The sequence below is a fragment of the Paracidovorax oryzae ATCC 19882 genome, assembly GCF_000687165.1.
Taxonomy (GTDB): Bacteria; Pseudomonadota; Gammaproteobacteria; order Burkholderiales; family Burkholderiaceae_C; genus Paracidovorax; species Paracidovorax oryzae.
The window spans coordinates 1-55,577 of the sequence record NZ_JMKU01000020.1 but is presented as its reverse complement, the minus strand read 5'-3'; the positions used below and the strand labels follow the sequence as shown (position 1 = coordinate 55,577).

Below are 55,577 nucleotides of genomic sequence, written 5' to 3'. Positions count from 1 at the left end.
GCCCGTTCCCAAGGGCTTCGCCGTGGTGCCCACGGTGCCCAACCCGCGCTACGGCGATCTCACGGGCGTGGGCATCTCGGCGCTGGTGCTGCTGTCCATCCTGCTCATCGCCAAGTTCGCGCGCGGCTTCGTCGCCAACATCTCGGTGCTGCTGGGCATCTGCATCGGCGGCGTGGCGGCCACCGCCATGGGCCTGATGGGCTTCGAGAAGGTGGCCAGGGCGCAGTGGTTCGACCTGGTCCTGCCCTTCGAGATCGCGGCGCCCATTTTCGACCCGGTGCTGATCCTCACCATGACGCTGGTCATGGTGGTCGTGATGATCGAATCCACCGGCATGTTCCTCGCGCTCGGCGAGATGACCGGCAGGAAGGTGGACCAGGCGGCGCTGACGCGCGGCCTGCGCACCGACGGGCTGGGCACGCTGATCGGGGGCCTGTTCAACACGTTCCCCTACACCAGCTTCTCGCAGAACGTGGGCCTGGTGGCCGTGACCGGCGTCAAGAGCCGCTTCGTCTGCGTCGCCGGCGGCCTGATCCTCATCCTGCTGGGCCTGGTGCCCAAGATGGCGGCGCTGGTCGAATCGCTGCCCACCGTGGTGCTGGGCGGCGCGGGCCTGGTGATGTTCGGCATGGTGGCGGCGACCGGCATCCGCATCCTGGGCGCGGTGGATTTCAAGGCCAACCGCTTCAACGCCATGATCGTGGCGGTTTCCATCGGCGTGGGCATGGTGCCGCTGGTGGCGCCCAACTTCCGCCAGTGGATGCCGCATGCCATCCACCCGCTGATCGAATCCGGTATCCTGCTGGCCTCGATCACCGCCGTGCTCCTGAACGTCTTCTTCAATGGCACCAGCCGCGACACCTCCGCGGCCGTGGATGCCGCCCGGCAGGCCGAAGCGCACTGAGCCCGGCCTGCCCCGGCACAGCCCCGCTCCGCATCCGGCGCGGGCATTCGTTCCCCATGCACATATGGCATGGGTCCAGGCCACGCTGGCGCGGGCCCGGCGGTTAAGCTCGATAGGCATTGCCCCTGCGCCTTTTTTTCCGGAAGTCCCCGTATGACCAAGCCACTCTCCGCCGCGGAAGCGGCACTGCGCGAAGCAGCGCTCGAATACCACCGCAACCCCAGCCGCGGCAAGATCGCCGTCACGCCGACCAAGCCCCTGTCGAACCAGCGCGACCTCTCCCTGGCGTACTCGCCCGGCGTGGCCTATCCGTGCCTGGACATCCAGGCCGACCCGTCGCTCGCTTTCGACTACACCTCCCGCGGCAACCTGGTGGGCGTGATCACCAACGGCACGGCCGTGCTGGGCCTGGGCGACATCGGCCCGCTGGCCGGCAAGCCGGTGATGGAAGGCAAGGGCTGCCTCTTCAAGAAGTTCGCGGGCGTCGATGTGTTCGACATCGAGCTGGCCGAGCGCGACCCGGACAAGATCATCGAGATCGTCGCGGCGCTGGAGCCCACGCTGGGCGGCATCAACCTGGAAGACATCAAGGCGCCCGAGTGCTTCTACATCGAGCGTGAGCTTTCCAAGCGCATGAACATCCCGGTGTTCCATGACGACCAACACGGCACGGCCATCATCTCCAGCGCTGCCCTGCTGAACGGCCTGGAACTGGTGGGCAAGGACATCGGCGCCGTGAAGGTGGCCGTGTCGGGCGCAGGCGCCGCCGCCATCGCGTGCCTGGACGTCATGGTCGGCCTGGGCGTGAAGCGCGAGCACATCTTCGTGTGCGACTCCAAGGGCGTGATCTACGAAGGCCGCGGCCCGCTGGACGAATCCAAGGCCCGCTATGCGCAGAAGACCGAGGCCCGCACCCTGGCCGACGTGGTCAACGGCGCCGACGTGTTCCTGGGCTGCTCCACCGCCGGCACGCTCACGGCCGACATGGTCAAGACCATGGCGGACAAGCCCATCATCCTGGCGCTGGCCAACCCCGAGCCGGAGATCCGGCCCGAACTGGCCAAGGCCGTGCGCCCGGACTGCATCATCGCCACGGGCCGTTCGGACTATCCGAACCAGGTCAACAACGTGCTGTGCTTCCCCTACATCTTCCGCGGCGCGCTCGATTGCGGCGCCACGAAGATCACGCAGGAGATGAAGCTCGCCTGCGTGCGCGAGATCGCCGACCTCGCCAAGGCCGAGATGAGCGACGAGGTGGCCGCCGCCTACGCGGGCCAGGAACTCTCCTTCGGCCCGGACTACCTCATCCCCACGCCGTTCGACGTGCGCCTGATCCTGCGCATCGCGCCCGCCGTGGCACGCGCGGCCGAGGCCTCGGGCGTGGCCACCCGCCCGATCCAGGACTACGACGCCTACCGCGACAGCCTCACGCGCTTCGTCTACCAGACCAGCATGTTCATGCGCCCGGTCTTCGCCGCCGCCAAGGCCAGCCTGCAGCGCGTGGCCTATGCCGAGGGCGAGGACGAGCGCGTGCTGCGTGCCGCGCAGGTCGCGGTCGATGACGGCCTGGCCAGGCCCATCCTGATCGGCCGCCCCGCCGTGATCGAGATGCGGATCAAGAAGGCCGGCCTGCGCATCCAGCTCGGCAAGGACGTGGAGGTCTGCAACCCCGAGGACGATCCGCGCTTCCGCCAGTACTGGGAGGCCTACCACCGCCTGATGGGCCGCGACGGCATCACGCCCGAGGCCGCCAAGGCCGCCGTGCGCCGCTCCAACACGCTCATCGGCGCGCTGATGGTGCGACTGGGCGACGCGGACGCGCTGCTGTGCGGCCTGTTCGGCCGCTTCGACCACCACCTGGAGCACGTGCGCACGGTGATCGGCCTGAAGGACGGTGCCGCCGGCCTCGCGACGGTGAACGCCCTCACGCTGGACCAGCACACGCTGTTCATCGCCGACACCTACATCCACGAGGATCCGAGCGCCGAGCAGCTCGCGCACATCGCGCAGATGGCGGCCGAGGAAGTGCAGCGCTTCGGCCTGCCGCCCAAGGTGGCCTTCCTCTCCCACTCCAACTACGGCTCGTCCACGCGCCCCTCGGCCCGCAAGATGCGCGCGGCGCGCGACCTGTTCGCGAAGGCCGCGCCCCACATCGAGAGCGATGGCGAGCTGCACGGCGACGCGGCCCTGTCGGAGAAGATCCGCCAGACCGCGCTGGAGGACAGCACCCTTACCGGTTCGGCCAACGTGCTGATCTGCCCGAACCTCGACGCGGCGAACATCCTGTTCAACGTGCTCAAGACCACGGGCAGCCACGGCACCACCATCGGCCCGATCCTGCTCGGCGCCGCCGCTTCGGCCCATGTGCTCACGCCCTCCTCCACCGTGCGCCGCGTGGTCAACATGACGGCACTGGCCGCCGCCAACGCCGCGGCCTCCAAAGCCCAGCGCTGAAGCGCCCTGCACGCCGCCCGCTGCCCGCCACCCGGGCGCGGGCCGGCCATCGGTACGCGGCTTGCATGCGGCCTGCACCATGCCCGATCCCGTACCCCCTTTTCCTCCCCGTTCCCCTGCCGCAGCCCCGCTGACGCCGGAGCGCATCGCCCGCCACCTCCTGCGGGCCGATGCCGTGGCGCGCCGCGCGATGGAGGCCGGCCGCCATCCCTTCGGCGCGCTGCTGGTCGCGCCGGACGGCGACACCGTGCTCGCCGAGCAGGGCAACATCGACACCGTGAACCACGCCGAATCCACGCTCGCGCGCGAGGCCGCGGCGCGCTGGCCCGCCGGCATCCTGCGCGGCTGCACCCTCGTCACCACCTTCGAGCCCTGCGCCATGTGCGCGGGCACCATCTACTGGGCCGGCATCGGGCGCGTGCTCTACGGGGCCGAGGAAACCGCGCTGCGCGCCCTCACGGGCGACCACCCCGAGAACCCCACGCTGGACCTGCCCTGCCGCGAGGTGTTCGCGCGCGGCCAGCGCCCGGTGCAGGTGACCGGCCCCATCCCCGAACTGCGCGACGCACTCGTCGCCACGCACCGCGGCTTCTGGGAACGCCGCTGAGCCCCTGGCAGGTGTGAAAACCGCACCATGCTGGTGCAATCCATGCATACCGGGCCCGGCAGCCAGTGGCGGACAGGCATCGATCTTGCTGATACTCCCGGTATCGATCGACACGAATGGAGACCCCATGACCAAGCGTTCCTTCCTGCAGTCCGCCCTGCTGCTCGCCGCATCGGGCCTGCTGGTGCCCGCCGCGCAGGCCCAGTCCGGCGCGCCCACCCCCATCAAGTTCCAGCTCGACTGGCGCTTCGAGGGGCCTGCGGCCTTCTTCCTGCTGCCGACGGCCAAGGGCTACTTCAAGGAAGCGGGCCTGAACGTGTCGGTGGACGCCGGCAACGGCTCGGGCGGCGCGGTGCAGCGCGTGGCCTCGGGCTCGTACGACATCGGCTTCGCCGACCTGGCCGCGGTGATGGAATTCCACGGCAACAACCCCGACGCGCAGAACAAGCCCGTGGCCGTGATGATGGTCTACAACAACACGCCCGCATCGGTCATGGCGCTGAAGAAAAGCGGCATCACCAGGCCCGCCGACCTGAACGGCAAAAAGCTGGGCGCGCCGGTGTTCGACGCCGGGCGCCGCGCCTTCCCGATCTTCGCCAAGGCCAACCAGATCGCCGGCGTGCAATGGACCGCCATGGACCCGCCCCTGCGCGAGACCATGCTGGTGCGCGGCGACGTGGACGCGATCACCGGCTTCACCTTCACCTCCCTGCTGAACCTGGAGGCGCGCGGCGCCAAGGCGTCGGACGTGGTCGTGCTGCCCTATGCCGACTACGGCGTGAAGCTGTATGGCAACGCCATCATCGCGAGCCCGAAGATCCTCAAGGAGAACCCCGGGGCGGTGAAGGCCTTCCTGAAGGCCTTCGCCCGCGGAGCGAAGGAGGTGATCGCCAACCCCGGCGCCGCCATCGCCTACGTGAAGGAGCGCGACGGCATCGTGAACACCGCGCTCGAGACGCGGCGGCTGCAGCTGGCCATCGACACGGTGATCAACAGCCCGGATGCGCGCGCCGAGGGCTTCGGCCAGGTGAAGCCCCAGCGGCTCGCGCTGATGGCTTCGCAGGTTTCGGACGCCTACAACACCAAGACGCGCGTCGATCCCGCCACCGTGTGGAATGGCAGCTTCCTGCCGGCGGCCGCCGAGCTGAACATCCTGCCGAAGAAGTAGGCCTTCCTGCCCGGCCCGGCACCCTTGCCGTGCCACGCGCCCGCGTGGCAGGAGGGTGTTCGCCGCCGCCGTCCCCCACCGGACTGCGGCACACCTCCCCCCTTCCAGGACTTTTTTCCATGCAGGCCACAGAAACCTATTTCGTGGATTTCCGCGACGTCTGGCTCGCCTACAACGAAGAGCTGCTGCGCGCCAACCACTTCGCGGTGGAAGCCATCGACCTGCAGGTGCGGCGCGGCGAATTCATCGCGATCGTCGGGCCGTCGGGCTGCGGCAAGTCCACCTTCATGAAGCTGGCCACCGGCCTGCGCATGCCCTCCATGGGCAAGATCCGCATCGCCGGCGAGCCGGTGACCGGGCCGCTGAAGATCTCGGGCATGGCCTTCCAGGCGCCTTCGCTGCTGCCCTGGCGCACCACGGTCGCCAACGTGCTGCTGCCGCTGGAGATCGTCGAGCCGCACCGCTCGCAGTTCAAGGCCCGCCGCAAGGAGTACGAGGCACGCGCCCGCGCCCTGCTACAAAAAGTGGGCCTGGCGGGCTACGAGGACAAGTACCCCTGGCAGCTCTCGGGCGGCATGCAGCAGCGCGCCAGCATCTGCCGCGCGCTCATCCACGAGCCGCAGATGCTGCTGCTCGACGAGCCCTTCGGCGCGCTCGACGCGTTCACGCGCGAGGAGCTCTGGTGCATCCTGCGCGACCTGCAGGCCGAGCAGCAGTTCAACGTCATCCTCGTCACGCACGACCTGCGCGAGAGCGTGTTCCTCGCGGACACGGTCTATGTGATGAGCAAGAGCCCGGGCCGCTTCGTCGTGCGCCGCGACATCGAGCTGCCTCGGCCGCGCGACCTGGAACTGACCTACACCAAGGAATTCACCGACATCGTGCTGGAGCTGCGCGGCCACATCGGGGCGTTGCGCAAGGCCGGCGGGGAGATCACGCAATGAACGCACAGCACCGCAAGCGCGTCGAGCGCTGGTCGCCCTGGGTCCTGCTCTTCGCGGTGATCGTGCTCTGGCAGGTCGTCTGCTCGGGCCTGGGCGTCTCGGAATTCATCTTCCCCAGCCCGCTGGCCATCTGGAACCAGCTGGTGGAGTTCAAGTGGATCATCGCGGGCCACGCATGGCGCACCTTCTGGGTCACCATGGCGGGCTTCGGCATCGCCATCGTGGTGGGCGTGCTGCTGGGCTTCGTGATCGGCTCCTCGCGCCTGGCCTATGCCGCCATCTACCCGCTCATGACCGCCTTCAACGCGCTGCCCAAGGCCGCGTTCGTGCCCATCCTGGTGGTGTGGTTCGGCATCGGCGCGGGGCCGGCCATCCTCACCGCCTTCCTGATCAGCTTCTTCCCCATCATGGTCAACATCGCCACGGGCCTGGCCACGCTGGAGCCCGAGCTGGAGGACGTGCTGCGCGTGCTGGGCGCGCGCCGCTGGGACGTGCTCACCAAGGTCGGCCTGCCGCGCTCGCTGCCCTACTTCTACGGCTCGCTGAAAGTGGCCATCACGCTCGCCTTCGTGGGCACCACGGTGAGCGAGATGACCGCCGCCAACGAGGGCATCGGCTACCTGCTGATCTCCGCCGGCTCGTCCATGCAGATGGGCCTGGCCTTCGCGGGCCTGATGGTGGTGGGTGCGATGGCGATGGTGATGTACGAGCTTTTCAGCGTGCTGGAGAAGCACACCACGGGCTGGGCGCGGCGGGGATCGCAGGGCGAGTGAGGGCCCGCGGGCCCGGGCCTGGCGCCATGCGCCGCCCTACAATTTCCGCATGCCCACCTACCGCGAAGCCACCGAAGCCGACCTCCACGCGATCTGCGCGCTCGGCGAGGAAGTGAATGCGGTCCACCACGCGGCCTTCCCCGGCATCTTCGCAGGCCCGGGCGACCCGGACCGGGACGCAGCGCACTGGCGCAGCAGCATCGGCCGGGAAGACGCCACGACCTTCGTCGCCGAGTCCCGGGACGGGCTGGTCGGCTTCGTCACCGTCAGCATCACCCAGGCCTAGGGAACGGACATGCCCCGCCGCACCCAACCCCACCTGCTGCGCGCCAGCTTTCGCCCCGATGCCGAAATCGACGAGAGCACCTACCCCTACAGCATCCCGGCCGTCGCGCAGATGGACCAGATCGACTTCCATCCCAGCGTCACCTTCTTCGTCGGAGAGAACGGCGCGGGCAAATCGACCGTGCTGGAAGCGCTGGCCCTCGGCATGGGATTCGGGCAGGAAGGCGGCACGCGGTCCGTGCGGCTGCAGACGACGCTGCAGCGACCATCCGTCTCGCCGCTGCACGGCGACCTGCGGCTGGCCCGCATCGCGCCCATTCCGAAAGACGGCTACTTCCTGCGGGCCGAGAGCTTCTTCAACGTGGCGACCTACATGGACGACATGCCCGGCCACAACGGCTACGGCCACCGGAAGCTGCACGCCCAGTCGCACGGCGAATCGTTCATGAGCGTGCTGACGCAGAAGCTGCGCGGCAACGGCCTCTACTTCCTCGACGAGCCCGAAGCCGCCCTGTCGCCCAGCCGCCAGCTGGCGGCGCTGTGCGCCATCCACCAGCTGGTCGAGGACCATTCGCAACTCGTCATCGCCACGCACTCGCCGATCCTGCTGTCGTACCCGCACGCGAAGATCATCCTGTTCGACGGCACGGGCGTGAGCGAAGTGGCCTTCGAGGACACCGAGCATTTCGAGGTCACGCGGGACTTCCTCAACCACTACCCGCGGCGCCTGGAGCAATTGCTGGCGGACCCTCCGGACGGGTAGGCACCTGTACCGGTGCAGGCGCAGGCCGCCGGGCCGGCACGTCGATGCGGTTGTCGATGTGGGACGCCTCGGCCGCCTTCAGGCTGGCCCACTGCACCACCAGATCGATGCCGCGCGTCTGCTGGACCATGTGGCGCTCATAGGAGCGCAGCGAATAGGGCTGCACCGCGGCCGGATCCGTCCACTGGGATTCGATCCGGGCGGCCAGCGCCTGCGCCGCGTCCGGCGGACCGCCCGGGTGCTGGGCGCAGAGCTGCAGGGCCGAGCGGTAGGCATCGTCCCGCTGGCGCATGGCGGGCGTCACCGTGGAGCGCGCCGCGAAGCTGTGGATCGGCGCCGCATGCTGCCGGACGGCCTGCAGCAGCGCATCCAGCCGGGGCCGCTCGATGCCGGCATCGACCCAGGCGGCGGCCTGCGGCTCCATCGCCTCGAGGAAGGCCTCCACGTTCTGGTATTCGGTTTCGACGAACGAGAGTGGATGCAGGCGCCCTGCTTCATAGACGGCCTCCCGGCGGCGCGACAGGCCGGAGAAGACATTCTCCGCAGCCGCGCCGGCCTGGAGCGCCGCGACCGAGAGGTCCACGCCGCCGGACGCGGCGGTGGCCGACGCGAGCGACGTTCCGAAGCCGGCGGACACCCTGGCCGCCACCCCGGCCTTGGTCTGGTGCCCTTCGATCGAGCGCTCGACACGCATGTGGCCCGTCGCGTCGGCATAGTGCTTCGTGACGTTGCGCTGGGCCTCGACGAATCCGCCGACGCTGCCGCTGAGCTTGGCGCCCCAGCGGCCGGCAGACGCCGCGGCATCCACGCCCAGCGCATGGCGCCGCCGGCCGTCGCCGGCCCGGCCGATGCGGTTCACCGTGAGCTCGGGAAACGCCTGCAGCAGGCGCTGCAGCAGCGGCGGCCCGTCGCCCGGGTCCGCGCCGCCGTGGCATCCGTCGAGCAGCGCATCCACCAGGGCAGAGAACTCGGCCCGCAGTTCCGGGACGGGCCGGCCGACGCGCGGCAGGCGCAGCGAAATGCCGCTCACGTCGGCGCGCTCGCTGCCGTAGAGCACGGTGTCCACGTTGACGCCTGCCTTGGCGATGCCAATGTCCGGCCCCACGAAGGCACCGACGCCCACCTGCCGGGCCGCCTGGCGCTGGGTGCCGAGCACGATCTCCATGTCGTAGGGCGGCATCGCGATCTCGAAGATCGCCTGCCGGCCGCGCTGCACCCTGCCGTCGATCCGTCCACGCAGGAAGAAGGCGCTCGCGATGGCGCTGACCGACGACGTGATCTGCCGCAGCCCCACGCCCACGAGGCCCCCGCTGCTGAGCCGCAGGCGGCTCGATCCTTCGAGGCGCGCGATGATTTCCTTGAGCGCCGTGCGCACGGTTTCGCGATCGACCACCGGCAGGCGGGTGCCGCGCCCCACCACCTCCTCGCGCGCCTGCGCCAGCGCCGCGGAGACGGCGCGCAAGTCATCCGGCCCGTCCCCGGCCACCTGCGTGGCGGCGCCCGCCACCGCGCGGGCCTCGTCGAGCCACTGCCCCATGGTCCGTGCGTCGAAGCGCAGGGTGGCCAATGCCTGCAGCGCGGGCGCACCGGCCAGCCGGTGGGCGAGGCCCGCACGCCCGTCCGCATCCAGGCCCGGCGACAGCATGGCGGCCAGGCGCCCGGCGATGTCGCGCTGGGCTGCGGCGTCGAAGCCCTCCCGTTCGAGCGGCCCCGGTGCCGGGGTCTGCAGGCAGTGCGCCAGGACTGCGGCCCGCAGCAGCGCCTCGGGCACCTGCCCCGGACCCGGCGTGCGCATGCCCAAAGCCGCCTCGGCCAGGTGCGCCTGCAGGCTCCCGGCAGCCTCGCGCAGTGCGGCTTCGCGGGCGCGGCGATGGCGCGCGATGGCCGGCCCCCGTTCCACGCCCTGCGTGCCATGCCGCAGGGCCGTGAAAGGTGTCTTGCCGACCAGGGGGTTGCGCGGCAGCCTGCCCCGCTGCGGCGCAGCGCGCTCGATCCAGCGCCCCGTTTTTTCGAGGCGTGCATCGATCGCGGCAAAGTCCGATCCGGGCCCGGTCTCGAACAGGTCGTTGCGCACGGCCGCCAGCGCCCACCGGTGGGGCGCGGCAGCCTGCACGTCGCCGGCCATCCTGGCGGCAGCACAGGCAATCGCCCGGCCCGGCACGCTATCCCGTGCCCCGGCCCGGGCCAGCAGCGCGGCGGGGTCCGCGCCCTCGGCCAATCCCCCGGCCGGCCCCGCGGCGGTTTCGGGCAAGGTCTCCGGGGAGGTGTCCGCCAGGGCGGCCGCCGCCTTCAGCAACAGCGCGAAATCCTGGCGCTGCGCGGTCTCCACCGGAACGGCGACCACGGCCTGCAGCACGTCCTGCCCCATGGGCGTGGCGGCCAGCGCGGCAGCCACCCGCCATGCCGCCTGCCTGGCCGCGGCGGCGCGGGCCACCCCGTCCGCTTCCGCACCGGCGGACGCATGCCGCGGCGTGGAGAGGTCCGGTCCATCGGCCTCCAGGGAGGGCCAGGCCATCCCGTATTCCGAGCCATCCTCGCTGCCCTCCAGGGATTCCGCGGGCGTGCCATACACCGATCCGGCATCACTTTCCAAAGCGCCGGCCTGCCGCTGCCGCCAGGCCGTCGCCACCTCGCGGGCCGGGTCCATCCCCTGCAGCACGGCGAGTGCTTCCAGGGCCCTGGCGGCATCCCCTCCGGTGGCCGCGGCGATCGCCTGGGCCAGCAGCACGCGCGGCGCCCCGGGCAGGCCCGGAATCGGCGCCATGCGCGACACATCCACGTGCGACAGGGCGTCGGCGAGGTCCGCCACCACGCCGAAGCGGCTGTCCGTGCGGCTGAACAGCGAACGGACGCACCTTGACATGTCGGGCTGCGCCTGCTCCATCGCATCGAGCAGGACATGGGACGCCGCCGCACCGCGCGGCGCACCTGCCGTACCGCCATGGGCGGCATGGGCGGCATGGGCGGCATTTGCCGCAGCGGCCGGCACCGCGCCGCGCGGGGGGCGGGCGGAATCCGCCCGCGGCGGGCGCAGCGGCCGCCTGGCCGGAGCATCCAGCGGCCGCACGGCGGTGCTGGCCAGTGACGGCATGCGCTGCGTCTGGCCCGCCGGCGTATCGAAGGTGACTCGGGAGATACCGAAGCAGCGGGTAAGTTTGCCGAGCAGGGACATGTGCCCCATCCTGTCGGCTCGCCCCCGCCACGCCCACCGGAGGCGCGAAGCAATCCGCGGAAACCCGACTCCGCAGTGCGCACGGGGGCGGCAGGCATTGCCGGCGCACGCGGGGCCGGGGCGCCGGACTACGCGGAGGCCCTTGCACCATCCCTACAGTGGCGGGATCTCCATCGGCTCTTCAGGAAAGGCAATCCCATGGTCCCAGGACGTCTCGCAGGCCGCAAGGCCCTCGTCACCGGCAGCACACAGGGCATTGGCGCAGCAATCGCGCTGCGGCTCGCGCAGGACGGTGCCGACGTCGTTCTCAACGGCCGCAATCCCGACGGCGCGCCCGGCGGGCTCATCGAATGCATCGCCGCGCTCGGGCGCCGCGCGGTGTACGTGGCCGCGGACCTGAGCCGCGGCGCCGCTGAAGCGGGCCGGCTGGTGGACGAGGCCGCGCAGGCGCTCGGCGGGCTGGACATCCTGGTGAACAACGCGGGCGTGGAGCGCCGCGCCGACTTCTGGGACGTGACCGAGGAAGACTACGACCTCGTGATGGACACCAACGTGAAGGGCCTGTTCTTCGCCACGCAGGCCTTCGTGCGGCACCTGCGCACGCGCAAGGACGGGGGCGCCATCGTCAACATCAGCTCGGTGCACGAGGAGATCGCCTTCCCGCATTTCGCCTCGTACTGCGCGAGCAAGGGCGCGCTGCGCATGCTGGCGCGCAACCTCGCGAGCGAGCTCGCCCCGCTGGGCATCCGCATCAACAACGTCGCGCCGGGCGCCATCGCCACCCCGATCAATGCGCAACTGATGGACAACCCCGAGCAGATGCGCGCGCTCAATGCGCAGATCCCCCTGGGCCGCATGGGCCAGCCCGAGGACGTGGCCGGGCTGGTGGCCTTCCTGGCGGGAGACGAGGCCCGCTACATCACGGGCGGCACCCACTTCGTGGACGGCGGCTTGACGTACCACTACGCCGAGCAATAGCACCGGGCCAGGGCACCGGGCAAGGGGACGGGGGCGGCCCGGCACAATGGCGCACCGCCGTCCAGCCCCGCCGTCCAATGCCCCGCTTCGCCGCCAACCTGTCCATGCTCTATCCGGAGATGGAGTTCACCGACCGCTTCGCCGCCGCGGCCCGGGATGGCTTCCGCGGGGTCGAGTACCTGTTCCCCTATGCCCATCCGGCCGACCGGCTGGCCACCCTGCTGCACCGCCATGGGCTGCAGCAGGTGCTGTTCAACGCCCCGCCGGGCGATTGGGAGGCCGGCGAACGCGGCCTGGCCTGCCTGCCGGGCCGGGAGGCGGAGTTCCGCGACGGCATCGCGCAGGCCATCGCCTATGCCCGGGCCCTGGCCTGCCCGCGCATCCACGTGATGGCCGGCATCGCGCCAGAAGGCACGGACCCCGCGGCCCTGCACGCCACCTACGCCGCCAACCTGCGCGGCGCGGCGGCCCTGGCGGCTCCGCACGGCATCACGCTGATGATCGAGCCCATCAACGGCCGCGACATGCCCGGCTATTTCCTGCAGCGGCAGGACGCGGCGCACGCCTGGGTCGAAGCGTTCGGCAGCCCGCACGTGCAGGTGCAGATGGACCTCTACCACTGCCAGGTGGCCGAAGGCGACGTGGCCACGAAGCTGCGCCGCTACCTGCCCACGGGCCGCGTGGGCCACCTGCAGGTCGCCGGCGTGCCGGAACGCCACGAACCCGACGTGGGCGAACTGCACTACCCCTATCTTTTCCGGCTTGTCGATGCGCTGGGATATGCCGGCTGGATCGGCTGCGAATACCGCCCTGCGCGCGGCGCGGAAGCGGGTGGCACCCGCGCGGGGCTGGAGTGGATGGCGCCCTGGCGCGCGGCGCGGCCGGAGTGATGGCGGCCATGGCGCCACGGCCAGGCGCAAACGTTTGCGCGCGCCGTGGTCAGCGGGCCTGCATCTGGCGGCAGATGTTCTGGCCCGTGGCCGTCAGGCGCAGCGCACCCGCGTTCCACTCCATCCAGGCGCATTGAACGAGTTCGTCGATCACGTCCTCGCCGATCTGGCCCGCCTGGTTGCTGCGCAGCAACCGGTCAATGCGGGGCAATGCCTCACGCAGTTCGCCCATCCGGGCGGTGGAAGTGGTGACGATAGCCATGCAACGTACCTTCGGTTGGAAAATCAAGGCACAGGCTAGCACGGCAGCATGCAGGCGTGATGGCCCATTGCCAGCAAGCAACACATGGCCATTGCCGCGCACGGGCCGGCGCGCATGCGCTACACTGTGCCCCGCCCTGGCGACATGCCTGCCTTGCCGGGGCCCACGGCGCACGCATCGTCCCGCATGCCCCGCCGCACAGGGCCCGCACCACGGCCCGCCTTCCTTCCGGCAAGCTCCTTCCTTTTTTCACGACGCGCTCCGTTCCGGACTCCCGGCCCGCGTCGCCCCTGGCGGCTTCCGCCACCTGCTTCCACGCCGCCGGCCTCCCATCCGGCCGCGCCCGGCCTCCACCGGCGTCCTGTGTTTCCCCGCGTGCGCGCGCCGCACGCCCGCTTTTTATCGTTCCGACATGCACACACCAGTCGCCCTGGCAGTGGGCCGCTACCTCGTCACGCCGCTCACCCGGCGCATCGACTCGGGCCGCTACACCGCCTCCGTCTCCGTCCGCCGCGGCATGCACGACCGCGTCTTCCGCTTCCTGCCGCAGTTCGACAGCGATGCCCTGGCCTCGCTCTATGCCATCGACCAGGGCCGGCACATCGCCCTGCACGGCGCGGCCTGACGCACGGCCCCGCGTCCATCCATCCCTTTCTTTCCCACCATCCGAAGGAGTTCCGTGTCCAAAGAAGACCTGATCGAAATGCAAGGCAAAGTGGAGGAAGTCCTCCCCGACTCCCGCTTCCGCGTGACCCTGGACAACGGGCACCAGCTCATCGCCTATGCGGGCGGCAAGATGCGCAAGCACCGCATCCGCGTGCTCGCCGGCGACCGCGTGTCGCTGGAACTGTCCCCCTATGACCTCAACAAGGGCCGCCTGACCTTCCGGCACATCGAAGGCCGCGGAGGCCCGCGCCCTCCCCAGCGGGGCGCGCGCTGACCTCCACTGCCGTCAGTAGCGGTTGGAGAAGTTCGCGCTGATGCGCTGCTTCAGGTACTCGCCCGCCGTGATCGGCGGATGCGTGCCGGCCGGGCCCGCGATCACCGCATCCTCGTTGGCCTGGCAGAAGAACGCCAGGCTGTAGCGCGCTCCCTGGTACTCGTGCGGCAACGGATTGCGCACCCGGTGGAAGTTGCTGGGCAGCACGTCGTCGCTCCAGCGCGTGAGCATGTCGCCGATGTTGCAGGTGACCACCCCTTCCGCGGGCTCCACGGGCGTCCAGCGGCGGCCCTCCATCTCCTTGCCGGGCAGCACCTGCAGTCCACCCTGCCCCGGGCGCTGGAACAGCAGCGTCAGGCAGTCGAAATCGGTGTGCGCGCCCGCGCGCCAGAGCCCCAGCTCGTCCTTCAGCGCCGGATCCACCGCGAAGTAATGCAGCATGCGCAGCGTGCTCTGGTAGGCGGGCACGGCCGGATCGTGCGCGCGGGTGAAGAACGCGTCGTCGAACCCCAGCTTCCACGCGAAGCACGAAAGCAGGCGCATGCCCACCTCCCAGCACTGGCGCTCGAAGGCCAGCGTCGCCGCGCGGAAGCCCGGCAGTTCCTCCTCCGTCGGCCAGAGGCCCTCCATGCGCGGGCGCGTGACCTGGTAGGACTCCTTCTGGTCCGGCGTGCGGGTGGAGGGGCGGATCTGCGCCTTGTGCTCCCAGCCCGCGTTGCGCGCGAGCGGCCACTGCGCCTTGGTCTCGCGCGGCAGCGCGAAGAAGGCCTCGGCCCGCGCGAAGGCCGCGCGGATGTCCTCGATGGGAATGCCGTGGTGGGACACCTGGAAGAAGCCGATATCGACGGACGCGCTCCAGAGCTGTTCGGCGATCTCTTCCTTGCGGCGGTCGAAATCCGAGATGTCGATGCAGCGCACCTCGCGCTCGCGCGTTTCCTCGCCCAGGCCGCCCATGCGGGCCTCGCGGGAGAGCTCCTCCCGGACGCCGGAGTGGTCGGTCGCCGTGCCGGGGATGGTGGCAGAAGTCATGGTGGTTTCCTTGTCGTTGCAGCATGCAAGGGCCATGGAGGCACGCACATGGTCACCATCCATGGCGCACGCGGCGCAGGCCCTTGAAGTGGGAAAGGCGCCGGCACCGTGCCGGGCACGGTGCCGGTTCCGGCTTCAAGAGCAATGACCCGCCGGCCGCCCTCCCTGCAAACGGGGTGGCGGCCCTGCTGAACGCTTCTACTCTCGCCAGGGCCGGATGCAATCCGCGGGCCAGGCAAAACCGCCGTCCCCGCCCTGCCGCGGTGACCGCGCGCACCAGAACGAGGAATACGGGAATGCCGTGCACTGCCGGCGCGCCCATGGCGCACCAACGCAGCACCAACGCCGCCTGCCCCGGCTTTCGCGCATGCCGTGCCGGCGGCGTCACGATGGGCACGCTTCATGCATTGACGCCGGCGAGTAGAAGCGTTCAGCACGGTGGGGCCCGCCCCGCCGTCGCCCGGAAATTGCTCGATCCGCACCGGTGCGCGCCCGGCGGTGCGCCGTGCCCTTGCGCGCGGCGCACGCCGAGCGGCGCACCGGCCATCCCGCAATGACCACCGAGGCACGGCCATGCAACGACGCCAGTTTCTCTCACGCTCCCTCGCCACCACCGCCGCGCTGGGCGCGCCATTCGCGCCCTTCGTCCATGCGCAGGGCACGCTCGTTCCGCTGAAGTTCACGCTCGACTTCCGCGTCACCAGCCAGACGTCGCCCTTCTTCCTCGCGCTTGCCAAGGGCTACTACAAGGAAGAGGGACTGGACGTGAGCATCGACGTGGGCTCGGGCTCCGTCGCGTCCATCACGCGCGTAGCCAGCGGCGCCTACGACCTGGGCCTGGGCGACCTCAGCTCCCTGGTCGAGTTCCAGGCCCAGAACCCCGGCACGCCGGTGCAGGCCATCTACCAGTACTACCAGCGCGCGCCCTTCGTCATCATCGGCCGCAAGGACCGCGGCATCACCACCGACTTCCTCTCGCTCAAGGGCAAGCGCGTGGCCGCGGCGGCGGTCGAATCCACGCGCCGCTGCTGGCCCATGGTGGCGCGCGCGCTCAAGACCGGCCCCGATCTCTTCGAGTGGGTGACGACCGACTTCAGCGCCCGCGACAACGTGATGGTGCGCGGCGATGTCGATGCCGCCACCTATTTCCATGACTCCGCCGTGTCGCTGTTCGCGCGCATGCCGCCCCGGGATCTCGCCGTGCTCGAGTACGGCAAGGCCGGGCTGCACCTGTACGGCAACGCCCTGCTGGCGGGCCGGCTGCTGCAGGAAAAGCCCGAGGTGGCGCGCGGCTTCCTGCGCGCCAGCCAGCGGGCGCTGCGCGAAACCCTCGCCAACCCCGATGCGGCACTGGCCGCCATCAAGGCGCGCGAGCCCATCCTCAACATGGATGTGGAGCGCGAGCGCTGGTCCATCACCCGGCAGTACCTGGCGCCGCCCGACCTGCCGGCCCAGGCCCTGGGCAGCGTGCAGCCCGGCGTGCTCGGGCGCCAGATCGACGAGGTGGCCACCGTGTTCCAGCTGGCCGCGAAGCCCGCGCCCGAGCGGGTATTCAACCCCGGCTTCCTGCCCGCGGGCCCGAAAGGCGCCGCATGAGCGCCATGGCCCTGCCCGGGGAAGTGCCGCTGGACGAACGCGACGGCCGCTACCTGCGGCAGGCCATCGCCCTGGCGGACCAGGCCCGCGCGCGCGGCAACCGGCCGTTCGGCGCGGTGATCGTCGGCGACGACGGCACGGTGCTCGCGCAAGCCTGGAACGCCAACGGAGAAACCGGCGACTGCACGGCGCACGCGGAAACCTCCGCCATCCGCGTGGCGAGCCCGCAGCATGCGCGCGAGGTCCTGGCCCGCGCCACGCTGTACTCGTCGGGCGAGCCCTGCGTGATGTGCGCGGGCGCCATTTTCTGGGCCAACATCGGCCGCGTGGTGTACGGCATCGACGCGGTGCGCCTGCGCGGCTTCCGCGGCGAGCGGCAGGACCAGCGCGATGCCGAGCTCTCCTGCCGCGACGTCTTCGATGCCTCGCCGCACCCGATCGAATGCATCGGCCCGGCGCTGGTCGCCGAAGCCTCCGCATCGCACGAGGGCGCCTGGAAGGCCTGAGCCCGGCGCGCGCCGTCCGGCCCCGGGACGCTGCGGGCCGCGGCTATCATGCGGCGCTCGCTCCAACCCACGCAACGACCCGCAAGGCAACCACGACCGATGACCTGGCACGCCCGCCTGCAACTGGACTACCGGCGGGAAGGCCCGCGCACCGTGGCCCGCTTCCTCCACGACGGACCGCTGCGCATCCTGCAGAGCCTCTACCCCGAGGGCGACGGCATCTGCCACAACGTGCTCGTGCATCCACCGGGCGGGCTGGTGGGCGGGGACACGCTGGACATCTCGGCCACTGTCGCGCCGGGAGCCCACGGCCTCGTGACCACGCCGGGCGCCACGCGCTTCTACCGCTCCACCGGCGCTCCCGCGCTGCAGCGCACGCAGGCCACGCTGGCCGCCGGAGCGCGCCTCGAGTGGCTGCCGCTGGAGGCGCTCTGCTACAGCGCCTGCCAGGCCGAGAACCGGCTCACCCTCTCGCTCGCGCCGGGAGCCGAATGCATCGCCTGGGACGTGACGGCGCTGGGCCTGCCGCACTCGGGCCAGCCCTTCGCCGAAGGACGCTTCACGCAGCACATCGAGGTGCCCGGCATCTGGCTGGAGCGCGGCAACATCGACGCCGCCGACGCGCTGCTGATGGACGGCCGCCTCGGGCTGGCCGGGCACCGCTGCCTGGCGTCGGTGTTTTTCGTGGCCGGCGAGGCGCTGCCGCGGGAGCGCCGGGAGGCGGCCCTGGACGCGGCCCGCGCCGTGATCGATGCCCATGCGCTGCGGGAGACCGCGGGCGCGACCAGCCCGCACCCGCAGGTGGTGGTGGTGCGCGTGCTGGCGCCCGTGGTGGAGCCGGCCATGGAACTGCTGCGGCAGGCCTGGGGCGCCTGGCGCGGGCAGCTCTGGGGCCTGCCGGCCCGGCTGCCCCGCATCTGGGCGATGTAGGCCTCCCCGCTGGCGGAGCTCAGCGCGTGCGTTTGCGCGCAGGCCGGGGGGCCGCGGCGGGCACCGGGGTCACCGCCTGCGCCGTGCGCCCCAGCTGGCTCGCCAGCATGGCGGCCACGGTGCGCGCCACGGCCTTCGGGTCCAGCGCCTCGTCGAACAGCATCTCCACGGCGGCATAGATCATCTCCACCACGACGCGGCTGGCCAGGCGCAGCTCGCCGCGGTCCGTATCGGGCAGCACCTGCGCGAGCAACTGCGTCTGCGCCTGCGTCACCTCGGCGTGGGAGGCGAGCCGCACCTGCTGCAGCGCGGGCACGGCGCGCATGGCGCGCATGATCCACACCCCGGCGGGGGTGCTGCGCGTGACCTCGTAGGTGTCCAGCAGCAGCCCTTCCAGCGCGCTCGCCAGGGCCTGCTCGCCGTGCGAGAACACTTCCGCGCCGATCCAGCGCCCCACGCATTCGTTCTGGCGCTGCATCAGGCGCTGGCCCAGTTCGGACAGCAGCGCGTACTTGTTGGGGAAGTAGCGGTAGAGGGCCGGGGGCGTCAGCCCCGCCCGCTCGCACACCAGGTTGGTGGACAGCCGCTCGATGCCCACCTCGTCGAGGGTCTGCGCGGCGGCTTCGAGGATGCGCTCGAACGTGTCGGCCGCGCGCTGCTGCGCGGGCTGCACTTTGGTGGCCAGGTCGGGCTGGGGCCGGCGGGGCCGGGAGGCGGCGGTTTTGGTCATGTCGGTTCGGGATTCTCCCAGGGTATCGCGGATGGCATTCCGGGCCCGCTGACTATACGATAGCAATCACTATGTTTTTGGATGGCCCCATGACCTGCATCAAGCAAGAGATCCGCCCCCTCGCCCTGCTGTCGGCCCTGGGCGCCGGATCGCTCGCGCTGCTGACCCTGGGGCTGCAGCCGATCCTGCTCGGGGAACTGCTGGAGGCCGGGCGCCTCGGCCTCGAGGGCCTGGGTGCGGTGGCCATGGCGGAGATCGTCGCCCTGGCGCTGGGCGTGCTGCTCGGCGACCAGGTGCTGCCCCTGCGGCTCCTCCCCCTGGCAACAGCCGGCGCCGCGCTGGCGGCCGCGGCGCTGGACTGGGGCACGCTGCACGCCAGCGGCGTCCCGGGCTTCGCCCTGGTGCGCGGGGCCGCGGGCCTGGCCGAGGGCATCCTGGTCTGGGGCACCACGGCGGTGATCGTGCGCAGCGCCCAGCCCGACCGGATCGCGGGCGCCTTCTTCGTCACCCAGACGGTGGCCCAGGCGCTCGTCGGCCTGCTGCTGGCGAACGTGGTCATCCCGGCCCACGGCTGGCAGGGCGCATTCACACTGCTGGCCGCGCTGCTGGTCCTGCCGGCGCTGCTGGCACCCGCGCTGCCCCGTTCGCTGCAGCCCCTGCCGGTGGCGGACAACGGCGGCTTCGCCTGGACGCCCGCCCGCGCGGTCCCCCTGCTCGCGGCCTTCCTGCAGCTGTCCACCCTGGGCGCGCTCTGGGCCTATGTGGAGCCTCTGGGCAGGGATGCGGGCCTCTCGGCCACGGCCGTGCAGACCCTGGTCGCCGCCTGCCTGGGCATCCAGGTCGTCGGCGGCAGCTGCGGATCGGCCCTCGTGCGCACCGTGGGCGCACCGGCCGTGCTGCTGCCCGCCTCCCTGCTGCTGGGTGCCGTGGCCCTGTCGGTGCCGGCCACGGCCGGCGGCGGCGCCACGGCCTTCGTCCTGCTCTGCGGCCTGTTCGCCTTCCTGTGGCTGTTCATCACGCCGTTCCAGATGCGCCTGGCCTTCGATGCGGACCCCAGCGGCCGCGTGGCCTCGCTGGTGCCCGCCGCCCAGCTGTTCGGCATCGCGTGCGGCCCGCTGGTCGCATCGTTCTTCGTCGAGGGCGAGCAGGCGCAGGCCGTTCCCCTGGTCAGCGCCGCCTTCGGCGCGGCGGCGGTGCTCGTGCTCGCGCTGGGATCCGTCGCCCGCCGCCGCGCGCTGGCCGGCTGACGAAAGTCCCGGTGCGCAGGCACTGCACTGCCCGCCCTGCGGCGCGCCGCTGACAGCGCCACGGCACCGCGCGCTGCCTGGTCTATCGCCACTCTTGGTGACGCGGCATTTCGGCCGGCGCGGGCCGCTGCAGCGGTCTTCGCCCACGCCACGCCTGCGCCCCAGGGACCGGGCGCCCGGCCGCGCATGTCCTTCGCCTCCTCCGTGCTGCCTGTATTCCCGGGTTCCGCCATGGCTGGTCAGGGTTTCCACGGATGCCACACCGCTGTCACAAAAATAGTCATCGCTATAAACTAGTCATCACTATCAAATAACATGGAGCCTTCCATGACCCCACGCACGCGCTTCCTCCTCGCCGCCGGCCTGCTGTCGGCAATCCTCTCGCCGGCCCGGGCGGCCCCCGACGACGCCAAGGGGCTGTGGATGACCGCGGAGAAGGACGCGGTGCTGGAGTTCAAGCCCTGCGCCGACGCGCCCTCCGCGCTCTGCGGGCAGGTCGTCTGGGACAAGGACGCCGGCCAGCCCCGCGACACCTGCGGCGTGCAGATCGCCCGCCTGGAGCGCTACGACAACGACGCCTGGCGCGACGGCTGGGTGTATGACCCGCGCGACAGCCGCAAATACAAGGGCGCGCTGCGCGTGAAGTCGGGCGAGCTGCAGGTGCGCGCGTTCGTGGGCACCGAACTGCTCGGGCAGACCGAGCGGCTGCAGCGCGTCGACGGGATCCCCGCGGCGCCGGCCTGCCGGCACTGACACGGCCCGCCCATGCCTTCTCCTGTCCACGCCCTGCCCCGCCCCGCTCCAGAAAGGCCCTCCATGCGCTCCACCCTGCTTCCCCTCGCCGCCCTCGGTGCCTTCGGCGCCCTGTACGGCGGCGCCGCTGCCGCCGCCCAGGCCGACGAGACCGCCAGCTATGCCGTCGAGACCGAGGTGAAGCTCGTCAGCGACCAGCGCACGCGCGGCATCTCGGATTCGGTCATGCGCCCCGGCGCGCAGCTGAGCGTGCAGGTCGCCCATGAAAGCGGCCTGGTCGCGCAGGCGCAGTTCTCCACCGTCAGCAGCAAGGCCTACACGGGCAGCGACGGCTACAACCTGCTGCTGGGCGCCGGATGGCGCTTCGGCGATCCGGACGGCTGGCATTTCGGCGCCGGGCTGGCCACGGAGTTCTTCCCCGGCGCGCGCTTCAGCGCGCCGCATGCGATCGACCCCGACGCCGGGGCGCCCACGGACTTCCGCACGACCCGCTACGACACCTCGTACGCGGTGCTGGAGATCGGCTGGGGCGCACTCGAAGGGCGCATCCTGAACGTGATCTCCAAGACCTACCGCGGCGCCGACACGGGCGGCGTCTGCGGCCAGATCCTGTCGGTGTCGGCCGATCCGGCACGGGCGCTGGAGTGCTATGCACGCGGCGAGCAGAACTCGCGCGGCAGCTGGCTGTTCGACCTGGACTACCGCATCGCGCTGGATGCGCAGACCACGCTGAAACTGCACGCGGGCACGCAGAAGATCCGCCACTTCAAGGAGGTGGACTTCTCCGATTACTCCGTGGGCATCCTGCACCGCCGCTGGGGCTTCGACTGGAGTGCCGAATACGTCATGCCGCGCACCCGCGTGCGCGAGATGTTCCAGGTGATGGACGGCGACCGGCTGCGCGCGACCGACGGCAACCGCCTCGTGCTCGCCGTTTCGCGCAAGTTCTGAGGATGGCCATGCCCCCCGCGCAACGACTGGTCCTGGCCATCGATCTCGGCACCTCGGGCTGCAAGTGCGCCCTCGTGTCGCTGGACGGCACCGTGCACGCCTGGTCCTTCCGCCCCGTGGCCCTGCACGTGCAGGGCATGCAGGCCGAGCAGGACCCGGAGCACTGGTGGCGGGCCCTGCTCGATGCCGCTGCCGAACTGCTGCAGGCCGATGCGGCGCGGCGCCGGCAGGTGGTGGCCGTCTGCTGCTCCACCCAGACCGAGGTCACCGTGTGCGTGGACCGCGCCGGCAGGCCCCTGGGACGTGCGATCAGCTGGCTCGATGCCCGCGGGGCCGCCGCCATCGCCCGGCGCACCCGGGGCCGCTTCGCCAACATCGCGGGCTACGCGCCGCTGAAGCTGTGGCGCTGGCTGCGCCTGACGGGCGGGGCGCCCTCCAGCACCGGCCGCGACATCGCCGGCCACATCGCCTACGTGCGCGACGAGCGCCCCGACCTCTACGAGCGCACCGACAAATTCCTCAACGCGCTGGACTACCTCAACATGCGCCTGTGCGGCCGCGTGTGCGCCACGCAGGACTCCATCCTCACGGCCTGGGTGACCGACAACCGCGATCCCCACCGCGTCCGCTACGACGCCGGCCTGCTGAAGCAGCTGGGCATCGAGGCATGCCAGTTGCCCGAGATCGTGCAGTCCACCGATGTGCTGGGCCCGCTGCGGCCCGAGATCGCGCAGGCCCTGGGCCTGGACCCGCGCACCATGGTGGTGGCCGGCGCGGTGGACAACTCCGCCGTCGCCGTGGGCGCGGCCGTGGACGACTACGCCACGCACCTCTACCTGGGCACCTCGTCCTGGCTCGGCGCGCACGTGCCGGCGATGAAGACCGACGTATTCCGCAAGATCGCCGCCGTGCCCTGCGCGGTGGGCGGCCGCTACCTGGCCATGGCACTGCAATCCACCGCCGGGGCGAACCTCTCGTTCCTGCGCGACCGCATCCTCTACCACCCCGACGAACTCGCCAGCGACGAGGAGCACCCCGAGGTGTACGAAGTGCTCAACCGCATCGCCGCCCGGGTGCCGCCCGGCGCGCGCGGCCTGATCTACACGCCCTGGCTCTTCGGCGAGCGCACGCCGGTGGACGACCCGCGGCTGCGCGCGGGGCTCGTCAACCTCTCGCTGGAGCACTCGCGCGAAGACATCTTCCGCGCCTTCCTGGAGGGCGTGGCGCTGAACACGCGCTGGATGATGGAGCCCTTCGCCAGGCTGCTCGGCCGCGATCCCGGCACCGTCACCGCCGTGGGCGGCGGCGCGCAGAGCGAGGTCTGGTGCCAGATCATGGCGGACGTCACGGGCCAGCCGATACGGCAGCCGGACAACCCCATCCAGGCCAACGCGATCGGCGCGGCCTTCATCGCCGGCGTGGGCATCGGCGAGCTGGAATTCGCCGGGCTGCACCGGCTGCGCCGTACGCGCCGCGTGTACGAGCCGGCCGCCGCGCTGCAGCGCCTGTATGCGGACAAGTTCGAAGCCTTCAAGGAGGTGCGCACCCGCCTGGCGCCCCTCTACCGCCGGCTGAATGCGCCGGCCGCCAGCGCCGGCGCTCCCGCGGCTGCGGCCCCCGCCTCCCCCACGCCCGTTCCGGAATCGCCATGAAGCACCTTGCCCAGAAACAGCACGTCGTGGAGCTCTGCCTCACCCTGTCGCGCCTCGGCTACTTCGCCGGCACGGGCGGCAACATCATGCTGCGCCTCGATGCCGGGCACGTGGCCGTCACGCCCTCGGCCATCGACTACCACGCGATGCGGCCCGCCGACGTCTGCGTGCTGCGCCTGTCGGACCTGCAGCAGGTCGATGGCGACCGTGCCCCATCGGTCGAGGCAGGCCTGCATGCCGGCCTGCTGCGTGCGCGGCCCGACGCCGGCTGCAGCATCCACACGCACCAGCCGATCGCCAGCGCCCTGGCCCTGCTGGGCCGCGCCGTGCCCGTGCCGCCGCGCTGGCAAGCCACGCTGGGCCCCTTCCTGCCCATGGTGGGCTACGCCCCTTCCGGCACCGGCTGGCTCGCGTCCAAATTCGCGCGGACGGTGCGGCCCGGCACGCATGCCTACCTGATGCGCAACCACGGCATCCTGTGCTGCGGCCGGGACAGCCAGGCCGCCCTGCAGGCGGTGGACGATCTGGAAGCCCTGGCGCGCGCTCTGCTGGCCGACCGGATCGCCGAACGCGCCGCCAAGGCCACCGCCCTCGCCGACACCGGCGGCAGCGATGCGCTGTGGCGCGTCCACGATGCGCTCCAGCAGAGCGCCGGGCCCCATCCGACCCTCCCGCCCCTGCAGCCCGCCCCTTCCCGGGAAGGCCTGCCGGCGTAGTGAGCACCGGCCAGCTCCCTCTCCCAGCCCCTTCCCTTCGCCGCCCACGCCATGAGACACCCCGCCCCCCTTCCCTCCGCGTCCGCCCCTGCCGCCGCCGGCCCCGCCACGGTGCCTTCCGCCATCTCCGCCTGGCCCGGCACCGCCGCGCTCTACGAGCGCTTCGCCGAGCTGATCCGCCAGCCCATGCGCCCCGTGCGGCGCGACGCCATGCCCAAGGTGCTGCGCTGGTTCGACGAGAAATGCGCGGGATCGAAGCGCCTGGCTGAACAGGCCAGGGCCGTCATCCCCGGCGGCATCCAGCACAACCTGGCCTTCAACCACCCGTTCCCCCTGGCCATCGCGCAGGCCGAAGGCGCCTACCTGACCGACGTGGACGGCAACCGCTACATCGATTTCCTGCAGGCCGGCGGCCCCACGCTGCTGGGCAGCAACCACCCGGCAGTGCGCCAGAAAATGCACGAGCTGCTGGACGGGTGCGGGCCGGTCACCGGCCTGCTGCACGAATACGAGGTCCAGCTCGCCGAGCTGGTGTGCCGCCACATGCCCGGCGTGGAGATGCTGCGCCTGCTGGGCTCCGGCACCGAGGCCGTGATGGGCGCGGTGCGGCTGGCACGCACCTTCACCCGCAAGCACCGGATCATCAAGATCGGCGGCGCCTACCATGGCTGGAGCGACCAGCTCGTCTATGGCATGCGCCTGCCCAACACCGGCCGCATGGAGGCCACCGGCATCCCGCGCGGCGCCACCGGCCCCACGCAGGAATGCCCGCCGAACGACCTCGACGCCCTGCGGCGCAAGCTGCAGCTCAACCGCCTGCGCGGCGGCACGGCGGCGGTCCTGCTCGAACCCCTGGGCCCCGAGAGCGGCACGCGGCCCGTCTTCGCGGACTACAACCGGCAGGTGCGCGCGCTGTGCGACGAGTTCGGCGCGCTGCTGATCTTCGACGAGGTGGTCACGGGCTTCCGCGTGGGCATGGGCGGCGCCCAGGCCTACTTCGGCGTCGTGCCGGACATCACCGTGCTCGGCAAGTGCCTCACCGGGGGCTACCCCATGGCCGGCGCCATCGGCGGGCGGCGCGACATCATGATGTCGCTGGTGGGCGGCATTGGCACCACCTCGCGCCGGGCCTTCGTGGGCGGCACGCTCTCGGCCAACCCCCTGTCGTGCGCCGCGGGCTACCACGCCCTCGTCGAGGCCGAGCGCACCCAGGCCGCCGTGGTCGCGGGCCGGGCGGGGGACCGCCTGCGCGCCGGGCTGGAAGAGATCATCCGCCGCCGCGGCCTGCCCTACGTGGCCTACAACATGGGCTCCATCGTCCACCTGCAGACCTCGGGCGTGCTGCTGCTGGACACGGGCAGCCTGTGGAAGCTCATCCGGGTGCGCAACGAGGCCAAGGAACGCAAGCACATGATGGAGGAGATCGGCGCGGCCTACACCGCCCACGGCCTGGTCACGCTGGCGGGCAGCCGCATCTACACCAGCCTGGCCGATACGGACGGCGTCATCGACGACGCCCTCAACCGCTTCGACGACGTGTTCGCGCTCGTGTGAGGGAGGCCGCCATGGATGCAACCCTCGAGCAGCTCTGGCACACGCTGCGCGACCGCCTGCAAGCCCGGCAGTTGCTGGGCGGCCGCCGGCCGGCGCTGTCGCTGCGCATTCCCGGCACCGGCGACATGTGGTTCGGCCGCGCGGCAGATGTCGCGCCGCGCCGCCTGCCTCTGCCCGGCCTGGATGAACCGGACGCCCTGGGGCCGGCCGATGCGCGCGCGCCGCTGCATGCGGGCGTGTACGCGCTGCGCCCCGATGTCTGCGCCGTGGCCTCCGGTGGCGGGCCGTTCGGGCTCTGCCTGGAAAGCTTCGGCGGCGCCATGCCCGGCGTGTTCGACGAACAGGTGCGCCACCTCGGCCACATGGCGCCGCCCCTGCCCGCGGCGGCCGGCGAGCGGCTGCCATCCGCCCTCGGCCGGGGCGGCAACGTGCTGCTGGTGCAGGGCGAACCGCTGGCGCTGGGCATGACCGGCGCGCGGCTGGCACTCAATGCCGAGCTGTTCGAGAAATGCGCCAAGGCCTACGTGCTCGCCGCGGCCAGCGGCGGCGTGGTACGCCCCCTGCCCTGGATCGTGCGGCACGTGGCGAACCGCCGGCTCATGAAGGACGAGCAACGGGCCCGGCAGCGCGTGCGGCACGGCCTGCTGCCCGAGGAAAGCAAGGGCTACTGAATATGCTGCTGCCTCCCGCACGCGATAACGCACCCCCGGATGCCCCCGAGGACGTCGTGCGCGCACTCTTCGATGCCCAGGCCGCCACGGCCCTGGCCCTGCGCACCTCCGATGCCGCCCGGCGCCGCGGCATGCTGCGCCGCCTGCACCATGCCGTGCAGGTGCGCCGCGAACGCTGGTACGCCGCCTTCCGCGCCGACCTCGGCAAGCCCGCGGCGGAGGTGGAGCTGACCGAACTGCTGCCGGTGCTCGGCGAAGCCGGCCACGCCATCCGCCACCTGCAACGCTGGATGCGGCCGCGCCGCGTCGGCCCCACGCTCGCCACCATCGGCACCCGGGCGCACGTGCAGTGCCAGCCGCGCGGACGCTGCCTCATCATCGGCCCGTGGAATTACCCGCTGAACACGGTGCTGGGCCCGCTGGTATCTGCCGTGGCGGCCGGCAACACGGCCATCGTCAAGCCCTCGGAATTCACGCCGCACGTGAATGCCCTCGTCGCCGAGGTCATCGCGGACGTGTTCGAGCCCACCGAGGTGGCGGTGGTCGAGGGCGGCGTGGCCACCGCCACGCGGCTGCTGGCCCTGCCCTTCGACCACATCTTCTTCACCGGTTCGCCCGCCGTGGGCCAGGCGGTGATGGCCGCGGCGTCACGCCACCTCGCCTCCGTCACCCTGGAGCTGGGCGGCAAGTCGCCCGCGATCGTGGATGCGAGCGCCGACCTGCCCGCCGCCGCGCGCATGCTGGCCTGGGGCAAGCTCGCCAACGCCGGCCAGACCTGCGTCGCGCCCGACCACGTGCTCGTGCACCGCAGCGTGGCGGCCCGCTTCGCCGAATGCTGGCGCGAGGCGGTCGCGCGGCACTACGGGCGCGGCGCGGACGCGGTGGCCGCCAGCCCCGACCTCGGGCGCATGGTGAGCACGCGGCATGCCGCACGCGTGGCGGAGCTGGTGGACGATGCACTCGCGCGCGGCGCCGTGGCGCTGGACGGCGGCACGCACGACGCGGCCGCGCGCTACGTCGCGCCCACCCTGCTGGCCGATGTGCCGGAAGACGCCCGCATCGAGGCCGAGGAGATCTTCGGGCCGGTCATGCCGCTGCGCACCTTCGACACGCTGGACGAGGCCATCGCGCGCACCAACGCCGCGCCCAAGCCCCTGGCGCTCTACATCTTCAGCCGCGACCGCGAAGCCATCGCCCGGGTGGCTGCGCGCACCAGCTCCGGCAGCCTGGGCGTGAACCTGTGCGTGCAGCAATACGCCCATGCAAACCTGCCCTTCGGCGGCGTGAACCGCTCCGGGCTGGGCAGCGCCCACGGCTGGCACGGCTTCCGCGCCTTCTCGCACGAGCGCGCCTGCCTGGCCGATGGCCCGCTCAACGGGCTGCGGCTGCTGTTCCCCCCCTACACGCGCGCCCGGCTGGCGCTGGCGCGCCTGCTGGTCGGCCTCGTGGGCCGGCACTGAACGCCCGCAGGCCTCCGCCGCTCAGAACGCGCCGGGGTAGGCGCCGCCGTCGGCCAGCACGTTCTGCCCGGTCAGGTAGGCTGCCTGCACGCTGCAGAGGAAAGCGCAGATCGCGCCGAACTCCTCCGGCGTGCCGTAGCGGCCCGCCGGAATGGCCGCCTGCTGGGCCCTGCGCACATCGTCCTCGCTCTTGCCCGACTTCTTCACCGCCGCCTGGATGGTGGCCGCCAGCCGGTCGGTGTCGAACTTGCCGGGCAGCAGGTTGTTGATGGTCACGCCCTTGGCGGCGATGCTGCTGCGCGCCGCGCCCGCCACGAAGCCCGTGAGGCCGCTGCGCGCGCCGTTGGACAGGCCCAGGATGTCGATCGGCGCCTTCACCGCGCTCGACGTGATGTTCACGATGCGGCCGAAGCCGCGCGCCGCCATGCCGTCCACCGTCGCCTTGATCAGCTCGATCGGCGTCAGCATGTTGGCATCCACCGCGCGGATCCAGGCTTCGCGGTCCCACTCGCGGAAATCGCCGGGCGGCGGGCCGCCCGCGTTCGTCACCACGATGTCGAAATCGCGCCCCGGCCCGCCGGGTGCGGCGAACGCCGCCTCGCGCCCCTCCGGCGTCGTGATGTCGGCGGCCACGGCCACCACCTGCGGCGGCGGCCCCTTGTGCCCCGCGGCCGCCGTGATCTCCGCGCCCGCGGAAGCCAGCCGCGCGGCCGCCAGGCGCAGGTCCTCGGGGTTGCGCGCATTGATGACAACGTTCACGCCCTCGCGCACCAGCGCCTCGGCGCAGCCATAGCCCAGCCCCTTGCTCGCGCCGCACACCAGTGCCCATTTGCCCGTGATACCCAGATCCATAGTGCGTGTCCTTTCGTTCCGCGCCGTGCCGCGCGATGCGGCAACGCAGTGGTTGTCAGTGGCGCGCCCGGCGCCGGAACCGCGATGGTACGGAAGCCCGGCATCCGCGTGGGATGCCGGGGAATAGCCTCCCACGTTCGGGGCAAGGCGTCCGAATCCTAGCGGCGCTACCGTTCCAATGGCCGCGGAGCAGGCCATGCCAGCAGACGCCGCGGAACCGGCTTTGCCGGGCCGCGGGCGTCGTCCCCCCGGGGGCTGAAGGCCGCGGCTCCGGGCCTGCCTGCGCAGGCCTGGACGTGCCTGAAGAGCTGCCGACTCCGGCGGCTGCACGGAGGCGCCGAAGGCGGCTCAGGGGGGATCAATTTCTCATTCGCGTGAACACGAAGATGCCCGCCATCACCAGCACGGTGCCGGCCGCCACCCAGAGCGTGAACGGCTCGCCCAGCAGCCACACGCCCATCAGGATCGTGGACAGCGGCCCGATCATGCCGGCCTGCGCCGCCGCGCCCGCGCCGATGCGCTCGATCGCCATCATCACCAGCAGCACCGGCACGGCCGTGCACAGCACCGCATTGCACACCGACAACCACAGCACCTCGGGCGCCACCACCGCCGCCGAGAGCGGGCGCAGTGCCGCGAACTGCGCGATGCAGCACACGCACGCCACCGTGGTGGCCAGGCCCACCAGCCGCAGCGACCCGATGCGCCGCACCATCTCGCCGCTGTACACCAGATAGACCGCATAGCTAGCGGCCGAGAGGAAGACCAGCAGCACGCCCCAGGCCACGTCCTTGCCCTGCAGGCTCGCTTCGTGGCCGAACACCAGCACCACTCCGCAGTAGCTGATCGCCATGCCCAGCACCTGCCCGCGGCGGATGCCGCGCCCGTACAGCAGCCAGCCCAGCACCACCACCAGCGTGGGGTTGAGGTACAGGATGAGCCGCTCCAGGCTCGCCGTGATGTAGGCCAGCCCGGCGAAATCGAGAAAGCTCGCGAGGTAGTACCCCGTGACGCCCAGGCCCACGATGCCCGCCCAGTCGCGACGCGACAGCGCAGGCTTGCCCCGGCTCGCCCACCACGCCATCACCGCGAAGATCGGCAGCGCGAACAGCATGCGGTACATCAGCAGCGTGACCGCATCCACCCCGTACCGGTAGGCGAGCTTGACGATGATGGCCTTGCCGCTGAAGGCGATGGCGCCCACGAGGGCGAGGACGAGGCCGGTGGCGGCTTTTGCGGGAGGAGGAGAGGCAGCGGTATCGGAAGGCACGGGACGGGCGCGCGGGCGCGAAGGCGGGGAAAACCGCAGTGTGGCATGTGCCGTGAAATGCGGCCCGCGGCTTTGCGCAAGGCTGGCAGCGTGGGACGCGATGGGCGGGGAAAACGGTACTGGCACGGGTTGCACAGGGCAGTCAAGCGGTGACGGCATGCGTTTCGGCGGTTGGAATTGTTACGTCTCGCCACTTATCTCTACCGTGCCAGGAAGGGTTTTGCGCCGGTTCTCTTCGCATAATCCGCGCCGATCATCGTGCCGCGCAGTGCAGTGCGAGATGAAGAGGGAGGAAAGATGGTCGATCTGATGAAAGCGCCGCAAGAGGCGCTGCAAGCCGTTCTCGGGCGGAGCAACAAGCCCAAATATGCGACGCCGCTGTTCCAGTTGCGCGACATACCGTCCGTGATGCGTTCGCGGCTGGGGTGGCCGGTGGCTGCGGCGTTGATGGAGCGGTGGTTCAATGGGGCGGCTTACCAGATGACGCCTGAGGTCAAAGGCAGCGTGGAAGGGCAACGCCTAAGCCAACTGCCGGCATCGCAGCTTGATGAGACCACCATTTCGATGGGGTGGGCTCTGGGATTCGCAAGGGTACAGGCGGCCATGGATAGGCTGCGCACGAATTGGGCAAGTCCAGCAGGGATTGCACAATTGAGAGACCAGGTGGAACGGCAAAACAAAGGCCGGCAACAGCAATGCTGGCGATTTGGCGATCTAAATCTTCCCGCCAAAATCCTTGACAAAACCTGTCAGGTTAATTACTTGGTCTTTGGCCGTATGAGTGACCCCATGGACGATTTCTATGGGGCCATGGGTGAGGCGCAGTTAAAGGTGGCTGTCACAGGAATCGTTACTCCACTGGACAGCGGCAAAGCCATGGTCGAGATCGACGAATTAGGATTCTACTTACGGGATTCTTATGATTTCAACGATGGAAAATCTTTTATCTCCCAGCCCCTTGGTTGTTGGGGATTCAATGGAATGGAATGCGGCATCCTCACCCACCTGACTGTGCCGATTGAGGATGCAGTAGCGGACGAGTCACCCGAATCGGTGCAAAGCCATAAATATCTCGTACAAAACCAGGACTTCCGTCGTTGGAGAGAGAAAAACAATAGGGGTGGTGATTTCATGATTGTTTCTGATGTGCATCGGATAAAATTACCTTTTCCTCAAAAATTTTTATGGTAAATAAAATTCAAAAAAAATGGCTCATTCTCCGGAATTCATTCCTTATATTATTCATAGCCACAATTGCTGTTGGCCTATGGCAGGGCACCCGCCCCCACCTGTTCCATACCTCTGTCAGCCCCTATAAGACCTATCGGATCGAGTACTACGAAGCCTCTTTCCTACAAGGACTATTGCATCGCGATTTCAAGATGCCCGCATTCGTGAGGCTATACCGCATCCAGCCGAATGCCTTGATCGGCGAAAGCAAGGTGGTCGATCTCTGGATGAATGGAGAGCTGTACTGGTACACGGAAGACCCCATGAACAAGGTCCGCGTGGGCCGCGACGTCGTTTTCGAGAATGTTCCGCCGGAATGCGCCGGCTGCCCACCGCTGCCCGACTCAGCAGTGATGCCCTGAACTATCCAGGGGAGGTCTTGCCCGTCACATTCACTCTCCAAGGCAACGCACGCCATGGATATGAAACGGGCCTCACCCTCTGGAACCAGCACTTCCGCTCCCATGACCACCACCCGTCGATTCAAGGTAACTGCCCTGCTCCTCGGCATTGCAGTGCTTGGGACCATCATCTGCAGTCTCACCACTCCTGAATACCAAAGAAGCCACTACAGCCCCGGAAGCGTCTACCGGCTCGATTACTACGAAGCCTCATGGCTCCAAAAGCTGGTTCATCGGGATATGCGCTACCCCCACGTCATCCGACTCTACCGTGTCGATCCAAAGACACTGCTTGGAGAGAGCGGCGTAGTAGATCTATGGATCAATGGGCAGATTTATTGGTATCTGTATCCTCCTATGAACAAGGTCCGGGTGGGCCGCGATGTAGTCTTCGAGAACATCCCGCCGGAATGCACGGATTGCCCGCCTTTACCGGATTCTGCCGTCATGCCCTGAGCACGGTGGGAAGGCAGTATGGGCAATTGCCGTTGCCGGTCTACAAAATTCCCCTCGTAGCCCATGCAAACTACACAAATGAAATGTGCATCATGGGCATTGAAAACGCTCCTGGCGCTCGCTCTAATAGGAGTGGCTTGCTATGCAGTAACGCCGAAGCACAAAGGACAGTCGATCAGCCCGCGCCGCGTTTATCGGCTTGATTTCTACGATGCATCGCCATTGCAGCGGCTCATGCATCACGAAATGAAGTTCCCGTCCTTCGTGCGCATCTACCGCATTCAACCAGAAACCCTGCTTGGAGAAAGCGAAGTAGTGGATCTCTGGATCAACGGGCAGATCTATTGGTATCTGAATCCCCCCATGAACAAGGTCCGCATAGGCCGCGACGTCGTCTTCGAGAACATCCCTCCCGAATGCACCGGCTGCCCGCCCCTGCCCGACTCCGCCGTCATGCCCTGACGACCCTCCCGCCCAAGAAAAAACGGCACCCGAAGGTGCCGTCTTTCCCAATCGTGGAAGAGGATGTGCCCTGCGCGGGTCAGTCCTCGACGAAGGCTTCCTCGCGCTTCTTGCTCACGGCGGGCAGCAGCACGATGATGAGCAGCAGCACGGCGGCGGCGAGCAGGCCGGCGGAGATGGGGCGCGTGACGAACACGCTCCAGTCGCCGCGGGACAGCAGCAGCGCGCGGCGCAGGTTCTCTTCCATCATCGGGCCCAGGATGAAGCCCAGCAGCAGGGGCGCCGGCTCGGTGCCCAGCTTGTGGAAGATATAGCCGATGAAGCCGAAGATGCCGACCAGCCACACGTCGAACGTGTTGTTGTTCGTGCCGTACACGCCCACCGCGCAGAACAGCACGATGGAGGGGAACAGCCAGCGGTAGGGCACGGTGAGCAGCTTGATCCACATGCCGATCAGCGGCAGGTTCAGGATGATCAGCATCGCGTTGCCGATCCACATCGAGGCGATCAGGCCCCAGAACAGCTCGGGGTTGCTGGTCATCACCTGCGGGCCGGGCTGGATGTTGTGGATGGTCATGGCACCCACCATCAGCGCCATCACGGCGTTGGGCGGGATGCCCAGCGTCAGCAGCGGGATGAAGGAGGTCTGCGCGCCGGCGTTGTTGGCCGACTCGGGAGCCGCCACGCCGCGGATGTTGCCCTTGCCGAAGGGCACTTCGCCCGGCTTCAGCTTGGTCTTCTTCTCGATGGTGTAGGCCGCGAAGGCCGCCAGCAGCGCGCCGCCGCCGGGCAGGATGCCCAGGGCCGCGCCGAGCGACGTGCCGCGCAGCACGGCGGGGATCATGCGCTTGAAGTCTTCCTTGGTGGGGAACAGGCCCTGCACCTTGGCCGTGAACACCTCGCGGTCGTCCTCGGGCTTGGAGAGGTTGGCGATGATTTCACCGTAGCCGAACACGCCCATGGCGATCACGACGAAGTTGATGCCGTCGGTCAGTTCAGGAATGTCGAAGCTGTAGCGGGCCACGCCCGAGTTCACGTCGGTACCCACCAGGCCGAGCAGCAGGCCCAGCACGATCATGGCCACGGCCTTGAGCAGCGAGCCCGAGGCCAGCACCACGGCGCCGATCAGGCCCAGCACCATCAGCGAGAAGTATTCGGCCGGGCCGAACTTGAAGGCGACTTCGGTCAGCGGCGGCGCGAAGGCGGCCAGGATCAGCGTGCCCACGCAGCCCGCGAAGAACGAGCCCAGGCCGGCGGCGGCGAGCGCCGGGCCCGCGCGGCCCTTGCGTGCCATCTGGTAGCCGTCGATCACGGTCACCACCGAGGATGACTCGCCCGGCAGGTTCACGAGAATCGCGGTGGTCGAGCCCCCGTACTGCGCGCCGTAGTAGATGCCGGCCAGCATGATGAGCGCGGCCACGGGCGGCAGCGCGTAGGTGGCGGGCAGCAGCATGGCGATGGTGGCCACGGGCCCGATGCCGGGCAGCACGCCGATCAGCGTCCCCAAAATACAGCCGATCAGGCAGTAGATGAGGTTCTGGAAGGTGAAGGCGACGCCGAAGCCGGTCGCCAGGTTGTCAAACAATTCCATGGTCTTCGATGCTCCCGCTCAACCCGAAATGAAACTGGGCCACACGGGGAACTGCAGTTTCAGCGCCCACACGAAAGCCACGTAGCTGCCCACCGCGAGGATGGTGGCGAGGATGAACACTTCCTTGGCGTTGAAGGTGTCGCCGGCCAGGCTCGCGATGAACACGAGCGCGTAGATGGCGACGATCAGGCCCATGGCCGGCACGCCGAAGCTCGGCAGGCCGGCGAGCAGCACGCCGAAAGCGAAGTTGGAAGCGAGGATGAAGAACAGCGGCTTCCAGGCCCACTTGCCGATCTTGTCGCCATCGGCGCTCTCCACCACGGTGGCATAGAAGGTGATGGCCGCCCCCAGGATGGCGAGCAGGATGCCCAGGATCAGGGGGAAATAGCCCGGACCCATGCGCGCGCCGCTGCCGACGCTGTAACTGGTGGCACCGACCGCGAAAGCGACCCCCACACCCATGAACATGAGGCCTGAGAAGAAATCTTTCTGGCTCTTTATTTTCACGAAACGACTCCTTACACGAAGTTGACGGGCGATTGTGCAATCACCCCCCCGGCCGCACCGATGTGGATACCACCTATCCGGTACCTAGGGAAAACCGCAACGCGCCCAGCGAGAACGCCGTCCCGGAGACCGGGACGGATTTCGGGATTTTCGCAGTACGGAACGGGGTCTCAGGCGGTCGCAGGCGGCGCGGCGCGGTCACGTGACTCGAGCGGGGGCGTGGCGGCGATGACTTCTTCCAGCGTGGTCACGCCCTCGGCCACGCGCAGCGCGCCGGCCAGCCGCAGCGGGCGCATGCCGTCCTGCAGCGCCTGCCGCCGCAGCGCGTCGATGGAGGGCGACTGGGTGATGCGCTCCTTCAGCGCCTCGCTCACGGTGAGCAGTTCGTAGAGCCCCATGCGGCCGTGGAAGCCCGTCATGCGGCAGTCCACGCAGCCCACCGGCCGGTAGGGGTGGTAGCCGCCGGTGATCTTCCAGGGCCGCACCACCTCGGCCAGGCGCTCGATGCCGGCCGCCTCGTCGCGCTGGCGGCACTGTTTGCAGAGCGTGCGCACCAGCCGCTGCGCGAGCACGCCCAGCAGCGTGGCATTGATGAGGTAGGGCGGCACGCCCAGCTCCATCAGCCGGCTGATGGCCGACGGGGCATCGTTGGTGTGCAGGGTGGAGAACACCAGGTGGCCCGTGAGCGCGGCCTGCACGGCCATGTCCGCCGTCTCCAGGTCGCGGATCTCGCCCACCATCAGGATGTCCGGGTCCTGCCGCATGAGCGCGCGCAGGCCTTCCGCGAAGCTGAAATCGAGCTGCGGCTGCACCTGCGTCTGGTTGAAGCTCGGCTCGATCATCTCGATCGGGTCCTCCACCGTGCTCACGTTCACCTCCTCGGTGGCCAGGCGCTTGAGCGTGGAGTAGAGCGTCGTGGTCTTGCCCGAGCCCGTGGGCCCGGTCACCAGGATGATGCCGTGCGGCCGCTGCACCAGCGCCTCCCAGCGCTGCGCGTCGTGCGGCGAAAAGCCGAGCGCGTCCAGGTCCTTGACGGTGTTGTCCGGGTCGAAGATCCGCATCACCATCTTCTCGCCGAAGGCCGTGGGCAGGGTCGAGAGGCGCATTTCCACCTCGTCGCCGCGCGGGTTGCGGGTCTTGATGCGGCCGTCCTGCGGGCGGCGCTTCTCCACCACGTCCATGCGGCCCAGCAGCTTCACGCGCGACACCATGGCGTTCAGCACGCCCATGGGCATCTGGTAGACCGGATGCAGCACCCCGTCGATGCGGAAGCGGATCACGCCCTGCTCGCGCCGCGGCTCCAGGTGGATGTCGCTCGCGCGCTGGTCGAAGGCGTACTGCCAGAGCCAGTCCACCACCTTGACCACGCCCTGGTCGTTCGCGTCCAGCTGCTTGTTGCTGCGGCCCAGCTCCACCAGCTGCTCGAAGCTGCTTCCCGCGCTCGCGCCGCCGGCCTTCTGCGCCGCCTTCACCGACTTGGCCAGCGCGAAGAACTCCGCCGTGTAGCGGTGGATGTCCTGCGGGTTGGCGACCACGCGGCGCACGGCGCGGCGCGACTGGCGCTCCACCTCGGCCACCCAGTCGTCCACGAACGGCTCGGCCGTGGCCACCACGATCTCGCGCGGCGTGACCTGCACCGGCAGCACCCGGTGCCGCTCCGCGTAGCTCGCGCTCATCATGTCGGCCACGCGGCCCACGTCCACCTTGAGCGGATCGATGCGCAGGTAGGCCAGGCCGCTGCGGCCGGCCAGGTATTCGGTCAGGCTCTCCAGGTCCAGCGGCCTGCCGTCGCTCGCGCGCGCCATCGCCACGCTGGCCAGCCGCACCAGCGGATGCTGCCGGCTCTCGGCCTGCGAGCAGCGCGCGATGGTGCGCGCGGCCTCCTCCTGCGAGATCACGCCGTCGGCGCGCAGCCACTCGACGATGCGGCGCCAGTCGAGGGGGCCCGCGAAGCCGGCCGGCGCCGCGGGCCCGGCGGCGTCATGGGGCGGAGGCAGGCTGCGGCTCATCGCGCGTCACTCCACGGGCTTGAACACGCGCGGCCACTTGGCCGCGGGCAGGTCCCACCGCGCCTGCACCGCATCGGCGCGGGCCAGCAGGTCGGCGCGGCGCGGCCGCGACGGCGTGCGCTGGGCCAGCACCACCGTGTTGCCCTCGCGCGTGGGCTTGAAGGCCCACAGCGCATCGGCGCCGAAGGCCTCGGCCATGCGCCCGAGGCTGCGCTCGTAGCTGGAGGAGCGGCCGAAGAGGTTCACGGTCATCGCGCCGTCTTCGGTGAGCAGCGCGCGGCAGTCGGCATAGAACTCGGCGCTGTCGAGCACCGGCGCCGCGGCCTCGTGGTCGTACAGGTCCACGGCCAGCGCATCGACCGTGCCGTGCCACTCGGGCTTGCGGATCTCCTGCGCCGCATCGGCCAGCACCACGCGCAGCTTCGGCCCGTCGGGCGGCAGCTTGAACCACGCGCGGCACACGGCCAGCACCTGCGGGTTGAGCTCGATCGCCGTGCAGCACATGCGCAGCTTCTTGTGGCAGAACTTGGTGATCGCACCCGCGCCCAGGCCCAGCTGCATCGCATGGCGCTTGCCCACGCTGGCGGGCTCCACGAACAGCAGCCACGCCATCATGCGCTGCACGTACTCCAGTTCGATATCGAAGGGATCGTCGATGCGCATGGAACCCTGGATCCAGGGCGTGCCCAGGTGCAGGTGGCGCACGTCGCCGTCATCGGAAACGCTGACTTCGGGCAGCTCGGCGGCTGCGGCTTTCTTGCGGGTGGTCATTCAATCCATCAATCCAAAGGGGGCCAGCGCCTCGGCCCAGGCGGCACGCTTGCGCTCGAAGCTCCAGGACGCGTTCGCGGGGCTGGTGGAGGGCAGGCGCAGCGAGGGCACCGGCCCTTCCTGCAGCCCGGCCGGCAGGCCCAAGGCGGCGCGCACCGCGCGTGCGTGCTTGAAGCTTTCCCCGCCATTGTGGGCGATGGCCGAAAGGGCCGGGCAGCGCGGCCGCAGCGCCGCGAAATCGTTCACCGCCGCGTTGCGGATGCTGGTGTCCAGGCTGCCCTCGCGCTCGCAGGCCGCATACACGTCCCACAGCCCCAGCCCGCGGTCCAGCAGCCAGGCGCAGCGCTCGGCGTAGCGGTCGCGGCCGGGCAGCGGGTGCCGCGGCCACAGCGCCTGCAGGATGGGCCAGAAATGGTTCTGCGGATGCCCGTAGTACTGCCCCGCGCGCAGCGACGCCACGCCAGGGAAGCTGCCCAGCACCAGCACCACCGTGCGCTCCGAGACGACCGGCGCCAGCCCCACCAGGCGTGCGGGCGCGGCGGGCTGCGGGTCGGCGGGGGGGCTATCGGGCGAAAGGGACGACTGGGGCGAACGGGGCATGCGTGCCTATGGTAGCTATTCGGTGGCCGTGCGGCGGGCCTGCGCAGGCGCCGGCAGCAGCTCCGCCAGCCGCGGCAGCGCCGCCAGGGAATTCGCGTGCGCGGCCCGGGCCAGCGCCTCCACCGGCATGCCGCGCAGGTCCGCCACCATCTGCGCGATGCGCGGCAGCTCGCCCGGCGTGTTGCGCGCCGGGGCGGCGCCTGCCGCCCGCTCCGCGGCCGTCACGTAGAGCCAGTGGGGCGGGATGTCCGGCGCATCGGTCTCCAGCACGATGGATTCCAGCGGCAGCTCGGCCGCCAGCCGGCGCAGCTGCAGCGCGCGGTCGAAGGTCACCGCCCCGCCGAAGCCGAGCCTGAACCCCAGGTCGATGAAGGCGTGCGCCTGCTGCAGGCTGCCGTTGAACGCATGGGCGATGCCGCCCTCGGCACCCAAGTCGCGCAGGCCCTTGAGCACCTTGTCCACCGACCGCCGGGTGTGCAGGATCACGGGCAGCCGGCTGCGCCGCGCGAGCCGCAACTGCTCGCGGAAGAAATGCTCCTGCCGCGCCGGGTCCAGGTCCTTCACGAAGAAATCCAGCCCGATCTCGCCCACGGCCACGAGGCGCGGATCCGCCGCATGCTGCTCCAGTGCCCGCGCCAGCACGCCGAGATCGCCATCCTCCGCCCGGCCCGTGAAAAGCGGGTGGATGCCCAGCGCATAGCTGTCGCCGTGGCGGTGCGCCAGCGTGCGTACGGCCTCCAGGTTGCCCCGCTCCACCGCGGGCAGCACGCAATGCGCGACACCGGCCCGCGCCGCGTCCGCGCGCACCCTGTCCAGGTACTCCCGGCCCGCATGGGCTTCGAACTCGTCGAGGTGGCAGTGGGTATCGATCCAGGTCTCCATCCCCCCGAGCATGCCAGCACCATGGGCGGTGCGCACGTCGGCCGGCTCCGGCGTCCCGCGCAAGCCGCCAGGCCGCCTGGCCCCCGCCCTGAAACACGCGGACACATGCGCGGCGGCCGGTTCCGTGCTACCGTCGCCGGGAACCGCCTGCCCGGCGCACGACGCCGCGCGCGGGCCCCCTGACCCGAGGTGACCGCATGCCCAGGCCCGCCCGCTACAGCAGCTCCCGCCGCGCGCCGGCCGCGGCCTCCCCGCCATATCCTTTCCCGGACGGGTCCGCGGCCCCGCCGCCGGCCGGTCCTGCGGCCGCGGCTTCCGGCGGCGCCGGGCCTGCAGGCGCTGCCGCCCCATCCCGTGCCCGTCCCTCGCGGCGCTGGCTCGGCGGCGCGCTGGCGGCCGTGCTGGCGACCGTGTTGTTGGCCGGCTTCGGCTGGCTGGCCTGGCGCATGCCGCCGCCGTCGCCGCGCATCACCCAGCAGGACATCGACGCGGCCGTGCTGCACACCCTCTCCACCCAGCCCCTGCCGTCGGCCGCCGCGCGCGCCGCCGAGGCCGTGGCCCCGTCGGTGGTGCGCGTCACCGGCTTCGCCCACATCAGGAAAGGCAAGGGCAAGGGCCAGGAGGAAGAGCGCGGCGTGGGCACCGGCATCGTGATCGTGGACAAGGGCGTGATCCTCACCAACCTGCACGTGGTGCGGGGCGCGTCGCGCATCCAGGTCACCTTCGCCGATGGCTCCGAAAGCGACGCTTCCCTCACCGGCGCCCAGCCCGCCAACGACCTCGCCGTGCTGCAGGCGCACCGCGTGCCGGACGACCTGCAGGCCGCGCCGCTGCGCTCCACGCAGGGCCTCAAGCCCGGCGACGGCGTGGTCGCCATCGGCTTTCCCTTCGGCATCGGCCCCTCGGTCTCGGCCGGCGTGATCTCGGGCCTGCAGCGCGAATTCGATTCGCCCCAGGGCAAGCAGGAGATGCGCAACCTCATCCAGTTCGACGCCGCCGCCAACCCCGGCAATTCCGGCGGCCCGCTCGTCACGCTCGACGGCGAGGTCGTGGGCATCGTCACCGCCATCCTCAACCCCACGCCCGCGCGCACCTTCATCGGCATCGGCTTCGCCGTGCCCATCGAGAACGCCGCCGAGGCCGCGGGCTCGCCGCCGTTCTGACCTTTCGCCAGGAGCCTCCATGGACATCACCCCGCCCCCGACGGCCGCCGCAACCGCCACGCTGATGGAGCAGATCCTCTACGAGGTCAAGCGCGTGGTGGTCGGCCAGGACCGCTTCCTGGAGCGCGTGATGGTCGCCATGCTCGCGCAGGGCCACCTGCTGGTCGAAGGCGTGCCGGGCCTGGCCAAGACCCTCACCGTGAAGACGCTCGCGGGCACCGTGCGCGGCACGTTCAAGCGCATCCAGTTCACGCCCGACCTCGTGCCCGCGGACCTCGTCGGCACGCGCATGTACCACCAGCGCACGGGCGAGTTCGCCACCACCCTCGGGCCGGTGTTTACCCACCTGCTGCTGGCCGACGAGATCAACCGCGCGCCCGCCAAGGTGCAGAGCGCGCTGCTGGAAGTGATGCAGGAGCGGCAGGTCACCATCGCGGGCGAGACGCACGTGCTGCCGCAGCCCTTCCTCGTCATGGCCACGCAGAACCCGATCGAGACCGAGGGCACCTACCAGCTCCCGGAGGCCCAGGTGGACCGCTTCATGATGAAGGTGCTCATCGGCTACCCCACCGAGGAGGAAGAGTTCGTCATCGCCCAGCGCGCCCTCGCCGAGCCCGTGCAGGTGGCCGCCGTGGCCACCACGGAGCAGCTCGCCGCGCTGCAGGCCGAATGCCGGCGCGTGTATGTCGATCCGTCCCTGCTGCAGTACGCCGTGCGCCTCGTGGCCGCCACGCGCGCGCCCGCGCAGTACGGCCTGCCCGAACTCGAACCGCGCATCGCCTGCGGCGCCAGCCCGCGCGCCACCATCCACCTGGCCGAGGGCGCCCGCGCCCTGGCCATGCTGCGCGGCCGCGGCTACGTGCTGCCCGAGGACATGGCCGACCTCGCGCCCGACGTGCTGCGCCACCGCATCACGCTCTCGTACGAGGCGCTGTCGGACGGGCTCGATGCCGATGCCCTCATCGCCCAGCTCATGGCGCGGCTGCCCGCGCCGGCCCGCCCGCTGGCGCACGATGCCCAGAACGAGGTGCTCCATGCCGCCGCGCAACGGGCCTGACGCCGCGGCAGCGCGCACGGCGCCGCAGCCCGCCGCCGGCCTGGCCACGGGCGCCGCGGACCGCCTGCTGCGCCGGCTCGAATGGACGGTACTGCGCCGCCTCGACGGCCTGTTGCAGGGCGATTACCGCACCCTGCTGCGCGGCACCGGGGTGGACCTGGCGGACCTGCGCGAATACCAGGCGCACGACGACGTGCGGCACATCGACTGGAACGTCACCGCGCGGCTCGGCACGCCCCATGTGCGCGTTTTCTCCGAAGACCGCGAGATGGCCGCCTGGTTTTTGCTCGACCTCAGCCCCTCGGTGGATTTCGGGCCGCCGGGGCAGACCAAGCGCGACCGGCTCGCCGGCTTCGTCGCCGTGCTCGCGCGGCTGCTCACGCGCCACGGCAACCGCGTGGGCGCGATGCTCTTCGGCCACGGTTCCCCAGCCTCTGCCACCGCCACCGTGCTGCCGCCGCGCACCGGCCGCACCCACGTGCTGCGCCTCATCGACGCGCTGGCGCCCGCGGGCCCGCCCGGGTCTGCGCTGCCCGGCACCACCGAGCTGCACCGGCTGCTGGAATCGGCCGCGCCCGTGCTGCGGCGGCGCTCGGCGGTGTTCGTCGTGTCCGACTTCCTCTCGGCTCCCGGCTGGGAGAAGCCCCTCGCGCACCTCGCGCAGCGCCACGACGTGGTCGCCGTGCGGCTGCTCGACCCGCTGGAGATGGCGCTGCCCGACGTGGGCGTGCTGCACCTGCGCGATCCCGAAACCGGCGAGCAACTCACGGTGGACACGCGCGACCGCGCCTTCCGCCAGCGCTTCGCCCGCCTCGCCGCCGAGCGCGAAGCCACACTGCGCTCGGCCCTGGCGCGCGCGGGCGCGGACACGCTCGAACTCGCCACCGACGACGACCTGCTCGACGCGCTGGTGCGCTTCATGGAACTGCGCGGCCAGCCCGTGCGGGCCCGCCGGCGGGTGCGCGCCTGAGCGCCGCACGCGCCGGCCGAACGAACGACAAGGAAGGAGCCACCCATGGTCTTTCTCTGGCCCGACCTTCTCTGGCTGCTGCTCGCACTGCCCGTGCTGGTGGTGCTCTACCTCTGGCTGCTGCGCCGCCGCAGGTCCGCCGTGCTGCACTATCCGGCCCTGGCCCTGGCGCGCGAAGCCCAGGGTGCGCGCACCCGCTGGCGGCGCCATGTGCCGCCGCTGCTCTTTCTGCTCGGGCTCGCGGCGCTGCTGGTCGCGGCCGCGCGCCCGCTGGCGGTGCTCACCCTGCCCTCGCAGCAGCAGACCATCATGCTGGCCATGGACGTCTCGGGCAGCATGCGCGCCGCCGACGTGCACCCCGACCGCCTCACCGCCGCCCAGGACGCCGCCAAGGCCTTCATCGCCGAGCTGCCGCGCCACGTGCGCGTGGGCATCGTGGCCTTCGCGGGCAGCGCCCAGCTCGCCCAGCTGCCCACGCAGAACCACGAAGACCTCTTCAAGGCCATCGACAGCTTCCAATTGCAGCGCGGCACGGCCACGGGCAACGGCATCCTGCTGTCGCTCGCCACCCTGTTCCCCGACACCGGCATCGATGTCTCTGCCCTCGGCGGCCGGCAGGCCATGCTGCGCCCGCAATCCATGGACGAGATCGGCCGCCCGCCGCACCGCGGCAGCGCCGGCAAGGGCGCGGACCGGCCCGCACCCGTCGCACCCGGCTCCTACACCTCGGCCGCCATCATCATGCTCACCGACGGCCAGCGCACCACCGGCGTCGATCCGATGGAAGCCGCGCAATGGGCCGCCGACCGCGGCGTGCGCGTCTATACCGTGGGCGTGGGCACCGTGGCCGGCGAGACCATCGGCTTCGAGGGCTGGTCGATGCGCGTGCGCCTGGACGAAGACACGCTCAAGGCCGTGGCGCAGCGCACCAACGCCGAATACTTCCACGCAGCCACCGCCGCCGACCTGAAGAAGGTGTACGAAACCCTCAGCTCCCGCCTCACCGTGGAGAAGAAGGAAACCGAAATCTCCGCCCTGCTCGCGCTCGCGGGCGCGGCCCTGCTGGTGCTGGCGGGCCTGCTGTCGCTGTGGTGGTTCGGGCGGGTGCTGTAGCACGCCGTCCTCCCGGTCTCAGGCGGGGTTGTCGATCTCGATGAACCGGTGTTCGATGCCCAGCGCCGCCGCCACGTGCGCGGCCGCCGCGGGCGCGCCGTAGCGCTCGGTCGCATGGTGGCCCGCCGCGAGGAAGGCCACGCCCGTCTCCCGCGCCAGGTGCGCCTGCGGCTCGGAGATCTCGCCCGTGATGAAGGCGTCGGCCCCCGCCGCGATCGCGCCCTCGAAGAATCCCTGCGCGCCGCCCGTGCACCAGGCCACGCGGCGGATCGGCCGCCCCGGCCCGGCGTCCCCGGGCGCGACCAGCGTCACCGGCCGGCCCAGCGCCGCCTCCACCCGCGCCGCGAGCGTGGCCGCATCCGCGATGTCGGCCGGCGCGCAGAAGCCCAGGTCCTGCTCGCCGAAGCGCACATCGGCCGGCGCGAAACCCAGCACGCGGCCCAGCTGGGCGTTGTTGCCCAGCTCCGGATGCGCGTCCAGCGGCAGGTGGTAGGCGAAAAGGTTGATGTCGTGGGCCAGCAGCCGCTGCAGGCGCTGCTTCATCCAGCCCGTCACCCGCCCGTCCTGGCCGCGCCAGAACAGGCCGTGGTGCACGAACACCGCATCCGCCCCGTCCGCGATGGCCGCGTCGATCAGCGCGCGGCTCGCCGTCACGCCGCTCACGATGCGGCGGATGCGCTCGCAGCCCTCCACCTGCAGGCCGTTCGGGCCGTAGTCCTTGAAGCGGGCCGGCTGCAGCAGATCGTCGAAGGCCACGAGCAGCGACTGCCGGGAAACCCCGGGTGCCAGGTCATCCGTGGGAGAAGGTACAACTGAGTCCGTCATGCACGGCATTGTGGCAGGGCGCGCACCAGGGAGGGGTGCCGCCCATGACCCGCCGGCACGACCAGAACGAACAACCGGAACGACCGGCATGGGCCCGCGCGGCCCCGCGGCACGCACCGCCGCCGGCATACGAGAAGGAGGGATCCCATGTGACGACCGCCACCGCACCACGCCGCGGGCGCTGAACGCCGCCCGTCCGGGCCCGCCCTATTTCTCCGATCACGAAAGCCACCCCATGCCCCACGCATCCCGCCACCTGTCCGTGAACCGCGTCCGGCTCTACCAGGCCGCCCAGACCGCGTCCCACACAACCTTTCCCGTCAAGGGCCAGGGCACCGTCTCCGTGCTGCCGGCCGACGTGCCCGAGGCGCTGGACATCGTCCTGCACCAGGACATGCCCTTCACCCCCGCCGGCAACGCCTGCGGCCTCACCATCGGCCGCTCCGGCATCGTCCTGTGGGCCGTGCGCCACGGCAAGAGGCACCCCATCGCGCACGCCGAAGCCCCCGGGCTGCGCCTGGACCCGCCGGGCACCCACCAGCCCTACTGGCTGAGCCTGGACAGCAACAACCGCCGCATCCGCTACGGCAAGGGCGAAATGCTGCGCACCCTGATGCTCTACGAGTTCACCTGGCCGGACAAGAACGACCCGGACGGCATGGACGCCCTGTGCCGGCAGCTGCGCCACGTCAGCGTGCGCGGCGCCACCGGCGTGCAGCTCGCCACGCTCCAGATCCCCGTGAACCTCGATCCGCCGCCCCACCTCATCGCCCCGGCGGAGGTGACCATGGAAAGCATCGCCGCCAACCGCGCCAGCGTCGCGGGCGACCTGCCCCTGGCCTGCCAGCGCCTCTACGACAACGTCGCCGGGCCGGGCATGAACCTCTCGCCGCCGGACTTCCCCGAATTCGCCCAGGCCATCCAGTACTCCATCGCCACGCCCGGCGCGCTCTGCCACACCAAGCTCCAGGAAAAGGACCCGAGCTTCGGCTACCTGCGCGTCACGCTGGACTCCAATCAGGGCGACTCCCCCGGCCAGCCCTACGTCCTGGAAATCTGGCCCGCGGGCAACGGCTCGCCCATCCACGACCATGGCCAGGCCTGCGCCGTCATCAAGGTGCTGCACGGGCAGATCCAGATCTCGTGGTTCAGCGCGCTCAGCCCCCACATCGAGCAGCCCTGGGGCAGCACCATCGCGCACGCGGGCGAGGTGACCTTCCTCACGCCCGACTACTACCAGATCCACCAGCTCAAGAACCCGTCGCCCCGCGAAGGCGGCCAGTTCTGCGCGACCATCCAGTGCTACCGCTACGCGGACGACAACATCGTCCACTACGAGTACTTCGACTACATCGACGAGAAGAAGCAGACCATCGAGCACTTCCTGCCCGACTCGGACTGGGAATACCTGGAGTTCAAGCAGCTGGTCCAGGAGGAATGGAAGGCGGCCATGTCCGGACAGCGGCCCGCCACCGCCTGAACGCGGCGCGGGCATCCGCCGCAGGATGCCCGCCGCGTCAAGAAAGGCCCGTTCAGGCCCGCACAGGCGCCGGCTGCCAGCCGCGCGAGGCCAGCGGCACGAAGCCCAGCACGAAGCCCAGCAGCCCCATGGCCGCCACGTAGTGCGCGGGCGCCATCGGGTCGCGCTGCATCCACACCGTCAGCAGCACCGGCGTGATGCCGCCGAACACCGCATAGGCCATGTTGTAGGAGAAAGAAAGCCCCGAGAACCGCACTTCCGGCGGGAAGGCGCGCACGCCCACGATCGGCAGCAGCGCGATCGACCCCACGAAAAAGCCCACCAGCGCATAGTTGCGCACCAGCGTCTCCGGCGTGCCCGGCAGGCCCAGGTAGAACAGGTACGAGGTCAGGAACAGGCCGCCCCAGCCCACCAGCATCACCGCCCGGGTGCCGAAGCGGTCGGTGGCCCAGCCCATCACCACGCAGCCGATGGTCAGCGTGAGCGTGGCCACGGCGTTGGCCTCCAGCGCCAGCGTGGCGGGCAGGTGGAACACCTTCTGCAGGTACGACGGCGTGATCAGCACCACCACCACCACCGCGGTGGACAGCACCCAGGTCATCAGCGCCACCAGCAGCATCGCGCCCTTGTGGTCGCGGAAAATGGTCTTGAGCGGCAGCTCGCGGGCCACGGCGCGGCGCGCGGCCAGCTCCTGGAACACCGGCGTCTCGTGCAGGAAGCGGCGCAGGTACACCGACACCAGGCCGAACACGCCGCCCAGGATGAACGGAATGCGCCAGGCGAAGCCCTGCACCTCGGCGGGCGTGTACGTGCGGTTGATGGCGATCGCCACCAGCGAGCCCAGCAGGATGCCGCCCGTGATGCCGGCCGTCAGCGTGCCCACGCCCAGGCCGTAGCGGTTCTTCGGCACGTGCTCGGCCACGAACACCCAGGCCCCGGGCATCTCGCCGCCGATGGCCGCGCCCTGCAGCACGCGCATCGCCAGCAGCAGCAGCGGCGCCGCCACGCCGATGCTCGCGTAGGTGGGCAGCAGGCCGATCACCAGCGTGGGCACGGCCATCAGGAAGATCGACAGGCTGAACATGCGCTTGCGGCCCAGCTTGTCGCCGAAGTGGGCGATCACGATGCCGCCGATGGGCCGGGCCAGGTAGCCCGCCGCGAAGATGCCGAAGGTCTGCAGCTGGCGCAGCCAGTCGGGCATGTCGGCCGGGAAGAACAGGCCGCTCACCACCGTGGCGAAGAACACGTAGATCACGAAATCGTAGAACTCGAGCGTGCCGCCCAGCGCGGAAAGGCCCAGGGTCTTGTAGTCGCCGCGCGTGAGCGGTCGATGGGGCTGCGCGGCGTCGGCGCTCGCGGCAGCGGAAGAGAAGGAAGTCATGGCGTGGTCCGGAAATGCACGGGTGCGGCCCGGGCACGGCCACGCATGCGGCGGCGCCAGGGCTTTCTCTTGCGGCCGCCGGACCGGAGCGGAGCGTGGCGGGTGGCGCGGGCTGCAAGGCCGGCCGCGGGGGTGGAGTGCGGGCGGCCGGCCGCGGGGCCGGGGCTGTAAGAAAAAAGAAAGGAAAAGGCCGCGGGTAGCGGCCATGCCCCGATTTTAGGGTTTTCCCTTCGGTGCCCGCGCACGCGCCCGAATGCCCCCCTCATCGCGCAGGGCGCAGTCGGCATGCCCTCCCACGGCCCACGGCCGCGCAAAGTGGCGACAATGTGGGCCTTTGCCGCCCCACCTGTCACCATGAAGCGCTTCTGGCTGCTGTTCTCCCAGGCCGTGACCGTGTTCGTCGCCGCCTACTTCGTCGTCGCCACCCTGCAACCGGACTGGATCCGGCGCGGCGCCACGCGCAGCGGCGCCGGCATCTCGCTCATCGAGGCCCCGCCCGCCCCCTCCTCCCAGCCCGTGGCGGGCAGCTTCAGCGCGGCGGTGCGCAAGGCGGCCCCGGCCGTCGTCAGCATCAACACCAGCAAGGCCGTGCGCAACCCGCGCAGCAACGACCCCTGGTTCCAGTTCTTCTTCGGCGACCAGGGCGCACAGCAGACGCAGACCGGCCTGGGCAGCGGCGTGATCGTGAGCCCCGACGGCTACATCCTCACCAACAACCACGTCGTGGAAGGCGCGGACGAGATCGAGGTCACCCTGGCCGACAGCCGCCGTACCCGCGCCACCGTGATCGGCACCGACCCGGACACAGACCTCGCCATCCTGAAGGTGGACCTCGACAAACTGCCCGCCATGGTGCTGGGCAACTCCGACCAGCTCTCCGTGGGCGACCAGGTGCTCGCCATCGGCAACCCCTTCGGCGTCGGCCAGACCGTCACCAGCGGCATCGTCAGCGCCCTGGGCCGCAGCCAGCTCGGCATCAACACCTTCGAGAACTTCATCCAGACCGACGCCGCCATCAACCCCGGCAACTCCGGCGGCGCGCTGGTGGACATCAACGGCAACCTGATGGGCATCAACACCGCCATCTACTCCCGCTCCGGCGGCAGCATGGGCATCGGCTTCGCCATCCCCGTCTCCACCGCCAAGCTCGTGCTCGACGGCATCGTCAAGGACGGCCAGGTCACCCGCGGCTGGATCGGCGTGGAACCCAACGAACTCTCGCCCGAACTCGCCGCCACCTTCGGCGTGCGCGCCACCGAAGGCGTCATCATCACCGGCGTCCTGCAGGACGGCCCCGCCGCCCGCGCCGGCATCCGCCCCGGCGACGTGATCGTGCGCGTGGGCGACAAGCCCACGGAGAACGTCTCGGCCCTGCTCAGCGCCGTCGCGGCCCTGAAGCCGGGCGAGCCGGCGGCGTTCCAGCTGCAGCGGGGGGATGCGCAGCTGGAGTTGAATGTGGTGCCGGGGACCAGGCCGCAGCAGAGGGGGCAGCGGCGGTGAGACCAAGCCTCTGTTGAATTAGGAGAGCGCGCAGCTTTCACGAGCAGAAAGAGTCCGCTGTACTTAAAAGCTCTGCAGCGATTGCTGACAGTGGCTGCTGCGAGCGCACTCTCTCTTACTGGCACCTTCCTTGCCATTGATTCTGGGCGTCGCTGAGCATGCGAATGACCGTTGTACGAGGTACCACTGCCATACGATTTGTTGTGTCTGCTCATCCAGGACCTGAATTACAGTTATTACCCCACTGCATTCGGCAGCGCCCTCGCAGGCGAAGCATCGAACCATGATGCGCGCAACTGCGGACGTAAATGCCTAATCGCCGCTCATGATGAAACTGATGGTGGACTGAGACCTACGACGATATGGTCGCTGAGGCGACCTCATTCCAAGTAAGATCGACCACCGCAGCATCTTCCGAAGATGAACCAAGGAGCTTGGCACATGGCGACTGGCGGCGAAGGGGTAGGCCAGGGAATTCGACTCCTTGAGGTCATCAAAGATTTGCCGCTGTGGCTGCTGACGGCATTTGCTCTTGCGTTGGGCCTGTTCTTGTTGGTGCCGCAACTCAGCGCTGATCTCGAGAAGGCACATCGCCCATGGGTGATACTCGCCGCGATCCTCTTTGCTTTACTGGCCCTTTCAAAGTGGATCAGTGTGCTCGTGCAATGGCTGCGCGCACGCAGAGTTGCAGCGGAGACGCGACGGACATTTCGTCTGACCGCGGTTGCCCATCAATGCATCTGGTCGAGCAGCAAGCAAGCCGACGATTCGTTCGTCACGCAGATATCTGCCGACCTGACGGTAAAGAATCGCAGCCAGTCGCCGCTGGGACTGACCAAGGCACGCGTCGTGGTGCCATTGCTTGGTGAACGCTGGCTGCGCGGCGAAATGCTTCAAGAATTAATACTCGTGCGCGCCGTGCAAGGCAACGTGTACGGCACCGCACGAGGATCAGACCACAGAATTCCCGCTGGTATGACGCTGCCGACCCGGGTTACGATTATGCTGCGCGGCAAGCCGGCGCAGCGACCCGAAGAGAAAATCAAACTCGTTTTGGCAATCACAGACGAAGATGAAAACGAGCAGCGAATTCGAATTGCCTTTAAGGGATTTAGCCCTCCGCCCCCAAAGCCCGCTCTGCCCCTCGAGGCACTGTTCACAATCGTCGACCCAATTGAGAAGGAGGTGGCATCTGTGCTACAGGCCGAGTTGGCGCGCTACGACAAATGTGGCCGCTCTGCCGGCGGTTTGGGTAGTGTGCATTTGGTCTATCGCGGCCGTGCAATGACAGGGGTGGGTAACGATTCCTGGGAAGCAAATTCACCGCACAACCAAAGCATTGCAGGAGATCCAGAGGTCGCGGCACTGCAGTCCGACAATCTCGAGGCACTGCTTGCGTTCAATACACGGCTATCCTCACCAGACGAACATGGACGCCTCGTTGCCGCTCTTGTCGACCGTCTGGGCGAAGGCAAAGGCTACCTGCGGGTGTCCTATTTCATCATCTACGCGCTCTGGCGACTGGGGCATTTGTCCGAAGCCCTCGGCACCGCGAAGAAGGCCTTGCCTCAGGGGGAAATCAAGGCGTTCGGCATGAGCAACGTGCTGATGCTGCTGAATGGCTTACTCCGCTATCGTCATCCTGATTTCACAGCAGAGATGCTTGATCAAGTCGAAGGTTTTGTCTACGGTCTGAGCGAGCACACGTTCCTGATCCAGGAAAAGATAGCGGCGATACGCACTGCAAGGCTGCGGAGCGGCACACCCAACTAAGGCGCAGAATTAGGCACAGTGCCTAGCGGAGAATCTGCCCGCACGCCCAAAGTCTTCCATGCCGCGATACATTGCGCCAGTTCATCACCAAAATGTGCCAGCTTAAAGTGCTGCGTCACAGCGTGCAGGGTGTGACCAAGCACCGATATCGCATCTGAAAGCGTGGCGGGCAGGTCGGACACATCCGGACCGAATTTGAGGCCGATGATGTCAGCCTGATCGTCCATGCGGATATGCCGGTTGAACGCGTCGATAGATGTGTGCGCTGCATCGCCGGACGCCGATCGATACACCCCGTTGTAGAGCGCCGTGAAGCCTGTTTTTGGGCCAGCGTCGCGATTGCGACAGGATCGTTCTTCAAATGCTTCGCCTTGAGATGCTCCGCTTGCGCATCTTTGAGGACGGCCTTGACGGCATCCATCTCTTGGCCGGCCATTTGTGCGACGGCTTGCGGATCATTGAGCCAAGCCTGTCGCAGTTTTTGATGATGCCAAAAGTGACGGTCAATCAGCAAATCGCAGACGGCCTCATCGTTAACGACGGCGGCCAGAATAATCGCGGTTTCGGCCGCGCCACGAACCACGGTGCGTGTGTCCGCGAGCAGGCCGCGCTCGGCGAGGAGAACGGCGGCTTGAAACGATGTAAGTACGCGGCCGTAAAGGGCGGCCGCAACCAACTGCTGAGGGCTGAATTGATCGGCCTTCACATAGGGCAGAACGCGCATGCCCAGGATGTTGAACGCCGTGGCAGCGTCAAACCACGGCACAAAGTCCGAGCGGATATCGGTTACCTAACTCGAGAGGCCGGAGGACAGGAAGCCTTCGTTCTGTGACATGTTTACTTGTGGTTGGCGGCCTTACCACTTCGGAAAGCGAGCCATGAGTATGGGGCGATACTTCTAGTGTTCGCAGTTGACGATGACGTGTTCCCGTTAGTCAATTCTGCAAACAAAGACTCCCACTAAGGTCAGTTCAAATTGCAAGCAATTTTTCGACTATGAGACGAAGTTCGCTTGCGACCTCATACCCTGGAGGTATCAAGAATTTGTCTAGCTTTCTATCATCTTGTTGATGCTTCTTGGCAATATTTTTCAAAGCCTTGTGAAGCGATTTTCCAAGAATATTCTTTGGTGAAATTTGACCTTCGGCCTTCCAGAGATTCTCGGTATGAGGCCCACCCCCATCCTCGTTAAGCATGCGGTTGATCAGCCTCCTCTTCTCTCTAAAAATCCGCTCTCCATCTGAACATAAATGGACCGCCTCTTTCACCCAAAGGGACGCGTCTTCCTCTGAGATTTCATAAAGAACAGACAAATATGAAGGCGCACAAAAGTAGGCCTCCGCGTCGGAATCTTTAGTAACCCATGTCTCCACCCTATCTGCACTGTATTTTTGGCGCCATCTTTCGCTCTCCTCTTCAGTCATAAAGTCTCGATCGCGATGAACTAGAACTTTGACATTGAAAGCTTCTTCACCCAACAAGCCCTTAAGCAATGCATTTTTTGGCAAATTATCGACACCAAAGCATCGGCAAACATTAATTTGCCGATGCAATTGAGGCCACTGCCTCAGAATACTCCGGATGGCTAGATCATTTTCGTCTTCGACAAAAAAAATAATTTTTCTATCTAATCCACCCCATCCTAGTAGCGAGCGGATTTTTCCACTTTCTTCCTCAACAACCTGACCGTTATTAACCCATAGCAACCCCACTGCCGGAGAGGCCGCCCTGGCAATATGCGGACTATGTGTGGTCAATAATATTTGCACCTCGAATTCATTAGCAGCCAACTCAAGCGCCTCGATCAACCTCTCCTGTTTATCGGGATGCAAGTGAGCATCCGGCTCATCAATAAGAATAAGCTTTGGCTGGAATAGCACCAAATAAGCGAATATCTGGATCACCTGCAGCACCCCCGTTGCGGCGGTCTCCAGCGGGCGCTTTACGCCGGACAGCAAATCATCATCAAACGATGCTTGTATATGCACATCTTCCCGCTCATCGAAACTCACTTCGACCTGCACATTGGGATGTACTATCTGAATTAAACGATTCAGATGCTCCATGCGCCCCATTGCCGCTTGATTATCATTCTCTGCAGCTTGGCGGCTCGCAATATTAAAAATTACGTTTCGCAGGACGCCCCCTGCATCACCACCCGCAGCCTGCCTTCGCAGTAAAGGTTTTACCAAAATGGTTTCTTTTTCAGAAAGACCAGCCAGCCCCGGAATGTAAGTTGAAATCAATTCTTCGCGCTGTTTAAAAGGAGTAACAGTGCCACCTCCTTCAATACGAACAGAAATTCCACCGCGATTTCGAGCTGCCCAGATCTTGATCGTTGCTGTAGAAGTCTGATCCGTCTCTGTCTCGACATGATTGAATATTACCGAAGTGGGCGGAGTGGATCGCTCCGTTAAGAGAACTCCTCGGTGCGCAGTCGTCAAAGGCTCGCTGGACGGAGAATAATCAAGTCTCTCAAACGAAACGACTTCCGACTGTTCTTTGGGTGGTATGTAACTCGCAGCACGGGTCGCCCAATGGATAGCCTGCAATACCGATGATTTTCCTGAGCCGTTTGGCCCGACTAGGATTGTCACATCGGAAAGCGGTAGATGTAGGTTTTTAATAGCTTTGAAATTGGAAATTTCTACGGCTCTCAGCTTGCGCCAGCGAATTTTCTTCGATCGAGACTCAATTTGCGGACTGATCTGTTCGAACGAAATATTAGTAACTGTCGCAGGGGCGGGAAGGGGAGCCTCATTAAGAGGCAATTCAGCCCGTTTAATAAAAGTTCTCTTTTTTCGGACTTCCACCTGGATCGTGCGAGCTTTTCCTGTTGCATCCGCCTGCCGTATCTCACTAGTGGACTTCTTGGCCAATGTTATTTTTTTGCGATCACCAGCCGAAGGAGCACCAGAATTCACGAGCAATTCGTATGTCCTTGGCTTTGGCAGAGTATCCGCGATAGGCTTTTTATCTTCATCCATAGCACGAAATACTAACACCGCGTATAAAATTCTGGCTACAGCCGACGCAACTCCGTTGAAGGATTTTTTTCAAACTAGGCACCTAGAGCGTGCTATGAACGTCCCGTCGCATCCATCACCCGCGCGGCGGCGGGCAACATGAGCACAGCGAAGACCAGAAAATGCAGTTAGCTGAGCACTTCTGGCAGCCCCTCATTGTCCCGCGAGAGCCTGCGGAACCTTGCCAGTCAGCCAGAGCTTCTCTCCACCACCCAGCGCCGCGGCAACGGCACGAAGCCTTTCCTCACGTCGGGCAGCTTCACGATCTGTAGATCGATGCCGTTATGCCGCCTCACCCGTGTAATCTGGGTCCGCCCCACGCCAGTTGCATCGAGTGGCCCGTGGCTTGCTGCACTGCTTCGCACAACTTGTGCACCTGCGCGCGCTCCTGCTCGTCGGCTGGCGTGACATGCACTGCCAGCAGGTGGCCCAGCGTGTCCATGTGCACCTTGCTGCCGCGCTTGCGTTTGTAGCCGTCATAGCCTGCGAGTGGGCCGCTCTCGCAACTCGATTGCACCGTGCGCCCATTCATTACCACGGCGCGCTGGCCCTTGTGCCCTTGTGCTGCGCGGATGATGGAGCGCAGGTCCAACACCATCGCCTCAAAGCAGCCTGCGTCCAGCCAGCGACGACTCTGCTGGTAGACCGCTGCCCAGGGCGGTAGATCGTTGGGTAGCATCCGTCAGGGCGCTCCCGCGCGCACTATTCAACGCGAGGCGTTGAAGACTTCGCATAAATCGTGCTCAGGCTAGGGCCCGTGCTGGTCCATCAGAGTCAGATAGGGGACAGCGAAGCTCCACTCTTCATCGCTGACGTCTGTCGGGTGGGGCTTGAGGGGCATCTGCAAACTCTACCCTTGGCGCTGCGCTCAGGGAGCAAAGTTCATAACCAATGGAATGGACGCCCCTCCTATACCGCAGCACAGTGATCGCTCTGCCACAAAGGTGGCTCAGCCCTCATTCATCAGCAGGAGTCCACCATGCAAGCGACGACCATCGGGATTGATCTGGCCAAGAACATCTTTCAGGTCCACGGGGTGGATGCCCGTGGCAAGAAGCTCTTCAACAAGGCTTTGAAGCGCGAGCAGATGGCGGCCTTCTTCGTCAACCTGCCGCCGGCGCTGGTGGGCATGGAGGCCTGCGGCAGTTCGCACCACTGGGCGCGCAAGCTCCAGAGCATGGGCCACACCGTGCGGCTGATGGCACCGCAGTTCGTCAAACCCTACGTGAAAGGCAACAAGCACGATGCCGCGGATGCCGAAGCCATCTGCGAGGCCGTGACCCGACCCACCATGCGCTTCGTGCCGATCAAGAACATCGAGCAGCAGGCGGTGCTCTCCATGCACCGGGTGCGCCAGGGATTCGTGCGCATACGTACCGCGCACGCCAACCAGATTCGAGGGCTGCTCTCGGAGTTCGGGCTGATCGTGCCCCAGGGCGTGGCTCACATCGTCGAGCGGGTACCGGCTTTGATCGAGGATGCCACCAACGAGTTGCCCGGCGGCTTCCGGATCCTGATGGACCGTCTACTCGAGCACTTCAAGGCGCTGCAGGCGCAGATCCAGCAGCTCGAAGCCCAGATCCTCGCTTGGCACCGCAGCAACGCAGCGAGCAAACGGCTCGAGCAGATCCCCGGCATCGGGCCCATCACCGCCAGCGCGCTGATCGCCTCGCTCGGCGATGCCAGGAGCTTCAAGGATGGCCGGCAGGTCGCCGCCTGGCTCGGTCTGGTGCCCAAGCAACATTCCAGCGGTGGCAAGCAGAACCTGCTGGGCATCAGCAAGCGCGGCGATACCTACCTGCGGACGCTGCTGATCCAGGGCGCTCGATCAGTGGTCTACCACGCGGACCAGCCCAATCGACAAACGGCAAGTGCGACATGCCAGTGGGTCTGCGGAGTTGCTCAGAGGCGCAACAAAAACATCGCTGCTGTGGCACTGGCAAACAAGAATGCGCGGATCTGCTGGGCCCTGCTGGCGGGTGACAAGGACTACCAAGAACGCAGCACAACAATCAGCGCCTGAAGAACTGTACGTAGCGATCGACAACACAACAGTCCATCCGACCGAGAGAAGAAACCACCGATTGCACAGGCAATCACGCAGTGATGGCAAGACAGGTTAGACCGGGGCCAGGACAGTCCGATTAGAGCGTAGCACCTCGAGTGCGCTTAGAGCGGCTAACACTACCGTCTGAGACCAGTTCAGAGCCGTTATGCTTGGCGTCCTCATGGCAAGAAGACCGGTCAGCAAAGAACTGTGGCGACAGCTGCAACCCCTCATCCCGGCCTTCGTGCCATCGGCCAAGGGCGGAGCGCGCAAGCG

General features: G+C 68.6%; 52 protein-coding genes and 2 pseudogenes (1 of these 54 running past the window's edge). 36 read left to right on the top strand and 18 right to left on the bottom strand.

Annotation, left to right across the window (positions count from 1 at the left end):
* The 8 genes from T336_RS0116115 to T336_RS0116080 all read left to right on the top strand — a co-directional run.
* A protein-coding gene (locus tag T336_RS0116115) for a nucleobase:cation symporter-2 family protein (protein ID WP_026433329.1) crosses the window boundary here: on the top strand, positions 1 to 904 show its 3' portion. The gene continues 593 nt to the left of window position 1, outside the view; only the last 904 of its 1,497 coding nucleotides appear in the window; its start codon lies beyond the left edge, outside the window; it ends in the stop codon at positions 902 to 904.
* Positions 905 to 1,057: 153 nt separating this feature from the next.
* Positions 1,058 to 3,358: an NADP-dependent malic enzyme gene (locus T336_RS0116110; RefSeq protein WP_026433328.1), complete on the top strand. Its 2,301-nt coding sequence runs from the start codon at positions 1,058 to 1,060 to the stop codon at positions 3,356 to 3,358.
* Positions 3,359 to 3,437: 79 nt separating this feature from the next.
* Positions 3,438 to 3,965, top strand: coding sequence for a nucleoside deaminase (locus tag T336_RS0116105; protein WP_026433327.1), 528 nt, complete (start codon positions 3,438 to 3,440; stop codon positions 3,963 to 3,965).
* 127 nt (positions 3,966 to 4,092) lie between these two features.
* The gene (locus T336_RS0116100; protein ID WP_026433326.1) at positions 4,093 to 5,133 is read left to right on the top strand and encodes an ABC transporter substrate-binding protein; all 1,041 of its coding nucleotides are present in this window, start codon (positions 4,093 to 4,095) and stop codon (positions 5,131 to 5,133) included.
* Between the two features lie 119 nt (positions 5,134 to 5,252).
* Positions 5,253 to 6,077, top strand: coding sequence for an ABC transporter ATP-binding protein (locus tag T336_RS0116095; RefSeq protein WP_019703588.1), 825 nt, complete (start codon positions 5,253 to 5,255; stop codon positions 6,075 to 6,077).
* Complete coding sequence (locus T336_RS0116090) at positions 6,074 to 6,850, top strand: ABC transporter permease (protein ID WP_019703587.1); 777 nt, start codon at positions 6,074 to 6,076, stop codon at positions 6,848 to 6,850. Before T336_RS0116095 ends, T336_RS0116090 begins: the two co-directional genes overlap by 4 nt.
* Before the next feature lie 49 nt (positions 6,851 to 6,899).
* Positions 6,900 to 7,136 (top strand): GNAT family N-acetyltransferase, encoded by a 237-nt coding sequence (locus T336_RS25280; protein ID WP_019703586.1) that lies wholly within the window; start codon positions 6,900 to 6,902, stop codon positions 7,134 to 7,136.
* 9 nt (positions 7,137 to 7,145) lie between these two features.
* Positions 7,146 to 7,898, top strand: a complete 753-nt coding sequence (locus tag T336_RS0116080) for an AAA family ATPase (protein ID WP_026433325.1) — start codon at positions 7,146 to 7,148, stop codon at positions 7,896 to 7,898.
* On the opposite strand, the gene T336_RS0116075 is transcribed toward T336_RS0116080, so the two are convergent.
* Positions 7,843 to 11,070 (bottom strand): hypothetical protein, encoded by a 3,228-nt coding sequence (locus T336_RS0116075; protein ID WP_026433324.1) that lies wholly within the window; start codon positions 11,068 to 11,070, stop codon positions 7,843 to 7,845. The two genes, T336_RS0116080 and T336_RS0116075, sit on opposite strands and share 56 nt — an antisense overlap.
* A gap of 198 nt (positions 11,071 to 11,268) precedes the next feature.
* Between T336_RS0116075 and T336_RS0116070 the strand changes: the two genes are divergently transcribed.
* On the top strand, positions 11,269 to 12,048 hold the full coding sequence (locus T336_RS0116070; RefSeq protein WP_019703583.1) for an SDR family NAD(P)-dependent oxidoreductase: 780 nt from the start codon (positions 11,269 to 11,271) through the stop codon (positions 12,046 to 12,048).
* A gap of 77 nt (positions 12,049 to 12,125) precedes the next feature.
* Positions 12,126 to 12,938, top strand: coding sequence for a 2-oxo-tetronate isomerase (gene otnI, locus T336_RS0116065; protein WP_026433323.1), 813 nt, complete (start codon positions 12,126 to 12,128; stop codon positions 12,936 to 12,938).
* Between the two features lie 49 nt (positions 12,939 to 12,987).
* Here the strand turns inward: otnI and T336_RS0116060 are convergent, their stop codons facing one another.
* Positions 12,988 to 13,200, bottom strand: a complete 213-nt coding sequence (locus T336_RS0116060) for a hypothetical protein (protein WP_026433322.1) — start codon at positions 13,198 to 13,200, stop codon at positions 12,988 to 12,990.
* Between the two features lie 412 nt (positions 13,201 to 13,612).
* On the opposite strand from T336_RS0116060, the gene T336_RS0116055 reads away from it, so the two are divergent.
* Together T336_RS0116055 and infA are read left to right on the top strand one after the other, a co-directional pair.
* Positions 13,613 to 13,825, top strand: a complete 213-nt coding sequence (locus T336_RS0116055; protein WP_026433321.1) for a hypothetical protein — start codon at positions 13,613 to 13,615, stop codon at positions 13,823 to 13,825.
* A gap of 54 nt (positions 13,826 to 13,879) precedes the next feature.
* Complete coding sequence (gene infA, locus T336_RS0116050) at positions 13,880 to 14,140, top strand: translation initiation factor IF-1 (protein WP_013593528.1); 261 nt, start codon at positions 13,880 to 13,882, stop codon at positions 14,138 to 14,140.
* 12 nt (positions 14,141 to 14,152) lie between these two features.
* Here infA and T336_RS0116045 read toward each other — a convergent pair whose 3' ends face one another.
* On the bottom strand, positions 14,153 to 15,169 hold the full coding sequence (locus T336_RS0116045) for an isopenicillin N synthase family dioxygenase (protein ID WP_026433320.1): 1,017 nt from the start codon (positions 15,167 to 15,169) through the stop codon (positions 14,153 to 14,155).
* Positions 15,170 to 15,742: 573 nt separating this feature from the next.
* On the opposite strand from T336_RS0116045, the gene T336_RS0116040 reads away from it, so the two are divergent.
* From T336_RS0116040 to T336_RS0116030, 3 genes are all read left to right on the top strand, one after another.
* Positions 15,743 to 16,765 (top strand): ABC transporter substrate-binding protein, encoded by a 1,023-nt coding sequence (locus tag T336_RS0116040; RefSeq protein WP_026433319.1) that lies wholly within the window; start codon positions 15,743 to 15,745, stop codon positions 16,763 to 16,765.
* Positions 16,762 to 17,271 (top strand): nucleoside deaminase, encoded by a 510-nt coding sequence (locus T336_RS0116035; protein WP_026433318.1) that lies wholly within the window; start codon positions 16,762 to 16,764, stop codon positions 17,269 to 17,271. The genes T336_RS0116040 and T336_RS0116035 overlap by 4 nt, the downstream gene beginning before the upstream one ends.
* Before the next feature lie 99 nt (positions 17,272 to 17,370).
* Positions 17,371 to 18,201 (top strand): urease accessory protein UreD, encoded by an 831-nt coding sequence (locus T336_RS0116030; RefSeq protein WP_026433317.1) that lies wholly within the window; start codon positions 17,371 to 17,373, stop codon positions 18,199 to 18,201.
* 19 nt (positions 18,202 to 18,220) lie between these two features.
* Here the strand turns inward: T336_RS0116030 and T336_RS27515 are convergent, their stop codons facing one another.
* A complete protein-coding gene (locus T336_RS27515; RefSeq protein ID WP_019703575.1) occupies positions 18,221 to 18,931 on the bottom strand; it encodes a TetR/AcrR family transcriptional regulator in 711 nt (236 codons plus the stop codon).
* A gap of 89 nt (positions 18,932 to 19,020) precedes the next feature.
* Between T336_RS27515 and T336_RS0116020 the strand changes: the two genes are divergently transcribed.
* The 8 genes from T336_RS0116020 (at position 19,021) to T336_RS0115985 (ending at position 27,935) form a co-directional block, all read left to right on the top strand.
* Positions 19,021 to 20,178 carry an MFS transporter gene (locus T336_RS0116020; RefSeq protein WP_100208466.1) on the top strand — a complete coding sequence of 386 codons (1,158 nt, stop codon included), beginning with the start codon at positions 19,021 to 19,023 and terminating at the stop codon, positions 20,176 to 20,178.
* 327 nt (positions 20,179 to 20,505) lie between these two features.
* Entirely contained in the window at positions 20,506 to 20,931 is a 426-nt protein-coding gene (locus T336_RS0116015; RefSeq protein WP_019702497.1) for a DUF2147 domain-containing protein, read from the top strand.
* Positions 20,932 to 20,994: 63 nt separating this feature from the next.
* Positions 20,995 to 21,882: a TorF family putative porin gene (locus tag T336_RS0116010; protein WP_026433315.1), complete on the top strand. Its 888-nt coding sequence runs from the start codon at positions 20,995 to 20,997 to the stop codon at positions 21,880 to 21,882.
* Positions 21,883 to 21,884: 2 nt separating this feature from the next.
* Entirely contained in the window at positions 21,885 to 23,534 is a 1,650-nt protein-coding gene (locus tag T336_RS0116005; protein WP_051647261.1) for a xylulokinase, read from the top strand.
* The gene (locus T336_RS27225; RefSeq protein WP_026433313.1) at positions 23,531 to 24,250 is read left to right on the top strand and encodes a class II aldolase/adducin family protein; all 720 of its coding nucleotides are present in this window, start codon (positions 23,531 to 23,533) and stop codon (positions 24,248 to 24,250) included. Before T336_RS0116005 ends, T336_RS27225 begins: the two co-directional genes overlap by 4 nt.
* A gap of 51 nt (positions 24,251 to 24,301) precedes the next feature.
* On the top strand, positions 24,302 to 25,804 hold the full coding sequence (locus T336_RS0115995) for an aspartate aminotransferase family protein (protein WP_051647259.1): 1,503 nt from the start codon (positions 24,302 to 24,304) through the stop codon (positions 25,802 to 25,804).
* 11 nt (positions 25,805 to 25,815) lie between these two features.
* Positions 25,816 to 26,475, top strand: coding sequence for a class II aldolase/adducin head domain-containing protein (locus T336_RS0115990; protein ID WP_026433311.1), 660 nt, complete (start codon positions 25,816 to 25,818; stop codon positions 26,473 to 26,475).
* Positions 26,476 to 26,477: 2 nt separating this feature from the next.
* On the top strand, positions 26,478 to 27,935 hold the full coding sequence (locus tag T336_RS0115985) for an aldehyde dehydrogenase family protein (protein ID WP_051647257.1): 1,458 nt from the start codon (positions 26,478 to 26,480) through the stop codon (positions 27,933 to 27,935).
* Between the two features lie 21 nt (positions 27,936 to 27,956).
* Here T336_RS0115985 and T336_RS0115980 read toward each other — a convergent pair whose 3' ends face one another.
* Complete coding sequence (locus T336_RS0115980) at positions 27,957 to 28,787, bottom strand: SDR family oxidoreductase (protein ID WP_026433309.1); 831 nt, start codon at positions 28,785 to 28,787, stop codon at positions 27,957 to 27,959.
* Between the two features lie 358 nt (positions 28,788 to 29,145).
* Positions 29,146 to 30,057: a DMT family transporter gene (locus T336_RS0115975; RefSeq protein WP_035226245.1), complete on the bottom strand. Its 912-nt coding sequence runs from the start codon at positions 30,055 to 30,057 to the stop codon at positions 29,146 to 29,148.
* Between the two features lie 297 nt (positions 30,058 to 30,354).
* Here T336_RS0115975 and T336_RS26200 point away from each other — a divergent pair, with 297 nt between their 5' ends.
* The 4 genes from T336_RS26200 to T336_RS0115960 all read left to right on the top strand — a co-directional run bounded on the left by T336_RS26200 (position 30,355) and on the right by T336_RS0115960 (position 32,606).
* Positions 30,355 to 31,248: a DUF6402 family protein gene (locus tag T336_RS26200; RefSeq protein WP_084151444.1), complete on the top strand. Its 894-nt coding sequence runs from the start codon at positions 30,355 to 30,357 to the stop codon at positions 31,246 to 31,248.
* Positions 31,249 to 31,439: 191 nt separating this feature from the next.
* Complete coding sequence (locus T336_RS27610) at positions 31,440 to 31,649, top strand: hypothetical protein (RefSeq protein WP_404821593.1); 210 nt, start codon at positions 31,440 to 31,442, stop codon at positions 31,647 to 31,649.
* Between the two features lie 102 nt (positions 31,650 to 31,751).
* Complete coding sequence (locus tag T336_RS26195) at positions 31,752 to 32,144, top strand: hypothetical protein (protein ID WP_084151443.1); 393 nt, start codon at positions 31,752 to 31,754, stop codon at positions 32,142 to 32,144.
* Positions 32,145 to 32,207: 63 nt separating this feature from the next.
* Positions 32,208 to 32,606 (top strand): hypothetical protein, encoded by a 399-nt coding sequence (locus T336_RS0115960; protein WP_026433306.1) that lies wholly within the window; start codon positions 32,208 to 32,210, stop codon positions 32,604 to 32,606.
* Between the two features lie 79 nt (positions 32,607 to 32,685).
* Here the strand turns inward: T336_RS0115960 and T336_RS0115955 are convergent, their stop codons facing one another.
* From T336_RS0115955 to T336_RS0115930, 6 genes are all read right to left on the bottom strand, one after another.
* Positions 32,686 to 34,197: a tripartite tricarboxylate transporter permease gene (locus T336_RS0115955; RefSeq protein WP_019700082.1), complete on the bottom strand. Its 1,512-nt coding sequence runs from the start codon at positions 34,195 to 34,197 to the stop codon at positions 32,686 to 32,688.
* Positions 34,198 to 34,215: 18 nt separating this feature from the next.
* Positions 34,216 to 34,704 carry a tripartite tricarboxylate transporter TctB family protein gene (locus T336_RS0115950; RefSeq protein ID WP_013593507.1) on the bottom strand — a complete coding sequence of 163 codons (489 nt, stop codon included), beginning with the start codon at positions 34,702 to 34,704 and terminating at the stop codon, positions 34,216 to 34,218.
* Between the two features lie 170 nt (positions 34,705 to 34,874).
* Positions 34,875 to 36,713, bottom strand: a complete 1,839-nt coding sequence (gene tfpB / locus T336_RS0115945; RefSeq protein WP_026433305.1) for a type IV pilus assembly ATPase TfpB — start codon at positions 36,711 to 36,713, stop codon at positions 34,875 to 34,877.
* 6 nt (positions 36,714 to 36,719) lie between these two features.
* On the bottom strand, positions 36,720 to 37,484 hold the full coding sequence (locus tag T336_RS0115940) for a class I SAM-dependent methyltransferase (protein WP_026433304.1): 765 nt from the start codon (positions 37,482 to 37,484) through the stop codon (positions 36,720 to 36,722).
* Positions 37,485 to 38,084: a DNA-deoxyinosine glycosylase gene (locus tag T336_RS0115935; RefSeq protein WP_026433303.1), complete on the bottom strand. Its 600-nt coding sequence runs from the start codon at positions 38,082 to 38,084 to the stop codon at positions 37,485 to 37,487.
* Between the two features lie 15 nt (positions 38,085 to 38,099).
* Positions 38,100 to 38,966, bottom strand: coding sequence for a TatD family hydrolase (locus tag T336_RS0115930; RefSeq protein WP_026433302.1), 867 nt, complete (start codon positions 38,964 to 38,966; stop codon positions 38,100 to 38,102).
* Positions 38,967 to 39,163: 197 nt separating this feature from the next.
* Between T336_RS0115930 and T336_RS0115925 the strand changes: the two genes are divergently transcribed.
* The 4 genes from T336_RS0115925 to T336_RS0115910 are packed head-to-tail and all read left to right on the top strand — an operon-like array spanning position 39,164 to position 43,269.
* Entirely contained in the window at positions 39,164 to 40,129 is a 966-nt protein-coding gene (locus tag T336_RS0115925) for a S1C family serine protease (RefSeq protein WP_026433301.1), read from the top strand.
* Between the two features lie 19 nt (positions 40,130 to 40,148).
* On the top strand, positions 40,149 to 41,186 hold the full coding sequence (locus tag T336_RS0115920) for an AAA family ATPase (protein ID WP_019700076.1): 1,038 nt from the start codon (positions 40,149 to 40,151) through the stop codon (positions 41,184 to 41,186).
* Positions 41,164 to 42,156 carry a DUF58 domain-containing protein gene (locus T336_RS0115915; RefSeq protein ID WP_026433300.1) on the top strand — a complete coding sequence of 331 codons (993 nt, stop codon included), beginning with the start codon at positions 41,164 to 41,166 and terminating at the stop codon, positions 42,154 to 42,156. The genes T336_RS0115920 and T336_RS0115915 overlap by 23 nt, the downstream gene beginning before the upstream one ends.
* A 45-nt stretch (positions 42,157 to 42,201) precedes the next feature.
* Complete coding sequence (locus T336_RS0115910; protein WP_026433299.1) at positions 42,202 to 43,269, top strand: VWA domain-containing protein; 1,068 nt, start codon at positions 42,202 to 42,204, stop codon at positions 43,267 to 43,269.
* An 18-nt stretch (positions 43,270 to 43,287) separates the two neighbouring features.
* Here T336_RS0115910 and T336_RS0115905 read toward each other — a convergent pair whose 3' ends face one another.
* Complete coding sequence (locus tag T336_RS0115905) at positions 43,288 to 44,094, bottom strand: Nif3-like dinuclear metal center hexameric protein (protein WP_084151441.1); 807 nt, start codon at positions 44,092 to 44,094, stop codon at positions 43,288 to 43,290.
* Between the two features lie 235 nt (positions 44,095 to 44,329).
* Here T336_RS0115905 and T336_RS0115900 point away from each other — a divergent pair, with 235 nt between their 5' ends.
* Positions 44,330 to 45,574 carry a cysteine dioxygenase gene (locus T336_RS0115900; protein ID WP_026433297.1) on the top strand — a complete coding sequence of 415 codons (1,245 nt, stop codon included), beginning with the start codon at positions 44,330 to 44,332 and terminating at the stop codon, positions 45,572 to 45,574.
* 52 nt (positions 45,575 to 45,626) lie between these two features.
* Here T336_RS0115900 and T336_RS0115895 read toward each other — a convergent pair whose 3' ends face one another.
* Positions 45,627 to 46,955: an MFS transporter gene (locus T336_RS0115895; protein ID WP_026433296.1), complete on the bottom strand. Its 1,329-nt coding sequence runs from the start codon at positions 46,953 to 46,955 to the stop codon at positions 45,627 to 45,629.
* A gap of 354 nt (positions 46,956 to 47,309) precedes the next feature.
* Between T336_RS0115895 and T336_RS0115890 the strand changes: the two genes are divergently transcribed.
* Entirely contained in the window at positions 47,310 to 48,455 is a 1,146-nt protein-coding gene (locus T336_RS0115890) for a trypsin-like peptidase domain-containing protein (protein ID WP_026433295.1), read from the top strand.
* Positions 48,456 to 48,896: 441 nt separating this feature from the next.
* Positions 48,897 to 50,228 carry a hypothetical protein gene (locus T336_RS26735; RefSeq protein WP_156957877.1) on the top strand — a complete coding sequence of 444 codons (1,332 nt, stop codon included), beginning with the start codon at positions 48,897 to 48,899 and terminating at the stop codon, positions 50,226 to 50,228.
* On the opposite strand, the gene T336_RS26730 is transcribed toward T336_RS26735, so the two are convergent.
* The 4 genes and pseudogenes from T336_RS26730 to T336_RS25275 form a co-directional block, all read right to left on the bottom strand.
* Positions 50,225 to 50,455: a hypothetical protein gene (locus tag T336_RS26730; RefSeq protein WP_156957876.1), complete on the bottom strand. Its 231-nt coding sequence runs from the start codon at positions 50,453 to 50,455 to the stop codon at positions 50,225 to 50,227. The two genes, T336_RS26735 and T336_RS26730, sit on opposite strands and share 4 nt — an antisense overlap.
* Positions 50,344 to 50,952 carry a DUF5677 domain-containing protein gene (locus tag T336_RS27605; RefSeq protein WP_404821592.1) on the bottom strand — a complete coding sequence of 203 codons (609 nt, stop codon included), beginning with the start codon at positions 50,950 to 50,952 and terminating at the stop codon, positions 50,344 to 50,346. Before T336_RS27605 ends, T336_RS26730 begins: the two co-directional genes overlap by 112 nt.
* Positions 50,953 to 51,199: 247 nt before the next feature.
* Positions 51,200 to 53,215: a translation initiation factor IF-2 associated domain-containing protein gene (locus T336_RS26190; RefSeq protein ID WP_084151446.1), complete on the bottom strand. Its 2,016-nt coding sequence runs from the start codon at positions 53,213 to 53,215 to the stop codon at positions 51,200 to 51,202.
* A gap of 92 nt (positions 53,216 to 53,307) precedes the next feature.
* A pseudogene (locus tag T336_RS25275) lies at positions 53,308 to 54,095 on the bottom strand (IS5 family transposase).
* A gap of 138 nt (positions 54,096 to 54,233) precedes the next feature.
* On the opposite strand from T336_RS25275, the gene T336_RS0115870 reads away from it, so the two are divergent.
* Both T336_RS0115870 and T336_RS27220 read left to right on the top strand, forming a co-directional pair.
* Positions 54,234 to 55,277: an IS110 family RNA-guided transposase gene (locus T336_RS0115870; protein WP_026433292.1), complete on the top strand. Its 1,044-nt coding sequence runs from the start codon at positions 54,234 to 54,236 to the stop codon at positions 55,275 to 55,277.
* Between the two features lie 190 nt (positions 55,278 to 55,467).
* Positions 55,468 to 55,577, top strand: a pseudogene (locus T336_RS27220) (IS5/IS1182 family transposase); the annotation flags it as partial.

Coding starts and splice junctions, on each gene's coding strand:
- T336_RS26730 (WP_156957876.1), bottom strand. CDS start 50,455: ATGGACGATCAGGCTGACATCATCGGCCTCAAATTCGGTCCGGATGTG.
- T336_RS26195 (WP_084151443.1), top strand. CDS start 31,752: ATGACCACCACCCGTCGATTCAAGGTAACTGCCCTGCTCCTCGGCATT.
- T336_RS0116070 (WP_019703583.1), top strand. CDS start 11,269: ATGGTCCCAGGACGTCTCGCAGGCCGCAAGGCCCTCGTCACCGGCAGC.
- T336_RS0116075 (WP_026433324.1), bottom strand. CDS start 11,070: ATGTCCCTGCTCGGCAAACTTACCCGCTGCTTCGGTATCTCCCGAGTC.
- T336_RS0115985 (WP_051647257.1), top strand. CDS start 26,478: ATGCTGCTGCCTCCCGCACGCGATAACGCACCCCCGGATGCCCCCGAG.
- T336_RS0115900 (WP_026433297.1), top strand. CDS start 44,330: ATGCCCCACGCATCCCGCCACCTGTCCGTGAACCGCGTCCGGCTCTAC.
- T336_RS0116090 (WP_019703587.1), top strand. CDS start 6,074: ATGAACGCACAGCACCGCAAGCGCGTCGAGCGCTGGTCGCCCTGGGTC.
- T336_RS0116105 (WP_026433327.1), top strand. CDS start 3,438: ATGCCCGATCCCGTACCCCCTTTTCCTCCCCGTTCCCCTGCCGCAGCC.
- T336_RS0116020 (WP_100208466.1), top strand. CDS start 19,021: ATGACCTGCATCAAGCAAGAGATCCGCCCCCTCGCCCTGCTGTCGGCC.
- T336_RS27605 (WP_404821592.1), bottom strand. CDS start 50,952: ATGCGCGTTCTGCCCTATGTGAAGGCCGATCAATTCAGCCCTCAGCAG.
- T336_RS0115940 (WP_026433304.1), bottom strand. CDS start 37,484: ATGACCACCCGCAAGAAAGCCGCAGCCGCCGAGCTGCCCGAAGTCAGC.
- T336_RS0116060 (WP_026433322.1), bottom strand. CDS start 13,200: ATGGCTATCGTCACCACTTCCACCGCCCGGATGGGCGAACTGCGTGAG.
- T336_RS27225 (WP_026433313.1), top strand. CDS start 23,531: ATGAAGCACCTTGCCCAGAAACAGCACGTCGTGGAGCTCTGCCTCACC.
- T336_RS0116040 (WP_026433319.1), top strand. CDS start 15,743: ATGCAACGACGCCAGTTTCTCTCACGCTCCCTCGCCACCACCGCCGCG.
- T336_RS0116110 (WP_026433328.1), top strand. CDS start 1,058: ATGACCAAGCCACTCTCCGCCGCGGAAGCGGCACTGCGCGAAGCAGCG.
- T336_RS0116055 (WP_026433321.1), top strand. CDS start 13,613: ATGCACACACCAGTCGCCCTGGCAGTGGGCCGCTACCTCGTCACGCCG.
- T336_RS0115980 (WP_026433309.1), bottom strand. CDS start 28,787: ATGGATCTGGGTATCACGGGCAAATGGGCACTGGTGTGCGGCGCGAGC.
- T336_RS27515 (WP_019703575.1), bottom strand. CDS start 18,931: ATGACCAAAACCGCCGCCTCCCGGCCCCGCCGGCCCCAGCCCGACCTG.
- T336_RS0116080 (WP_026433325.1), top strand. CDS start 7,146: ATGCCCCGCCGCACCCAACCCCACCTGCTGCGCGCCAGCTTTCGCCCC.
- T336_RS0115995 (WP_051647259.1), top strand. CDS start 24,302: ATGAGACACCCCGCCCCCCTTCCCTCCGCGTCCGCCCCTGCCGCCGCC.
- T336_RS25280 (WP_019703586.1), top strand. CDS start 6,900: ATGCCCACCTACCGCGAAGCCACCGAAGCCGACCTCCACGCGATCTGC.
- T336_RS0116035 (WP_026433318.1), top strand. CDS start 16,762: ATGAGCGCCATGGCCCTGCCCGGGGAAGTGCCGCTGGACGAACGCGAC.
- tfpB (WP_026433305.1), bottom strand. CDS start 36,713: ATGAGCCGCAGCCTGCCTCCGCCCCATGACGCCGCCGGGCCCGCGGCG.
- T336_RS0116030 (WP_026433317.1), top strand. CDS start 17,371: ATGACCTGGCACGCCCGCCTGCAACTGGACTACCGGCGGGAAGGCCCG.
- T336_RS0116005 (WP_051647261.1), top strand. CDS start 21,885: ATGGCCATGCCCCCCGCGCAACGACTGGTCCTGGCCATCGATCTCGGC.
- T336_RS0115890 (WP_026433295.1), top strand. CDS start 47,310: ATGAAGCGCTTCTGGCTGCTGTTCTCCCAGGCCGTGACCGTGTTCGTC.
- T336_RS0115990 (WP_026433311.1), top strand. CDS start 25,816: ATGGATGCAACCCTCGAGCAGCTCTGGCACACGCTGCGCGACCGCCTG.
- T336_RS0115870 (WP_026433292.1), top strand. CDS start 54,234: ATGCAAGCGACGACCATCGGGATTGATCTGGCCAAGAACATCTTTCAG.
- T336_RS0115910 (WP_026433299.1), top strand. CDS start 42,202: ATGGTCTTTCTCTGGCCCGACCTTCTCTGGCTGCTGCTCGCACTGCCC.
- T336_RS0116015 (WP_019702497.1), top strand. CDS start 20,506: ATGACCCCACGCACGCGCTTCCTCCTCGCCGCCGGCCTGCTGTCGGCA.
- T336_RS0115920 (WP_019700076.1), top strand. CDS start 40,149: ATGGACATCACCCCGCCCCCGACGGCCGCCGCAACCGCCACGCTGATG.
- T336_RS26190 (WP_084151446.1), bottom strand. CDS start 53,215: ATGGATGAAGATAAAAAGCCTATCGCGGATACTCTGCCAAAGCCAAGG.
- T336_RS0116095 (WP_019703588.1), top strand. CDS start 5,253: ATGCAGGCCACAGAAACCTATTTCGTGGATTTCCGCGACGTCTGGCTC.
- otnI (WP_026433323.1), top strand. CDS start 12,126: ATGCCCCGCTTCGCCGCCAACCTGTCCATGCTCTATCCGGAGATGGAG.
- T336_RS0115960 (WP_026433306.1), top strand. CDS start 32,208: ATGCAAACTACACAAATGAAATGTGCATCATGGGCATTGAAAACGCTC.
- T336_RS0115930 (WP_026433302.1), bottom strand. CDS start 38,966: ATGGAGACCTGGATCGATACCCACTGCCACCTCGACGAGTTCGAAGCC.
- T336_RS26735 (WP_156957877.1), top strand. CDS start 48,897: ATGGCGACTGGCGGCGAAGGGGTAGGCCAGGGAATTCGACTCCTTGAG.
- T336_RS0115955 (WP_019700082.1), bottom strand. CDS start 34,197: ATGGAATTGTTTGACAACCTGGCGACCGGCTTCGGCGTCGCCTTCACC.
- T336_RS0116010 (WP_026433315.1), top strand. CDS start 20,995: ATGCGCTCCACCCTGCTTCCCCTCGCCGCCCTCGGTGCCTTCGGCGCC.
- T336_RS0115935 (WP_026433303.1), bottom strand. CDS start 38,084: ATGCCCCGTTCGCCCCAGTCGTCCCTTTCGCCCGATAGCCCCCCCGCC.
- T336_RS0115895 (WP_026433296.1), bottom strand. CDS start 46,955: ATGACTTCCTTCTCTTCCGCTGCCGCGAGCGCCGACGCCGCGCAGCCC.
- T336_RS26200 (WP_084151444.1), top strand. CDS start 30,355: ATGGTCGATCTGATGAAAGCGCCGCAAGAGGCGCTGCAAGCCGTTCTC.
- T336_RS27610 (WP_404821593.1), top strand. CDS start 31,440: ATGCCCGCATTCGTGAGGCTATACCGCATCCAGCCGAATGCCTTGATC.
- T336_RS0116045 (WP_026433320.1), bottom strand. CDS start 15,169: ATGACTTCTGCCACCATCCCCGGCACGGCGACCGACCACTCCGGCGTC.
- T336_RS0116100 (WP_026433326.1), top strand. CDS start 4,093: ATGACCAAGCGTTCCTTCCTGCAGTCCGCCCTGCTGCTCGCCGCATCG.
- T336_RS0115905 (WP_084151441.1), bottom strand. CDS start 44,094: ATGACGGACTCAGTTGTACCTTCTCCCACGGATGACCTGGCACCCGGG.
- T336_RS0115915 (WP_026433300.1), top strand. CDS start 41,164: ATGCCGCCGCGCAACGGGCCTGACGCCGCGGCAGCGCGCACGGCGCCG.
- T336_RS0115925 (WP_026433301.1), top strand. CDS start 39,164: ATGCCCAGGCCCGCCCGCTACAGCAGCTCCCGCCGCGCGCCGGCCGCG.